Raw genomic sequence first — 57,671 nt, forward strand, 5'->3', positions numbered from 1 at the left:
GGTAGAGGAGATCTCGACAAGAGTTTTAGAAAGAACAGGCTAAAACGCCGACTGTTTTAAGAGAAAATCGAGTAGGTGCCATTAGATGCACCTACTCAGATATTACTTAATCTGGGTACAGATTTCTTAGCTGAGCAAACTCTTCAATATGGTTGATTAAAAGAGATGTCAGTTGCGGATCAAACTGCTTGCCGCTTTCGCTATCGAAGTAATCGATCACGTCGTTCAGTTCCCACGCATCCTTGTAACAACGCTTGCTAAGCAGAGCGTCAAATACGTCTGCAATGGTAGTGATCCTAGCGTAGATGTGAATATCGTCTTCTCTTATGCCGTTTGGATATCCGCGACCATCCCATCGCTCGTGGTGTTCATGTGCCACGATGGCTGCGCTTTGGAAAAGCTCTGCTTTACTCTTGCTCAATAACTTAAAGCCCGCAGTGGTGTGAGTTTTCATTACATCCCACTCATCGGGAGTCAGCTTACCGGGCTTTTCAAGAATATAATCGGGGATCGAAATCTTGCCAATATCATGCATTGGGCTGATGGCTTCGAGAACCTTAATTTCTTTATTGGTCAAGCCGAGCAAGGTCGCCATATGCGCCGACAGTTTTGCTACTCGTTTTACGTGATTTCCCGTTTCGCCTGAGCGAGTTTCGATGGCTTCACCAAGTAACCAAATCATCTCTTTTTGCAGATTTAAGATCTTGCGGTTCTTGCGGTTGACGATTCTGCGATGCCTTAAAAACAGCCACTGAGCGATGATCACCGCGACTAGTACGGCGATAAGGCAAGAAATCACCAATATAAGTTGACCGTGAATCTGCCAAACCGTCTTTGGTCTACCCATGACAAGAGCGTCATCGGGCAGGCTATCTAGCTCATAGCCGAAGTTTTGAAGCGCATGATAGGAAAAGATGGGTCGATAAGTCGAATTGGCTTTCACTTTTTCTTTGAACTGCAAGTCCAACTGTTGGCCGATATAGTGAGCCGCTTCGTGACCCAACTGCTCAGAGTGGTTTACATAGCCACCGAGCACGCCGTGGTGGATATAGAATTTCCACAACACGAAAATCGGTGCCACGCTGTGTTTAGAAAGTTTGTAGGCTATTTCGTCGTAGGTGTGGTAAACGCCGTTTTCCAGCTCGGTATTAAAGTGGCTGAGTAATACGGCATCGTCTGGTGAAATACCGGCGAGAAGCGTCGATGCTTCATCAAGAGAGCGGTCGTTGATTTCAACTAGTTCAATGCCATCTAACGCCATAAAGTCGAATGCTTCTCTAATTTGAGTGGTGACGTGCTGCGCCGAAACACTTTGATCGGTTAAAAAATAGAGTTTCTTCATGTTTGGTCTGAGTTGACCAATCATTTTTAGATTTTCAGGCAACCTATCTCTGGAGTAGTAGATGCGCGCGTTGTCGAAATGGTTGTTTAACGTTGCTTCTACGTTGTTGATACCAACCGCAACAATAGGTGTGTTGGGTTTAAATTGTGGAGCGAGGCCTTTGACTACTTCCAATGCGTGGTCGTCGGTGACGATAATTGCGTCAAAGTGATAGTCCAGATACTTTTGACCAAAATAGTCGATAAAGGCTTGGCAATAGGTTGCAGAGTTAATTCGTTTAGCATCCAAGTATTCAACCGACAACTTAGTTTTATCTTGAGTGTGGTCAAAAGCCGATTCAATACCTTGCTGGAGATCATGGGTCCATTCATATGAGGGGTCGTAGGAATGCAACACGAGGACATTGTGCACGTCGAGATGAGCATTAGCGTGACTGTAATGAAAAAGCGCAATAAATAGCAAAAAAACACGAGCGAAACGCCGCGTAATCCGTCCTTTCATATGCTCTAACTTTCCTTATAGGTTGACTAAGAATGGCCAAACTGAAGTTATTCAAGAGTTATGCGACTACTGCCTGTGATGATTAGCATTCGCATTATTTATAATATTAATTATTTTATTCCGATTAATAAGATAAAACTAGCTAATCTAGAGTGATCAGCTGCCCATACTGAATGTAACAATTTATGTAATACTATGTGACGATTAGTTTGCAACCAAGTAAGGTATGAGTGTAATTGCACCAATGCGAACTGCGCTACTATCACTGACATTCGTAAAGTACATGCCAAGCCGCTGCGCCCAGATCAAGAGCTTCGGCAAAGAGATTAGGAAGGATAAGGCTCTGCATTAATGCATCAGAGCCTTTTGTTTGTTACTTTTGCGCGTCTAAGTTGAGGATAGTGATGGCGTTGGCGACGCTTGTTGCTAACACATCAATGGCGCCAGTTCGCAACGCACCAAGAATCGCTAACGGCTTGCTCGACTCCGCTGCAATAGCGATAACTTGAGGGATTTTTTGGTAGTCGTTGATAGTGATGCCTATAACGCGGTTGTTCATTTTAGTGTTTTGAACTTCGCCTTTAATATCATAGAAATCGTAACCCCCAACTTCACCTACTACCCCTTGTTGAATTCTCGCTTCAACCATCTCTTGTACTGAGAACCAGCCAAGGTTGACCATATAGCTACTTTCATTCAGATCGCCGATACCAACCAGTGCGACATCTGCCTTTCTGGCCATATCCATGGTTTGTTGGACAGTTTCGTCTTCGAGTAGAGCGTTGCGCAGCTCGTGATTGCGAATATAAGCCGGTGCGTAAAGCGTTTCACTGACACCGCCAAAAGTTTTGGCAAAGCGCCTAGAAATATGGTCAGCATTGAGCATGCCGCCGCGCGGGTGTATACCGCCAATGCTGGAAACAAAAGTACATTTTTTGGGGTTAACTACACCGATATGCTCTGAAACAGCGGAGACATTTCGTCCCTGACCAACCGAGATGACCATGCCGTCTTTTAAGTTAGCTGATAAATACGTAGAGACAACGCCGGCAAGAAGAGCTCTTTGTTCTTCTTCAGAAGGTTGGTCTAAGGCAATCAATGCGCGTTTCAAGCCAAAACGCTCTTTTAGTTGCTCTTCAAGTTTAGCCCCAAACACTGGGTGATATTTTACCTTGATTTCAACAATGCCTTGGTCCCGCGCTCTTTTTAGCAGCCGTCCAATCTTTACCCTCGAAAGGCCAAATCGTTTGGAAATCTCTTCTTGGGTTGCACCGTCTTGATAGTAAGCAACCGAAATCTCCGTTAGTAGGTTGGTCTCTTCAGTTTGTTCTATATTGGAGGGTTCCATGTTTATCCTTTTTATACGAGCGTTACAGAGAGTTAGCCGCTTAGTTCTTGTTCCATATAACTTAAGTCGTGCTGAGATTTTACTATTCTAATCTTTTTTGACTGGCCTTGTACAAGGAGAGTCTCCGTAGTTAGTTGTTTGCCGAGTTTTTCAACACCCTGCAACAAGTCACCTTTAGTGATACCAGTCGCGGAAAAAACGATATTGGCGCTTCTAGCGATTTGATTTAGGTTGAGTACGGTATTGGGAGATACTCCCATCTCGGCACATCGACTCGCCTCATGACGGGCTAAGTCTCGGTTAACATCACTGTCACCTTTAACCTGATCCCTTAGCAAAAGCTTAGCTTGCATGTCGCCCCCCATTGCTCTGATAACTGCTGCGCTTACGACCCCTTCAGGGGCTCCTCCAACGCAATAGAGTACGTCGATTTCACTGTTTTCCATACAGGTTAATAGTGAAGCGGCCACATCTCCGTCAGGGAAGGCAAAGACACGTACCCCCATTTTTTGTAGTTGGCGTATGGTTGCTTGGTGTCTCGGTTTATCTAATGTCGCGACAACAAGATCTGGGCGGGGTTTTCCTAGCGCGTGAGCAATGTTAATGATATTTCGCTCTAATGATTCACTTAAATCAATGGCGCCTTTTGCTTGTGGGCCAACGACTAACTTCTCCATATACATATCTGGTGCTTGAAGCAGCGATCCTTTTTCTGCTGCAGCTAAAACGGCGAGGGCATTGGATTGTCCCATCGCAGTCATGCGAGTCCCTTCGATTGGGTCGACGGCTATGTCGATTTCAGGCCCATCTTTACCCAACTGCTCTCCGATATAGAGCATGGGTGCATCATCAATCTCACCTTCGCCAATCACTATGGTTGATTTGGCCATAGTGCGGTTGAGTTGCTTGCGCATCGCTTCAACGGCAGCGGCATCTGCTTGCTCTTTGTTTCCTCGCCCTAGCCACTGATAGCCAGCAATCGCTGCATTTTCGGTAACTTGCACTAATTCGATTCCCAAATGGTCGATCATAGGTACCTCCTTCCGTTCATGTGAACAGTATGCATTGCAAATGTTCACTATGCAAAACAAAAGATTATCACATATACGGTACAAAAGATTGTTACGTTGTTCATATAGAACGTGTGAATGGTACTGGTGAGAAGAGAGAGCTTCTCATTGCAGGTTTATTGAGTTGCAAACCGAGAGTTATGCGCTATAAGTTTTGTTAAGTTGTTGATATTAATAAATTCAAGTGTTTATCGATACGAATGTTAGTAAAAGATCACACAAACCAAATTTTTGTAAAAAGAACAAATTTTGATCACGAAATTGTTACTAAAATGTATCAAAAAAGTGGCAAATGTCTCACTTGGAGAATGTTCATATGTAAATGTAAAACTAAAAAGTTTAATTTCATTTGAAACGTTCGCGGTCATATGTACAGGAGGATAGATGGTTGCTATAGGTTGCGATGATGCCGCAATAGAGCTCAAAGAGTGTCTTAAACAGCACTTAGCTTCTAAAGGCATTGAGTATGTCGACTATGGAGTCGAAAAAGAAAATCCAGAGCTGTACCCGGATATTGCCAAAACCGTCAGCCTTGCTGTCAGTGAAGGAAAACATAAACGGGGCATCATCCTCTGTGGAACAGGTATTGGCGTCTGTATTGTCGCTAATAAGGTTCCGGGTATTAGAGCTGCACTTTGCCACGATACCTTCTCTGCCGAGCGAGCACGAAAAAGTAATGATGCACAAATCATTACTATGGGATCGCGGGTCATTGGTCATGAGCTAGCTAAAGCCATATTGGACACTTGGCTGGATTCGGAGTTTTCTGATGGACCTTCCACTAAAAAAGTAAACAGAATCAAGGAGATTGAGAAGGAGTTTATTAACTAATTAACGACAAATGTTTAATGGAATAACGTGGAAATCAAAATGAAAAAACTAAACCTAACATTTACAACCCTTGCCATCACTACACTCTTTTCTACTAACTTGCTGGCAAAGGATCTAAAAGTCGCAACCAGTGCACAAGTGGGTTCTCTCCAATACAACACGACTGAGTACTTTACTCAGGTGGCAAATGAAGAGTTCAAAAAACAAGGTTTGGATTACAACCTTAAGTTCTTCGGCGCTGCCCAATTGGGTAAAGATAAAGACGTACAACAAAAACTAAAACTTGGTACGGTCGATCTTGCGCTACTGACTTCGACACTACCTACACATGTTTCTGAAATGGCATTATTTGAATTGCCTTTCCTTGTCTCGGATCGCGGACATGTAGCAAAAATTGAGCAAGACGTTTTTTGGCCATACATTGCGCCAGCTGCTGAAAAGAAAGGTTACAAAGTGATTGGTTTTTGGGAGAACGGATTCCGAAATATCACTAATGCCAAGCGTCCAATCAATACGCCAGAAGATTTACAAGGCCTTAAAATCAGAACGCCGAACAGTTCTTGGCGCGTAAAAATGTTTAAAAATTGGGGGGCGAACCCAACACCTATGAGCTTCAGTGAAGTCTTTATCGGACTACAAACCGGAGTCATCGATGGTCAGGAAAACCCTTACACCAATATTTATGCCGCCAAACTACAAGAGGTGCAAGGCTACCTTAGCGTAACCAATCACGTATATACACCCGCTTATCTCACCGCTGGTGCACGTCACTATGGGAAGTTCCCTGATCAAGTTCGCGCTGTGCTAGAAAAGTCTGCGAAAGATGCTCAGCAATGGGGATATCAAGAAGCTGCCAAACTGGAAACCGAGCTGAAAGACAAACTTGTTGCTGGTGGGATGAAACTGAATGTCGCTAACCGTGATGCATTCGTCAACGCAAGTCAGCCAATTTATGACGACTTCATCAAGAATGTGGACAACGGCGAAGAGATGTTAAGCAAAGCCATGGCAGGGGCTAAATAGTAAAACCGACTTTAGGGCTGAATCACAGTACTCAGCCCGTTCTATACCCAAGTCAGCGGTTGATGTTTGAAAAAACGCGTGGGGCTTGGGTATACCAATCTCAATAAATGGACATTTGTTTTGATTGGTATCAGTCACTTATTGCGAGGGCTCGTGATGTCTTTTCTAGCTGGCTTAAATGCTATATCAAATCTTCTAGAAAAAGTGCTGATCGCTATTTCCATGACCATATTAATAGCGCTCAGCACGATAATTATTGTTGCTGTATTTTCTCGATTCAGTGGTGCCTCTTTGTACTGGTACGACGAAGTATCAGCGATTTTGTTGGCATGGCTGACGTTCTATGGTTCAGCTTTGTGTGCACTCAAGCGTTCACACATGGGTTTTGGTGGTTTGGTGGCCAATATGCCGCTTGAACTGCGCAAAGCAATTTTTCTTCTTAGCGAAGGCATTGTGATTGGCTTTTTCGCTGTTGTGGCGTGGGCAAGCTACTACATCTTACAAATCTTCGGTGAGGAAACACTAACCAGTTTGGACTTTATCACTCTGGCGTTTGCTCAGTCAGCTCTGCCGATTGGTGCCGTTTTGTTTATTGTCGCGCAACTTTGCTCCTTTCCTAAAGCTTGGGCATGGGTTCGCTTGGGCTCGAATCAAGAGAATGAAGAGATACGAGAAGCGATCCGCGATGCGAAAAAAGAGATGTCGGATGCCATGGAGGCGATGAAATGAGCGCGATAATAGTACTGTTTTGCTTAATTGCGTTAGTGATGATCAATGTACCAATTGGTGTCGCTATCGGCGCTGTTGCTTTAGTAGGTATGGTAGCCACATCAGGCATTGACGCCATTTACAACGCGGCATTAGCAATGTTTGAAGGCGGCTCTAAGTTTACCTTATTGTCGATTCCTCTGTTTGTTTTCGCTGGCGCGTTAATGAATACCGGCGGTATCTCGTTGCGCTTGATTAATTTTGTTAACGCCATTGTGGGCTTTGTACGCGGCGGTCTATCTATGGTTAACGTCGGCGTATCTATGATTTTTGCTGAGATATCTGGATCTGCGGTGGCCGATGTTGCTGCGCTGGGTTCGATCCTGATCCCTGCGATGAAAAAACGCGGCTACTCGGGTAGTTTTTCTGCGGCCGTCACCTCATCGTCTGCGTCTCTTGCGGTCATTATCCCTCCTTCACTGCCAATGATTATCTATGGCGCAATGGCTGATGTGTCAATTTCACAGCTTTTTGTCGCCGGAATAATTTCAGGCCTTTTGGGTGCCGCGGGTATGTTTGCGGTTTGTTACTACTACGCCGTGAAATACAACTTGCCCCGTGAAGAGTCGTTTAGCTTGCGCAAGCTCTGGGTAGCGTTTAAAGACGCATTCTGGGCATTGACCCTACCATTTGCCATTTTAGGTGGCATCTTATCGGGCTTTATGACCGCGACAGAGGCCGCAGGCATTGCTGTATTACTTGCTATTGTGATCAGCGTATTCATCTACAAAGAGATGAACTTAAAGCTTTTCTACAAAGCCATGATGGAAGGTGTGACGGGAACATCGGTGGTAATGCTACTGGTGGCAACGTCAGCAGTACTAGGTTTGTTCTTGACTGAACAGGAAGTCCCTCAAGCGATGGCGGCAGGAATTTTAAGTATTTCTGAAAATAAGTATGTCGTCCTGATGATGCTTAACCTGATGTTGCTTGTGGTGGGAGTGTTTCTCCATGGTGCCGCCGCGATCATTCTAACTGTACCTATTGTATTGCCGCTAATACATCAACTCGGTATCGACCCGATTCACTTCGGCATTATGTTGGCGCTGAACATTTCAATTGGTCAGCAAACACCGCCTGTAGCAAGTGTACTGATTACCGCCTGTTCAATTGCTAAACGCGATATCTGGCAAGTGACCAAAGTGAACGTTCTCTTTATTGGGGTCCTGTTTATGGTGTTGATGCTTGCTACTTATGTTCCAGCACTCTCTGTTGGATTTGTTGACTACATGTATAAATAACTCAAGGAACTGAACAATGACTAAACCCACTATTGCACTCGTATTAGGTGATCCATCCGGTATCGGTCCAGAAGTCGCAGTTAAAGTGTTAGCGGAGGAGGCTAATCGTCAACAAGCCAATATCTTGATCATTGCTGACGAAAATGAATTGCGAAAGGGGATGGATATTGCTCAAACCAGTTTTGAATACGATGTGGTTGAGCAATTTGAACAGGTCGTTTTTACTGATGGAAAACCTGTTTTACTGCAGTTTAAGAGTTCTCACTCTGATGGTATTGAATATGGTAAAGCAACTGCTCAAGGTGGTGTGTATGTGCTTGAGACGTTAAAAATTGCCGTTGATTTAACTTTGGCTCACAAAACTCACGGTATCTGTTTTGCGCCACTCAACAAACAGGCCATGCACATGGGCGGGCTAGAACACAGAGACGAACTGTCTTGGTTTGCCGAGTTAACCGATTTCCACGGATTTGGCTGTGAAGTCAATGTTGTGGACGATATTTGGGCTGGCCGTGTGACATCGCATATTCCATTTAAAGATGTGGTTGAAAACCTAACTGTCGATTCGGTTCTCGAAACCATAGAGTTGATGAACAACACACTTAAATCAGCAGGATTTGCACAGCCAAAAATTGCTGTACAAGCGCTCAACCCACATGGGGGCGAAGGCGGTTTATTTGGTGATGAAGAGATCACCGTGATCACCCCTGCGATTGAAAAGGCCAAGCAAAAAGGCATCCAAGCTTTTGGACCTTATCCGGGTGATACCACTATGTGGGCGGTTCAAAAAGAAGCGCTGAACTCTATTGTTTCCATGTATCACGACCAAGGTGCAACGGCACTAAAAATGATGGGCTTTGACCGCGGTGTGACTGTTCAGGGTGGTATTCCAATTCCTATTGCTACCGCAAACCACGGCAGTGCATTCGATATCTATGGGAAGAATATCGCCTCAACACCGGCAATGGAAAATGCTCTCAAATTGACGGTGAGAATGGCGACCAGCTATCAAAACAAGCATATCTAACTCAATGGTGAACCTTATGAGAAAGCCAAAAAAACTAATTAATGATCCAATGAAAGTCGCCGAGGAGCAATTTGAAGGATTGCTGGTGGCGATGAACGGAAAACTTGAAGGTCTATCAGGCATTACAGCAGCCATTCGCTCCGACTATCCAAAGGACAAAGTGGCGATAGTCACTGGTGGTGGCGCGGGTCACGAACCGCTTTTTGCCGGTTATGTGGGAAAAGGTTTAGCTGATGCAGCAGCCTTAGGCGATATCTTTGCCGCTCCCGCACCTAATGTCATTTTGCAAACCACGGAAGCGGTAGACGGCGGAAAAGGGGTGATCTACATCTACGGCAACTACGCAGGCGATAACATGAACTTCGATATTGCTGCCGAGTTGGCCGAAGATGATGATATTCGTACCCATACGGTTCGTGTTTGGGATGATGTCGCTTCAGCACCTTTAGATAAAATCCAAGAGCGTCGGGGTACCGCGGGTGATCTGTACGTTTTAAAAATTGCTGGTGCTGCTTCGGAGTTTTACGACGACTTTGACGACATTGTATCAGTCACGGAAAAAGCGCGAGACTACACGCGCTCAATAGGGGTCGCTCTATCGGCGGGCTCAGTTCCACAAACCAACACCTTTAACTTTGAACTGCCCGACGACGAAATGGAAATCGGGATGGGTCTGCATGGTGAGCCGGGCGTGTCTCGCGAAAAGATGATGTCAGCGGACGATGTGGTCGACCGATTGATAGAACAACTGTGTGAAGACCTGCCATACCAATCCGGTGATGAAGTCTGTTTGTTGGTCAATAATTTAGGTTCTTCGACATATATGGAGCTATTGATCGCCACTCGTAGAGCCCATAACAAACTGGCCGAAAAGGGAATCAAAGTTCACGACACCTTAGTTGGTAATTACTGTACCTCTCAAGAGATGTCGGGTTATTCCATCACTTTAATGAAGCTCGATGACGAGCTGAAAAAACTGTTTGACCTACCTTGTGAATCATTTGCTTTAAGGAAATAAACATGGATGCATTAGACGCAAAAAATATGATGGCTTATGTCGCTGATCAGATGGTTGCAAGTGAGCCAGTATTGACCAAATTTGATCAAACGATTGGAGATGGCGACCACGGCATTGGCATGGAACGAGGGTTTAAAGCTGTGGGTGAGCTTTTAAACAGCGATTATCACCCCGAAGACGTCAGTAAGCTTTTACTCAAGATTGGCTCAACCATGATGGCAACGATGGGAGGCGCATCCGGGGCAATTTTTGGCACGCTGTTTCGTTCTGGTGCAAAAGCCATCAAAGGCGCAACGGTGTTGGATACCGCAACTCTTCACGCTTTTTTAAAGGCGGGATTAGAAGGCGTTTATGAGCGCGGTGGAGCAAAGCCGGGTGACAAAACCATGATCGATGCGCTAGTGGCCGCAGTTGAGACCTCTGAACACTTAGTTGGCACATTGGAAGATAACTTGCCAATTATCGCGCAAGCTGCACTGCTGGGGGTTGAAGCCACCAAAGATATGATTGCAACGACAGGTAAGGCGAAAACCTTGGGCGAGCGCTCTTTAGGCCATCCAGACCCTGGCGCGATGTCGATGGCATTTATCCTTCAGTTTATGAGTGAGTTTGCGAATAAGCAGGTAGCAGCATGAAAAAAATCTGGGTAGGAACCAGTTGGAAAATGAACAAGGATGCTCAATCTGCAAAAGAGTGGGTGTCCTCTGTTTTACCGCATTTGCAGCTTTGCTCAGACGGGGTTCAACCTTTTGTGATTCCCCCATTTCCCTACCTTTCGCAAGTGTCACAACTGTTGAATCAACAACCTATAAAAGTAGGTGCGCAAAATATCTGCTGGCAAGACGAAGGGGCGTATACCGGAGAGGTATCCCCTCTTATGGTGAAAGATTGTGGGGGCAGTATTGTCGAAATCGGGCATTCGGAGCGTCGAGCCCAGTTTGGCGAAACGGATCATACCGTAAACCTCAAGGTATTGGCCGCTCTGCGCAACGATCTAACGCCATTGGTGTGCGTTGGTGATAGCAAAGAAGAGAAGGCGTGGGGCGTGTCGATTGAGTCTGTTGTTCGTCAGGTAATCATCGCTTTATATCAGGTGCCATCTCATCGATTAACTGAGGTACTGATTGCTTATGAGCCCATTTGGGCAATTGGTGAACATGGGGTGCCTGCTACTAAAGAAGAGGCGCAACAAGTGCACCAAGCGATTCGTCAAGCTATACAAGAACGCTATGGTGAAGCGACGGCGGATCAAATGGTGCTGCTCTACGGCGGAAGTGTCAATCTCAGCAACGCGTCTTCGCTGTTGGACCAAAAAGATATTGATGGAGTTTTTGTCGGACGTACGGCTTGGCAAGCGGAAGGTTATGCCGAGCTGCTCAACATTGCCAATGCAAAAGTGAAAGGCTAAATGTGGAGCAGTTAAAGCTAATGAGCTGGATACTACTCGGTTTTGGATGCGCTAAATGGCTGTCATACATAACCAAACCGAGAGTGGATAAGGTGAGAGCCTTTGCCTTTAGCTATTTAACTCCATGCTTGTTTTTTACATCGGTTTATCAAGCCGATTTGGCAGATTTACCTTCGCTAGGGCTGTTTGCCTCTTATGGATCATGCCTGTGCGGACTATTTATTTTTATTAGGCTTTGGCTGACGAAAAACGGCAACCACTCGGTGTCAGCCTCGAATATCAAAGCGGTGGCGGCTCTCTATCCCAATGCGGTAGGAGTGGGTGTACCTCTGGTCTTTGCCTTGTATGGTCCGTCAGCAGAACTGATCTTAACTGGGGTAGTGGTGTTCAACCTTTTGGTGGTTCTGCCAGTAATTAATGTATTAATGATTTTTTCCGGAGAGCAGGGGTTTTACAGTTATCGCAAGGTACTGACAGATCCTATTTTACTAGCAATAGTAACGGGCTTGGGGTTCAACTTGTGGGGTGTTGAGTTAGCTCCAGTCTTAATTGAAGATCTCACCAATATTGGTTTGATTGCTCTTCCGGTTATTTTATTCATCTTGGGGGCGGGTCTGAGCTTTTACTCATTGACCCAACTCCTCAACGAAAAAATTGGCCTATTGCTGACAGTAAAAATGGTGGTTTTTCCATTATTGACTTGGTTAAGTGCGCGCTATCTTTTCAATCTTTCGACCCTAGAAACGCAAGTGTTGGTTTTAGTCACCAGCTTGCCGACAGGGGTTAACGTTTATCTACTATCAGAACGTTATCAGGTTGGAAAAGAAGCGACGGCCAGTGTCATATTGTTTACTACTATTTTCTCACTTTTCACCTTGTTCGGGTGGGAAATGCTGTTAAGACATTGGGTTGCTTAGAGGATGGAAGCGATGAGCATATTGCAAAGACTCGCGATTAACACTGCGATCTTCGATGGACATGATTTAAAAACGTCGTTAAAAACCATTAAAGGTTTAGGTGTAGATAACGTCGAGTTCGCGTTTAATCAAGGCTATGTGGGTACCCTAGACAGTGACATGTTTTCAGAAACCCATGCACAATATTTACTCTCTTTATTAGAAAAAGAATCTCTCTCTACGAATGCGCTTGGTTGTACTATGAATCTGGCTGCGCCAACGGCTGTCAAAGACTTTATGATGCGCATAGATTTTGCGGCTCTACTGGGAGTGACTTATCTAAACACTTGTACAGGGCCGATTGCAGACCGTCATATCATAGTTAATAACTTGAAAGTATTGACGGAGTATGCAGAGGAAAAAGGGTGTGTGATCTGCATTGAAAACGGCGGTGATCACAACTTTAATGCTTTCGCTAGTGCCCACGATGGAGTACGTATCTTGTCTGAAGTTGAGAGTTCGGTATTAGCACTTAATTTCGACCCCGGTAACTCAGTGTCGCTAGCGCCCAACCTCAGTCCGGGCGAAGAGGCGCAGATTGCTTTGCCATTTTGTCGTCACTTCCATATCAAGGATGTTCAAGTCCACGATGATAGGTTTACCTTTCCCCCATTAGGCAAGGGATTATCAACTACCAACCTATTATTCAATCTCTAGCGGCTCGCCAGTTGCCATTTAGCATTGAAAAACCGCTGCGTATGTATCGCCGCAAAGACTCTTTCCCTATTCGAGGTCGATCGCCCGAAAGCATGGAAAACATTGTTAAAGCGTTAAAGCAGAGTATTCAGTACTTAATTGTTAAGTCCCAATAGGTAAAGCAGATGTCAATCAGTTCGATAGAAGAAATAATCAAAGATTACCGCGAAGGTAAAATGGTCATCTTGATGGATGATGAAGACAGGGAAAACGAAGGGGATATCATGATGGCTGCACAATATGTGACAGCAGAAGATATCAACTTTATGGCGACTCATGCCGTGGACTTATCTGTTTAACGTTAACAAGGCAGCGCTGCCAACAGTTAAATCTTGTGCCGATGGTGTCTAATCCGACAGAACCGTGGGCGACTGCATTTACGGTTTCGATTGAGGCGGCAAAAGGTGTGACTACCGGGATCTCCGTTGAAGATCGTGCAGTGACCGTCCAAGCGGCAGTTGCGGATAATGCTCAGGCAAGTGATCTCGTTCAACCGGGACATATTTTTCCTTTAGCAGCCAAAGAGGGCGGAGTATTGGTTCGCGCTGGGCATACTGAAGCGGGTTGTGATTTGGCTAAGCTGGCAGGTGTTGTGCCTGCTTCTGTGATTGTCGAGATCCTTAATCCGGACGGCAGTATGGCGCGCAGACCCGATCTCGAAGTGTTTGCACAGCAACACGGTATTAAGCTAGGGACCATCGCGGATTTGATTGAGTATCGAAATCAAACAGAAACCACTATAGAACGTATCGCTCAATGTACTTTGCCTACCGAATATGGCGAGTTTTCTATGGTGACTTATCAAGATACCGTGGATAAGCAGTTGCACTATGCCTTGTGTCGCGGCGAAATCGATAGCGAGCGTGCGACTAATGTCCGAGTCCATTTGCAAGACACGTTCAATGATCTTCTCCATGCTCAACGAGATAAGCCTTCTTCTTGGTCGTTAGACAATGCTATGGCGAGAATTGGTCGTGATGGAGGCGTGTTGGTGATACTGGCTAATCAGCAATCTTCAGAGAGCACAATTGCAAAAGTGACGCGTTACCAAGCAGAGGATCAGGGAGAAGTGGTCGAAATAAAGAAAAAAGACCAAACTTCACGACAAATTGGCGTAGGTTCGCAGATTTTAGCGGATTTAGGCGTGACTAAAATGAACCTCTTGTCTAGCGCCGATAAAAGATATCACGCGTTGTCAGGCTTTGGTTTAGAGGTGGTGGGGTATATCGAAAGTAATGGTTAACCCCTTATAAAAATCACAAACGCCAAAACAGAAAGGTTTTGCGTTTTTATTTGGAGAAAAATTGGGTTTGATATTGCGTGGGAGAAACGCCAACCAAACGGCGGAAGTGGTGCCTCATAGTCACGGCATTGTCAAAGCCTGAGCGCTCAGCCAGCTGGTCCATAGACAGATTTTTGCTTTCTAGTAGCCCTTTAGCTCGGTTGATACGTTGCCTTATCAGCCAGTCTTTGGGAGATAAATCAAAACTAGCGCGAAACTTGCGGTCAAACGTTCTTCTCGACATATTGGCTTTTTGGGCGAGGGTATCAATAGCAATGGCTTTATCTAGATTTTCTTGCGCCCATTCTACGGCATAGGAAAACTGATTTGGCACGCAAAGCATTGGGCTATCTACAAACTGAGATTGGCCGCCATCTCGATGAGCTGAAACGACGAGTCGTTTAGCGACTTGGTTGGCAACCTCATAGCCATAATCCGCGCGAACCACGGCTAACCCTAGATCCAGTGCCGCTGCACTACCCGCTGAACACCCAATCTGTCCGTCAAACACGTAAAGCACATTGGAGCAGTATGAGATATCTGGGAATTTGGATCTAAATGCGGATTCGTAGCGCCAGTGCGTTGTCGCTTGCCGCTGATGCAAAATACCGAGTTCAGCCAAAAGGAATGCGCCAGAACAGAAGGATAAAATTCGTTTTCCAGCGCAGTGAAACTTAGAGATCTCTTGTCGAATGCCGTCAGGTATGGCAATACCTTCCACGGGCCAACTTGGGATCACAAGTATGTCGTAAGACTCCAGCGAGGTGGTATGTTGGGTCAGCAAACCTATGTTAGCAGTGGTAGTAAATGCTTTGTTTTCTAGGTTGATAACATCGGCGTCATACCAAGATTCAAATTCTGGTCTTGGTAAAGCAAATACCTCGACAGCGCAACTCAGTTCAAACAGTGACACTTGGCTATGGGCCAAAATCGCAACTCGAATCACATTTAGTCTCTCTTCTGCTTAACTTGGCTCATTATTAACGAAGTGTGTCTTTTAAGCCAGTTTTGCCTATCGGTTTTTTGCGGAAAAATGGCGGTTACACGTTTAAAGATAAGGAGAGTTATCGTGTCTAGCGCAGTATCAAGAGTAGCAGCAGCCCCGTCATCACTGGCTTTAGCCCACTTCGAAAAATTGCTGGCGTTCGAAACCGACTGCTGGGACGTTCACCACGCGACAACTAATGGTTTAAAAGATTTTGTTTTGGTGGACGTTAGAGGTGAAGAGCTATACCAGCAAGGCCATATCCAAGGCTCGATCAACATTCCCCATACAAGGTTGAATGAACGTAACTTATCCCACTTCCCAATGGATACCTTGTTTGTTGTCTATTGTGCAGGACCGCATTGCAACGGCACGGAAAAAGCCGCAATACGTCTAGCTAAACTCGGCCGACCAGTAAAGAAAATGATAGGCGGCGTTACGGGTTGGATAGACGAAGGCTTTACCCTAAATTCCGGTGAATAATGGGTATAGTTCCAAAAAGGGAGGAGAATTGTGAAGATTGGAATTTTTATCTATCCAGAAGCTGAAGTACTCGATTTCGCTGGTCCTTTTGAAGTGCTAAGCACGGCTAAAAGAGTTGGAGATAAACCTTGGCAGGTGTTTTTGATTGCAAAGGACAAAAACGCAGTCAAGGTTCGTGGAGGGATGCAGGTTCTACCCGACTACAGTATTCACAATCATCCCGAGATGGATATTTTGATCCTTGTTGGTGGGGACCACACAAACGCTTACAAAGACTTGGCAACGCTAACTTGGATACAAGAACAAAGTACCAAGGTGAACCAAATAACAAGTGTATGCACTGGCGTGTTTTTCTTAGCGGAGTCGGGAATCTTAAACGGTGCCCGAGTGACAACGCATTGGGAAGACATTGCCGAATTAAAGGAAAGCTATCCAGAGCTTGACGTTGTAGGAGATGTGCGTTGGGTAGAACACTCGCCATTTGTGACTTCCGGAGGTATATCGGCGGGCATTGATATGAGCCTTTTTCTGGTGTCCAAGCTGGCGGATAAATCCTTGGCGGAAAAAACGGCAAGACAAATGGAATATCCTTGTCCACCTTTGTAAGTGATTAAAATACGGCTAGCACGCACCCGTTGCGTGCTTATAATCTATTGATATAAAGAGTAATTAATCCTCCCTTTATAAGTCCATTCCGCTATGATTAGGCCTTCTCGCTTTGTAGCGACAATTTCACTGCACTATATCACTAAGGGGATGTCATGTTTGCAGAGTGGTACTCTACGCAAGGGCTGATTGCTGTAGTTTTGATTTTTATTGGTTCTTATGTTCAGTCTTCTATTGGTTTTGGTCTCGCTATTGTTTCAGCACCTCTGCTGTTTATGGTTTCTCCCATCTATGTACCAGCTCCCATTTGCTTAGTCGCACTGTTTATATCGGTGTTAAACGCGCTAAAACACGAGATAGTGTGTCGATTGGCGGCCTTAAAATGGCCCTGATTGGTCGCATTCCCGGTTCTGTTGCTGGTGGCGCCTTATTGGTGATGGTGTCAACGCAGGCATTGTCACTTTGGCTTGGTTTATTGGTTCTGTTTGCCGTATTGGTGAGCATCTTGCCTTTCAGAATTGAGCCAACTCCAGTTCGTATGGGGATGGCGGGCTTTTTCTCTGGTCTGTTTGGAACCAGTAGCTCAATTGGTGGCCCTCCCATGGCGCTATTACTGCAACATCAAGAAGCAAATCAGCTCAGAGGTAATCTGTCCGCCTTTTTTGTGTTTAGCTCTATCATTTCACTTGTGATCCAAATTCCAGCGGGATTCTTTACCCTGCATCACTTATGGGTGACTTTGCCTTTGCTTCCTGCGTCTTGGTTTGGCTACAAGTTAGCTATGTTAACCACCCATGCTCTGCCGAAAGAGAAAATCCGTTTAGGTGCCTTGATTCTATGCTCGTTAAGTGGAGCGACCGCCGTCTGGCAGGCACTGGCATAATTCGTTCATATTGAGTTAATCGCTGTGACATATACTAAAACTACAGCGAATAGGGTTAACCGCAATAGGAGTTACAATGAGAACCTTAGGAAACATTATTTGGTTTCTGTTTGGTGGTGTGTTTATGGGGCTGATGTGGTGGCTTTTTGGGCTATTGGCCTTTGTCAGCATTATTGGTATTCCGTGGGGACGCGCGTGTTTCGTTATGGGGAATTTTTCTTTTTTTCCATTTGGCGATGAAGTGATCAGCCGCGACGAACTTACGGGAAACAGTGATATAGGGACAGGGCCACTCGGCTTCATTGGCAACATTATCTGGTTTGTTTTGGCAGGGGTTTGGCTTGCAATCGGTCATATTCTTTCTGCGGTGGCCTGTTTTGTTACCATCATAGGTATTCCCTTCGCACTACAACACCTGAAGTTAGCTTACATCTCGTTAGCACCGATTGGTAAAACGGTAGTGCCTAAAGAGCAAGCTGCGGCCGCGAGATACTCTCTTAACAAGTAGTGGTTACAGAAGCTAACAAACACCGCATTCTTGCGGTGTTTTTCTTTTAATAACAAGCTTCTTTGCACCTAGCTCTCTACTCGGCTAGAGTAAAATTAGGATTCGATAAACGCCGAGTAGAAAATGGACAAGCCGACACCAATGCAGCGTATTTTAGGTCGCCATTCTCGAAGCGCCTTGTTTTTGCTGACAGCATTTCTAGTCGGAAGTGCTGTGACGACTTACTGGCATTACTTGAGTTCGAATCAGAAAGCGCTTATTAACCAACAGGTAAAATCGGCTGTCTTAGCGATGAAGAGTGGCGATTATGCCGAAGGTGCGCTGCAAGTTGCTGGGTTAGATCTTTCCAGTGAGCCAGAACTGGCACGGTTTGCCGACTATTGGCGTCCTAGGTTGTACAAAGCAAATGATTTGGTTGATGCCCTAGAGGTTCACTCGGTGTACCTTTTAGGGGAGAATCTTTTCTACGTCGACAGTGGCAATCAACGGCATCAATTACTCAACGCTAAGCTGCAAAGTTATGCTCACGATGGCTTGGGAAATCAGTTATACCTGCTTTATCAATTGCCCAGTGGGTGGCAAGTCGATATTCACCTACGCGATGACTTCACGCTTGTTGCTTCTCATAAGCTCAATCAACTGTTGGATATCGAGCAAAGCTTTTTAACTTTTGAAGAGTCTGACAAAGTGTATCTGCTTGCTTATCAACGCGACGAAAACGCCGTTGAACCCGTTGAGTCGATATGGCGTATTAATAAAAATGGCCTTTCTCCTGTGCTAAGTTCGCCAGAAAAACCAGCGTTTTTCCCTTCGGAATCTTGCGATACGCTCTTGATTGAAGCAGAGAATCAAATGCAGTTATACGAGCTGACCACGGACCTATACATTGACCGAAAACCCTACTCTTTCGATAGGTTAGATGAAGAAAATCTTCCAGATAAAGACGCGTTATTGGCGATGTTACGAAGACAATTGGAACGCCAAGATGTGATATTGCTGAGAGATGACGAAGGCTTCACTATGTATGGCCCGAGTGGCGATTTTATCGAACGGTGGTATCAAGTAAACATCACCGAGTGGTGTGGTAGTGCACAACCGATAGTTGAAGTGGAACTGCCGCAGGTAAGATTGGCTGAATTTGAGTGGCAATTGTCCCAACTTAGCCCCCCTGATTTAACGAATCTACAGTTGTTAGATTATCCAGAGCGCATTAAGTGGGCAGAAAAACAGAGCTGGATGATAGATAGCAATGATGACACAAGGCGGCGGGAGTTGATCGAAGCCTTATTGGTCGACCAAGATACGCCTGCCGCTCTGATGCTGACTTCAACTCCGTTTAGCGACTTTATGGTCAGTGGGAATACGATTCTCGTTTATGGAAGTAGCCCTGACGATTACGACAGTGAGTTTGCATACTGCTTGTTAGCGCGTGACACATACCAATTGAAGCTATGCCGTTTAATGGATGTTTATCCGGGGAATATTGATGCTCAAGCATTTTCATCTGATGGAAAAATGTTACTGCGGCTGTATGCCGATGCCACAGGGAGCAAAATGGCCTTGATGTCGGTGGATGACCTAAAAACCATAAGTCGAGTTGCCCAGCCAAACGTCTATATCGATAGTGAAGCGAACATTGCCTTTAGCGCTAACAACCGATGGGTAGCAATGTTTGATGACGAGCAAGTGGTCGTGTATTGGTTAGACAAGGCTCAGTTGAACGAACATTCCAGTCACAAAGTGGATCTCTATCAAGCGATGTTTGATGATGAGTTTCCGGTGGGAGGTACCTATCTTTCGGCAAAACAGTTCAAACGATTAATCGTGACGAGCAGTGACCAACTGGTTTATCGCGAGCTTTCCAACAAAGTAAAAATGCGCGATCTAAACTCGGGGCTGACAGTATGGGAACTGCAACTGAGTCAATCTGAGTTTTCTGGCTATCATGCCTCTATGTTGGCCAGTGAGCAGTTCAACCTGTTAGCGCTGTTTACTCAGGAGGGAGTCCAAATCGTTCAATTGAGCACTGGCTATCCACTTAGCCCTTTTATTTACTTTATGGATTTGGAAAAATCTGGTGAAAGTATCGACTTTAACGTGGCGCTAAGTGCTCGTTTCTCGAAAGCTGGTGAGTTGATTTTGCAACGAGGCCAGAGGGTTTACACCTTACCGCAACCTGTTAAGAGTGAGCCTAGCAATCGCACTGAAATGAAGTCATATATCTCGTTTACTTTGCAGTGAACCGATTCAATAACTGTGAGTAGCCAAGGTTCAGTACGCTTTTAATCCAAAGGCTCTGAGTCGAGGAGGGAGTACATCGTCAAGTTGGTTTATCTCCTCTGGTGTAATTTCAATAAGTCGAAACTCGTGTTGGAGGTAGTGTTGGCGAATCTCTTCTCTTTCGCGCTCTGTTATGGCTCCAGTATCGCTGCCCCAAAACTGAAGGTACACGCGACCTTGTGGCAGATAAAAATCTGAAATCACGTCTTCCTCAATGGGAAGTTGTCGATCGTAAGCGTGAACGATGCCGTTCATATACAGCCAGTTATCTATAAGTAGCTCTCCGGTAGAACGCACATAGTGTCCGTCTAAGGTCCGGTGTTTGGCTTCGAACTTTTGGCGAAAGTGACTATAGGATTTATCGGTACTTTGCGTGCTCGCATCCTGCCCGCGAAATTCGACGATGGTTTGTTTGAGCCTCTTGTTTCGAGAAATGGAGTCGTGCCAAACGACAAAGTACTGGCCAGACTCTTTATCTTCTCTTTGGTAAGCACCCATAGTGATCCCAGACTCGGTAGGATGCCATCCATCTTCTTTGCGTGCGATCCACCCCAACTCACTAAGCAGTTGGTTAATTTTTTTCGCAGGAAGATCGTACCGTTGGCCTAGTGCAGTAGCGGACAGTGTTTTACCGCTGGTGGCAGTGGTGTCGATAAGCAAGTTTTCAGGCCAGACGATAAAGCGGCCAAATTTAGGATGCTCTGCATAGTCACCACCAAAGCGTCGGCCCAACTCAGTGAGAACCCAAGTGTCTTCGTCTCTGTTGATATAGCCCGCTTTTTTAAGATCTGAAAAAAGCGCCTTTGCTTCAACGTCTCTTAACTTAGCGAGTGCTGTAGTGGAGAGTTTGTCTGCCATGCACCTGATACCCTAAATAGCCATCGGATAGAGCTTCCATTGTCGATGGCTTGTTCATATTAATCAAGGAGTAAGCCAAGCCTCGACTTGGCTCTGTCGCTAAGATCACAAAGGGGTGGCTAGAAAGTATTGAGCACTACTTGATTACGCCCAAGTCCTTTTGCTTGATATAGGCTTTATCTGCGCGCCCGACAGTGGAGTTTTGGTTTTCCTTCACATTGGTGACGCCAACACTAATAGAGAAGTTAACCATTTGGTCATCGGCACACATAGTCGCCTTTTCGATCAACTGGCGTAAGATTTCGCATTGATCAAATGCGTCTTGCTCGTCGTTGGCATGGAACAGGATGCAAAACTCTTCTCCGCCAAACCTTGCCAAACTAATGGCAGAAGGTTTTGGAAAGCATTTGTGCATTACATCGGCTGTGTGCAGGATAACTGCATCGCCAAACTGATGGCCGTACGTATCGTTGATGCGCTTAAAGTGGTCAATGTCGATAATCGCTAGGTAGGTGTTCTCGCGCTCAGTATGTTGTTCAATAGCGGCGCGAAGTGTCATTTTGTTATCCAACTGGGTCATCACATCTTTACTGATCAACTTTTTATTGAGCAGTAAGTTGGAGAGCGAAACTTGAGAATAGTCGCGAATAATACGCAATAGGCTACGGTAAGTGGGAAATAGCGCTTTCATGTAAATAACACCAATAAGTCCACTTTTATCAAACAGTGGAATGGCGTAATGACGACCGTCTACTTTTAGCTTCTTGGCTAAAGGATCAGCGTACTTTTTTTCGATAAAACTAATGGTATCAGCAGTAAAACAACTGGCCAGTTTTTCATCGGTGAGTACGATGTTTTGATTACCGTGGTAATCAAGAGTACTGAAATGACCAAAGTCTTTATCGTAGAGGCAAAATTGCACACCACCGTGATAGCAAAATCTATCCATAATAAGGCGTAGCTGCTGTTTGAAATCTGTTGTACCAGAAGCCATATTTAGCTTAGCTAACGCGTGATTTAACTGGATGGTGAGGTAGTTAACCGCAACGGCTAGTAGCAATAAAGAGGCAATTACGACAGCGGAGAGTGAAAGCTGATAAGAAGTCGCGAGTATGTCGGCTCGGTCAGTACCAGAAATGTAAACCCAGTTATAGGGATTTTCGGCATCAAACACTGAGATTTTGTAATTGGATTGGTAATAGTATTCATGAGTACCAAACCCTTGTTTGTTGTTGACCAGTTCGTCTATACCGCCGTGGTAGCTTACCGAAAGTGAGCCAATTCGTTTTAAATCAGGATGGAAGATCAAACGCCCAGTGGTGCGATCAACTACATAGACATAACCTTGTTTAAGGGTGGTTAGGCCTGAAAGCCCTTCTGTTGCCGCAATCAGGTCGAATTCTATCCAAACTTCCTCATCGCGATTGAACTGATAGCGAACGGCGACTGCCCACGCCCCTGAATAGGACGGATAGACGGAAGAGACAAAAACATGACCATCAAAGTTATCCAAAGGCTTCCAAACCATGTTTGCAATCTTATTGGGGTCAATGTGCCCTTTGGCGGCGGAATAAAAGTAATCTGAAGATTGATTGACATAGAGAACGTCGGCCAAATTTTCCGAGTGTTTTAAGATCTGTTGCGCTGAAGACTCGAAGTGCTCGATATCCTCGCTTTCACTTAGGAGATACAGCTTACTTACTGCAGCTTCTACTTGAGCTGAAACCAGTTTTGACGCCGTAGAAAGGTTTGCAAAAGACTGTTGATAGGCGCGTTTTTCTGATTCGTTAAACTGCTGATAGGCAAGGTAAAGCATGCCTACCGACAGTAGTATGATATACGGTTTTAACGTCCGTATTAAGAGTTTAGGAAGTGCCATTTTTGTGCCAACTATATGAATAGTTATTTTTATTTTGGCACGTATAGTAAACTGGTTTTTCAATCACATCAATGCATATCTGTCTATGTTTATTTTATAAAACGATTAATAAATGTGCATTATGTCACTAATGTGTACTGATTTGTGAACTCAATCATTCGCCTGAAAGTGGAAGATTGCCATAGAAGCCGGCGCCAATAACACTTCTTTTTGGTCGATACTTTGGTGTAATTCATGGTTGTCGGTGTTGCAGATCATCACCCAGTTTTGCTCGTTTTCTTTTGGCATGGTAAAACGCGCAGGCGCATCGGTTTGGTTGATACAGTAAAAGAGTTCTTGGCCGTGTTCGCCAATACCCAGATGTAACGCGACGGAACTTAATTGGTTCCAATCGTCGTGCTCCATAATATTCCCGTCGATACGTCGCCAGAAAATGCGGTTATGGTTACGGGACTGGCCGCTAAAAGCGCGAATGAAAGGACCATAAACTGATTGCGAGCTTGGATCATTTCAGAAAGCCAATCGGCAAAGGCCGTCTTGCGATCGGAAAGCTCCCAGTTTAGCCAACTTATATCGTTGTCTTGGCAGTAAGCGTTGTTGTTTCCTTTTTGTGTGTGAGAAAGAACGTCAGCCGTCAAAATATGCGGGATGCCAAATGAGAAAAGCAACGAAGCCATAAAGTTGCGTTTCTGCTTTTCGCGCTTAGCAGTAATGGTGTTCGATTCGGTTTCGCCTTCAACGCCATAGTTATCTGAACGATTATCACCGTGACCGTCGCGGTTTTGCTCTCCATTTGCCTCGTTGTGCTTATGCTTATATGACACTAGGTCTTGCATGCAAAAGCCATCGTGGTAAGTGATATAATTGACTGTCATTCGATAAGGCCAATTAGCAGCGCTATAGAGATCTCTAGAGCCCATCAATCGAGTGGCGAACTCCTTCAAATAACCTCTGTCGCCTCGCCAAAAGCTACGGGTGATGTCTCTCAGTCTGTCGTTGCATTCGTTCCAGCCAAACGGAAAACTACCGACTTGATAGCCGTTAGGGCCTATGTCCCACGGTTCTGCAATTAATTTAACCTGTTTTAGTACTGGGTCTTGTGCAACCGCTTTGAAAAAAGCACCGCCAGCATTAAAGTGATCCCCTTCGCGGCCAAGTGTTGCGGCTAAATCAAACCGGAATCCGTCGATTCGATATTCACTTACCCAGTGCCTTAGCGTATCCATCACTAGGTTTAGTGAAGCTTGATGGGAAAGGTCTAGCGTATTACCACATCCGGTATAATTGGCAAAATGACTGCCGTGGGTTAAATAATAGTGATTGTCTAAGGCCTTTAAGTTAAATACTGGTCCATCTTGTCCGCCCTCCGCAGTGTGGTTGTACACCACGTCCAAAATCACTTCGATACCATTGCGGTGCAGTTCGCGAATGGCCGTTTTTAATTCGGTACATGCGTCGTTTGCGGCATACCTTGGATCGGGAGCCATAAACAGGTAAGGGTTGTAACCCCAGTAATTGACCTTATTCATATTGAGTAGGTGTGGCTCGTGCATACAAGCTGCAATTGGGAGTAGCTGCAGGGTATTAATCCCTTGCTTGCGATAAAACGCCAGCATGGCATCACTCACAAGGCCAGAGTATGCACCACGCTGGGCTTCTGGTACTTCAGGGTTGAGTTTACTCACCCCTTTCACATGAGTTTCAAACAGGATCATTTCGTCGCGTGGACGATTGGGTGCAGCGATCCCTTGCCAGTCAAAAGTGTCTTCACAAACGATGCATTTAGGCAGCCTAAAACTCTTACTGCTGCTAAAAGGCGTGTTGTATTTCAGTGCACTTTCTAAAGCTTTGGCATAGGGGTCTGAGATCAGATGTGGTTTCCCCTGAACTTGTACCACGTAACCATATCTTTGTCCCGGCTTGACACCGTGGATATAAACATGACGAATACCCGCGTACTCATTATCTAAGGTATGCGTAACAAACTCACCGTTTTCTTCGAAAAGAGCGAGTTGTATATCTGGGCAATCAGGTGCGTGAATAGCAAAGTTACAACCGGAATTATCCGTTGTCGCACCTAAAGGGTATGGGCGTGAACACTGCACTGTCATTATCTATTGTGATTCTTTAATTCGTTAAACCTTAAGTAAAAAACTTTGTTCCGTATAGGTCAAGGGCAACATAAAATGTAATTTATTTTCAGTTTAGCTTGTGTTTCTAAGGAAAGAGTGAGCTATTTGGCATTCTGCACTATAAATCGTGAAGCTTTGGTGACGTCTACACCTTATATATGTGATTTAAATCGAATTTTATACCTGTCTGGTACGAACTCCTCCCTTGTCATCCCCCTGAAATAAAGTTGTGGTGGAGGAAGTCAGCCCTTCTACTCTTGTTTAGTCTTCTGTCAGTTGAAACAAAAGGGCGATGGGGAAACCCATCCCTTCTTACCTCTCTTTCTGAATATACGGTTGTCTGCCTTACGGAATAGCCAGAAAGAGATGAAAAGAATAAAAATGACATGGAGTTTACAATGAAAAAAGTATCAATTATTGCTGCCGCAGTGGCTGCTACATTGGGTGCAGGCTCAGTGTTCGCAGTAGATTTTAACGGCTACATGCGTGCTGGCACCGGAATTAGCGGAAATGGCGAAGGTGATTTGTCATTTAATAAGCGTGGTATCGGGCGTTTAGGTAACGAGAATGACAACTACTATGAGTTCGGTTTAGCAGAAGACTTGGCTACTGGTGAACAAACTTGGCGAATAGAATCTATGATTGCTCAAGGCAATGATGGTTCAGTTGGTTGGGAAGATGGTGACTTTAACGTCGCACAGTTTGCTGTTAAAGCAAAAGGTCTGATCGCTTCTGATCCGGATGCCGTACTTTGGGCTGGTAAAACGTATTATCAACGCAAAGATATTCATATTACCGATTTTTACTACCTCAACACTTCTGGTACTGGCGGTGGTATAGAAAACCTTTCTATAGGCGCTCAAAAGCTTTCACTGGCGATCATTCAAGACGGTGAAGACGACAACGGTAGTGGCTATATCTTTGACGCTCGATTAGCGAACATTGGTTTATGGCAGGACGCTTCTTTGGAATTGGCGGCTGCTTACAACTTCTCTACGGAGAAAGATGAAAAGACTATCGAAGGTGATGATGGTCTTCTAGCCACAGCAATAGTTCATCAGGGAATGAGTAATGGTTTTAACCAGACAATCTTCCAGTTTGGTACTAATGGCTATGGTGTGCAAGCGGCGAACTTGTGGGGAGCTGGTACATACTATGATCGATCCGGTGACCACAATGATGCCTCTGGATTTCGCATTATTAACTGGGGTGTGATGAACCTTGGTGATAATTGGGAACTGGGACACCAGTTAGCTACTTAGATGGGTCTGATATTGGAACAGCAAAAGACAGCATCGATCAGTTTTCTATTGTTGTTCGACCTATGTACAAGTGGGACAAAACTAAGAAAACTATTTTTGAAGCTGGTTATAACACGGGGACGGGAACTGGTAACTCTGACTTCGAAAGCCATAAGTTCACTGTAGCACAAGCGTGGTCTATGGGGGATAGCTTCTGGGCTCGCCCAGAAATTAGAGTCTATGGGAGCTACATTACTGACGGAGAAGGTACAACTTTTGGTGAAAAAGGCGACTCAGAGTTTGTTCTAGGTATCCAAGCCGAAGCTTGGTGGTGATCGTGAGAAATCGTAGCTGGCTATATGCCAGCTACTTTGATTTTGTACAGACGAAAACTTAGTTAGTGAAATAATTGGAAGGATTGAAGTATGCTTCTACGAAGAATACTGCTTGTTTGTGGATGTTTAGCGTTGTTTGGCTGTCAAACCAGCAGTGTTGTTGAACATATACAAGTCGCAGAAAATCAGAAAATAACATCTATATCTGATTTGAAGGCTGTACCAATGAAGTTGCCTAGTTCGGCGACAATGGAAATAACACCAACAAATCAGGTTTTAGCTTCTAACAACATCCATAGTCCAGTCGGTGTATTCAAATTGCCAGCAAATCGCGGGGAGTTCTCCGTTAAAGTAACTAGCTTTATTGAGGACTTTGCGTTTGTTCCGAAAGTCACTATTTTCGACGCTTCTGGTCAGGTTATTGAAAGCTATGATTCTGATCAGTTTACCTATGTAAAACCCAGATTTCATTTAGGTAACCGTCTCGTAATGGAAACAGACTTTTTTCCTCCCACCAATTTAGAAGAGGTGTACCTGATTGTATATGCAGATAAAAACAAGTTGGGTGGTTTTACAGATGTCATCCATCCTGCGAGGTTAGAGGCAGAGGGACGCGGAAACTATCTGCCAGAAGTAGAGGATATTTCGATTCCAAATGGAAACTCCGGCAAAATTGAGGTCTCTATTGATAGGGTTAGCGTTTTCAATATTGGGTTGGGCCATGCATCGAATGAAAAGTCAGAGTATGATGTTCAGATAAAAGAGCCCCAACCAGAGACTCGAAGTTATTATTATGCCGCGATAGAGTCTGCTGTACAAAATGACCAACTCAATAAAGCCCTTAGCTTGTTAGACGAGGCAAAAGCGCTAAACATAGAAGGCGTACAACAAGTGTTTATAAAAGCGGTGAACAATCGATAGTGGAGTAAAAGGCCTGCATTTGCAGGCTTTTCAATGTTCCTATCCTTGGTGGTTTGTCAGTTCAAGACAGAGACTTGCCAGAGGGGGAAGCAGGAGCTCGACAGATGTTTTAGCGCGGTTTAGCAAAGTAAACTGACAGTTTGAAAGTAGGTCATCGAGCAGATATTTCTCTTTATCAAGCTGCCAATACTCAACCAGTCCTTTTGGAAGAGTTAAGGTAATTTGTGCTGCTTTTGTGGCGTGGAAGTTCGCCAGCAAAATTAACTTCTGACCATTTGTAGAGCGAGCAAAAGGGAAAATATAATCCTGCATATCGCGAAGGTTGAGGTAGTTTTCAGCGTATAGATCGTGGTACTCACCAATTAATGCGGGGGTGTTAGCTGAAAGGCGAATCAGGCGTGAGTAAAACTCTCTAAGTGCGTGCTCACTATCATTTAATCCACCGCCGTCAAATTGTTTGTTGTTTACCCACTTCTGATGTTGAGATACTCCGATATAATCAAAAATTGAGGTTCTTGAAGCCTTCCCGTAGCCAGCCTCTAGATCAGCGGCTTCGCCGACTTCTTGACCAAAATAAACCAACGAAGCGGAAGGAGACAGACAAGTGGCGACTAACATTGCGGGTTTGGCTAGGTCTGCATCACCGGCAAACGCCTGATGGGCAATGCGCTGCTCATCGTGGTTTTCTAGAAAGCGCACTAGGTGTTTGTCGATATCTCTTAATTCCCATTCTATGCGGCCGATTTCAGACACTGAACACTTGTCTTGCATCACGCGTTTTAACGTGTCGTAGAGATCCACTTTATCGTACAGATAATCCATTAACCCCAATTGAATGTAATCCCGATATAGGTGGTGCTGGTATATCTCTGCAATCGTTATTGCCGTGGAGTTAGATTGCTTAATCGAACTGTTTAGATAGCTCCAAAATTCAACTGGTACCATTTCAGCCATATCAAAGCGAAAGCCGTCGACACCTTTGCCTAACCAAAAAAGAGCGATATCTTTAAATTTTATCCAAGTATCGGGAACGGTTTTGTCTCGCCAATAATCCCAATGTTCTTTCCAATCTTTGTCTCTGAGTTCTTGTGGAAGGGTAGGAAAGTGTTTTTTGCCGTTGGCATCGATACCAAAGTTAAGCTTGGCTGTTTCGTACCAATCGCTGTTATTAGGGTTTGGTGAGCAAGTGCCACTACCTGTCCACTTTGCTGGGTATTCAACGAAAACTCTAGAAGATAAGGCTTGATGAGATAAGTGCTCCACGGGTGCTTGGAAATATTTGCCCAGAATGTAGTAAAAGTTATTGTTCACTGCAAATGACGTTGTTGTATCGTCCTGTTCACCAAAATCGGATATGCCAGTGGGGTTGTTTAGTCCGCGATATTGTCTAGCGACGTGGTTAGGCACTATATCAATGATCACTTTTAGTCCGGCTTTATGACTACGCTGTATCAGGGCATCAAACTCTTGGTTTCTCTGTTCTACGTCGTCTGCTAAATCTGGATTTACGGAATAGTAATCGCGAATGGCATAGGGGGAGCCAGCAAGACCTTTAACGATTTCGGGGTGGTCAGGGCTATGCCGTAGCAAGAGTAGTCTGTCAAGCAAGCGTGGTGGTGTACACCCGTGTACCAGATGTGGCTGAACCCCATTTTTTTGATTTCAAAAAGGGCCGTATCTGTAAAATCTGAAAACTTTCCTACACCATTGATTTCAATATTTCCCCAAGGTCGGTTGGTTTTATTGACGTTACCAAATAGTCTAGTAAGCACTTGATATATTGAAATTTTGGTCATGATGTTTTTTGTTAGGTTGGTTATCGACAAGTCTAGTGAAGAATACGTTGTTTGCCATCCCCCTTAGAGGCTTAACAAAAGGCGTAGGACTGATGAAGGTGGGAAATCTCCAAATTTGTGTTGACGAGGTGAACAAAGATAGCTATTTTGTTTAGTAGCTAAACAATGACGTGCAGTGAAGACCTTGGATACCAAAACTCAAGTAGATAAATCCGTAGATCGGTTTTTTGCAATGGTGAACCGAGTTCATGCCATTGATCAAAAACCGCAGAATTTTGGTACAGATGTCTTGCTACATCGAGCGGAGATCCACACTATCGAAGTGATTGGAAAGCACCGTGACTTAACCACCATGAGTCTCGCACATCTACAAAATGTCACTAAAGGTGCCGCGAGTCAGATGATCAGCAAATTGGTCAAGAAAGGGATGTTGGAACGCTTGCCAAGTCCACATTCGAAGAAAGAGTGGTTGTTGGCGCTTACTGAAAAAGGGAAAGTGGCGTTCGAACATCACGAAGCGTTCCACGACAGTATGAATCAACAGTTTCAGCAACACTTTGGCGAAGGACTTGTTCCTTTTTTAACGGACTTGAATCAAGTGATCGATCAAGTTGAAAGTCTTATCGACCATCTAGAAAAATAAACACGGCTTTGACGTGTTTTTTTAGAATTAATGGTTTAGCAGCTAAACAATAATGAGGAGAAGTTATGTCACTATCACACCCAGTTAAACCTATGGATGTCAAACATGCACAAGGGTTAGATACGCGATGGAGACGTTGGCTACAAAATCCATACAATATTTTCCAACCGTATATTAAGGAGGGTATGAAGGTCATGGACTTTGGGTGCGGCAGTGGCTTTGCTACAGAAGACTTATTGAAACTTGTCGGCCCGACGGGGAAAGTCTCCGCCGTCGATTGCCAAAGAGAGATGCTTGAGATAACTAAGCGTAAAGTTTCTGCACCCAATCTTAACTTTATTCAATATCACGCTGGGAAAGGCGTGGTTTCTCAAGAGGAATTAGGAAGTTACGACCTTGTAATCGCTTTTTATGTGATGCACGAAGTGGAAGAACTCGGAAAAGCTCTGGCAGATCTCCGTGCCGCACTTAAACCTGGTGGACAGTTGATCATGATTGAGTTTAGTTTTGACCGAAGATTTGAGTCTTATCTCGATACTGCCATCACACAGGGTTTTCACGTAAGAAAGGGGCCTAGGGTATTTCTAAGCCGGACAGCTTCGCTTCCGGTGCCAGAAATCTCTCCATCGTTTTGGCAGGTTTAACCAAGTTTCACAATTGTGTGATATTGCTTCACCACATAATTGATAATCTGTTCGTTAATTTTGTTAAGAACTCCCAATTAGGTCACAGTTTGGATAATTGAATGACAGGTGTATAACTTGTTCAAAACCTGTTACAAGACACTATTTACGTGCTTTAGCGAGCTTTCGGGCTGGTGGAAAAGTAAACAAAAATGGACTTTGATGTGACGAATTTTTAACCTAATCTTAATGGCAATTTCACAACCGACGAGGAGAGTCTGATGGCACATCTAAAGCAAGATATTCCCAACCGAGTTACCGTTTATCTCGACGACGCTGAACAGGAACTCGCTCTTAAAGAAGCGATGCTTCCAGAGAAACCGCGTTACTTTAACGGCAGCCCTACGTATCAGGCGAGTAACGTTGAAGAGTTCAAAGCAAAGCTAGACGGTATTGGTCTCTCCTTGGAGAAGTAATCGTCAGATTTACCATTTGTTATTTTGTAGTTATTTTTACTTTTTAGTACAAACCTGACTCTGCTCCCCCCCATTTTGCTTAGTCAGGTTTGCTTTCTTTTTTGCATTACAAATCCCATTCTCCCTGGGTTTCTTGTACCGTCGCCTTGGTTTAACGTTCCCTTTTTAATCAGTTCTAACCCCGACTCTCTACACACGGCAATAAGCTGGGGTACGCTCATGGAATCGCAATAAAAATCGACGTTAAACATAGTGCTGTGAAATGCTGGTGTTTGATATTCGCTTCCTCCACTAGAGAGGATTAACACACCATTAGGCAGAAGATAATTTGCCACCTTACTAATGAGTTTGGATTGTGCGTGAATGGGTAAGTGGAGCAAGCAGTCCCACAGGATGATTCCGGTATAAGGTTGAGTTGGGCGATACTCTTCTAGCTCAGCTTTTACCCAGTGTTGGTTGGGCATGTTTGTTCGAGCGATTTCTAATAGGTTGTGGGAGCGGTCAACGCCAGTAATTTCAAACCCTTTGTCGGTCAGCATGGTAGCAACAGGGCAGCCACTGCCACAGCCTAGATCAAGTAGGTGGGATTGTGGTTCTATTCTGCGTTGAAACTCGGCAAACAGGCGCAGTTCTGGAGCAGATAGTGTTTGTCTAATGGTATTCCATTCGGTTGAAATTTTGTCGTATTGCGCTTTATAAGTCGTCATAGTGGCGTCTCCTTGCCAGTGACTTTACTACCATGTTTATCACTTCATCCTAAAGTGATGGATTAACTATTAACAAAAAAACGCCGATTTAGCAATGTGTTAACAAGCCACAACTTTATTTCTACCCATGTGTTTCGCTTGATACAAACAGTGGTCGGCAGCCGCAAGTGCTTTGTTGATGTCGCCGTGCGTCCAGATTGTAATGCCAATGCTGACTGTCACTAAACGTCCGGCGTTAGCTGGTAGGCTCAAGTAAAGTGACTGTTCGGTTAGCATGCGTATTCTTTCGGTAAATTTGGTTGCCAAGCTGACATCCATATCCGGTAGTAATAGAGCGAATTCTTCACCTCCTAACCTGCCGAAGACGTGCCCCGGTCCCAGCTCTTTTGTTACCAGTTGGCAAAACCTCAGTAGAGCTTCATCTCCCACCGCATGACCAAATTTGTCATTGATGCTTTTGAAGTGGTCTAGGTCCATCACGCAGACCGCCGTCATTGAGTCGGAGTATCGCAGCTGTCGAGCTTGTTCTAACAAGGCTCGTCGATTGAGAATACCAGTTAGCTCATCGTGATTGGCAAGCTTGAGTAACTGCGCTTCTTTGTTTTTTAACGTTCCCGTCATCTTATTGAACGCATTGTACAGGCTACCGATCTCATCGTATCTTCGAATCGAGGGGGGAGAGGTGAGCTGGCCTTGTTCCATCGCCTTAATTCTTTGCCTTAGCAGTTGTATAGGAGCGGCGATATGATTGGAAAGGTAAAAAGCTAAAACAAAAAATAGCACTATTGTCACGGTGACATAAAAGGCGACTTCACGTATCAACGCGATTCGCTGTTGCGCGAGATCTTGCTCATCAATGTAGGCAAACAAGCTAATTCCGAAGCTGCTGGGTTGAATATCTATTTCTCGTAGCACCACCGAATGTTGCGAAAAGTCTATCGGTACATGTCGATTCATTAATATTCCACCAATATCGGTGCGATGTATTGGTGTATCCGTATCGTTGACTCCAACTTCGATAGTTTGCGCTGGCTTAGGTAATGAGTTGTGGTTAACAGCTTTCTATCTCGGTTGCGAATCAGGCCTAAATCAATGTGCTGAATACTGCCTTCTAGCATACTTTTCTTGATGCTGTTGAGACGATTTTCAAATTGAGTTTTATCGATAATCGCCGTGTAGTAACCGATCAGTTCGTCTTTGCAGTTGAGGTAAGGGCGACTGAGTAAGTGCGTCTCACCTTCAAAGATTAACCCCAGCCTTGCAACCGTCTCTTCGGATAAAAGGCTGACTACCGCTTTGGGTAAACTTTGCGCTTTGCGCAGTTCGATCAGTTTACTTTGCAAGCGGCGGCTAGCAATGGAGTTATACTCTCCTCTGGCTTTCAGTTGGTACAACTGCTCTCTTGCGGTCTTTTCTTGCAGAGCCAGTTCTGGTTTTATCTGCAACCAATCGTGATAGCCAAACGTCAACATCGCCCTTGCTTGGTCATTGAGTATGGAGACTCCCGAGACATTGCGCCGTAAAACATATGAGTTGCTTTTGTTGGCTGACAACCTTGCAGACAAAATATGACCGCTGAGGTCATTTAACATTAACATCGAAAATCCCGACGTATACGCCAAAGCCTCCATGAGCTGTTGGCCGCTATCTCGGGCTTCGTCTTGGCATAGGCTCATTTGCAAACTGAGTTGGTCGAACTCAGTGAAACGTCTTTCAATATAGTGGGCTATGTCTCTTGTCCCTTGAGCAACCGCGAGTTTTGCCGATTGCTCCGCATGCTCCATTATCAAGGTTGAGCGCGCGTTGTAGTACGCTGCACCAAAGAAAATTATGCAGATGGCTAAAGGTAAAAACGTGAGTATGATTTTTAAACTGAGTTTACTCATTGCCAAAGTTTCTTTGATCTCGCGGTTTGATAATGCCAAATTTCTCTATGACATTGAGTTCTCCATTTTCAAATTTCGCCAGGTACATGGGCAAGTTAAAATGGTGATCCTCACGGAGTGTGACCTCAGACTCTCCGTCATAGAGACTCAAGTTTTTCATTGCGTTGAGCATTTGTTCCCGATCGACAACTCCCGCTTTTTCGATGGCGACTTTAACCAACTTAATTAAGTCGTAATGGGCTTTAGATGAGTAGGTGACGACAACCTCATTTCCGTGCAGGGTACGATAATCTTCGACAAACTGCTGGCCCACTTGTGAGTCAACGCTGCTAAAAAAGTGCAGTGCCGTCATTACGCCCTCTAAAGTGGCTTTGCTTAAGTTGGACAAATAGGTTTCATCAGCGGCGAACGCGACTACTTTCACTGGTTTATCAAACTTGTAGTTGGCCATTTGGCTAAGAAAATTAAAGCCGTCTCCTCCGGGCAAAATTAACATGAGGTTATCTGCACCGGATTGATTGATTCGCGATAACACATCGTTATAGCTCTCGACGCCAAAGGCAGTAAACTCAACGCCTATGACCTCACCACCTACAGATTCAACCGATTGTAAGAGACGTTCAGACATTCGATGAGGCCATATATAGTCGTATCCGAATACGTAAAACTTTTCCCCGCTATTTTCTTTAAGGTAAGGTATGACAGGTTCGATGTAGTGTTCTGGAATGGTGCTATAGCAAATGAGATAGGGGCTGAAGTGTCTTCCCTCGTAATCAATGCCGTAAAACATGGGCACACTAAACTCTTCCGACACTTCACTCATTGCATATCGGGAGGAACTGGAGACTGGCCCCATAAGGGCGAACACTTCTTCTTGTATTATCAGATCGCGGCTGTGTTTTACCGTTTTCCCCGGGTCGGTGCTATTGTCCCGAACGATAAGTTGAATGTCGTGACCAAGAATACCCCCCTCTGCGTTGATTTGATCGACGGCTAATTCGGCGCCTCGCAAGGCTTGTTGTCCATAGACGGCGAAAGTACCTGTTAAAGGCAAAACAAGACCAATCTTAATGGGAGCTTTGCCCCCGGAACATGCAGAGATGAGTAGAGAAAAAGCAAGAATCCAAAGCCTCATGGAAATTTTTGTCCCTTTGCAAAACACCATTGGTTTAAGCTTAATGCAAGATCTTGTTTCTGACTGAATATTTGCAACAAGTGAAGCATGTTTACGCTGCTAGCTTAGGTTATTAAGTCAGTTTCTATTTTTTTGGCAAGTTGTGGGTCTGTGTTTTTCCTTAAAGTACTGATTAATCATTAGGGTTTAATTTTTTAACTAAATAATGTTCTTAGCGGAATTGGGCGTAAATCAATTAATGTGAGAGAGCGCAACCGTCTCAACAGTCTTCTCGTTATTCATTGTTAAGCACTACAGATCTTCTTGTTCCAGAATCCATGAATATGAACGGATTTCAGTGAAGGCATATCAAAGTTGTAACTAATTACATTCGGATAAAAAAACTCAGCTAACAAGGTCACACATTGTGCATTTTCCAATAAATACACTTTCTCAAAGTTAACTTGAAGGGAGTGACTATTGATGAAAATTGACAGTGTTAAGAAGGTGTTGATGTTAAGTTTTACGTCGACTTTACTCGCAGGATGTTGGGGTGAAAAGGGCAAACCCCAAGATATCTTTACCAATCTTTCGGCCAACAGCAACAACAGTCGAGTGAAGGCCATCCTACTAGCTCCGGTTCTCAAGCTTTGAGTGATGAAAATGAAGGCGCCAACACCCTTTATCAGGCTGGTGAAGATGAGGTAGTTCTCTATTACAAAAGAGAAGACAATAATTACCAAGGCTGGGGGCTTCACCTGTGGAATGGAGAAGGTTGTACCAGTACCGACCTAGAAAGCATGGAAATCAGTGATGCAGGGACGGACTGGAGTCAGCCGTATGAGTTGAGTGGAATCCACGAAACACATGGAGCGTATTATATTATTAAGCGCGATCTCGATTCGCCAGACCCCCATCGTTGTATCAATCTCATTATCCACAAAGGTGATGAAAAAGCGCTGGGTTCGAGTAATCAAAAAATAGAGTTGGATAAGTTAAGTGACTCAAATAGCCTGTTTACATTTCACGGCAATAGTGAGCTTTATTACGCTCCGATTTCTGAAAGTCCCTTAGGGATCACCGGACAACAGTTCCACTGGCTAGATGCCAATACAATCGTGTGGCAAAAGAACAGCTTAACTTCAGATGTCACGCTATTTTATAGCCTTGAGGCGAACCTATCACTAGACGGGGCGTTAGGTATTGAAAACGGGAAAGAGATTGAACTATCTGAAGGCGCTGAGCTGTCGGCTGAGTTAAAGATGCGTTTCCCACATCTGGCGGACTGGGATGTGCTGGTGGTGGAAACGGACGAGATTGCACAAATATTAAAGTCGCAAATTATCATCGCTGCACACGATGCTTCCGGTCAGCTTTTGTTGGCGTCTGAAGTTCAAAAGTCTGGAGTTTTGGATGCGGTTTACGCTGACGAAAACACGGGGAACGCTGTGAATCAACCATTAGGGGCGTTGGTGGAAGGCAGTCAGACGCAATTCTCCCTATGGGCTCCGACGGCTCAGAATGTACGACTCATTGTTTACGATTCGTCGTTTGAGAGTACAAGAGAAATCGATCTAGTTGAAAACGCGCAGTCTGGAATTTGGTCGTCTGAGTGGCTAGATGGGTTGGTTGATCAATATTATCGCTATGAAGTGACGGTGTATCACCCCAGCACTGGAAATATTGAAACGCTTTTATCTACCGACCCATATTCACTGAGCCTATCTCAAAATTCGCTCTACTCTCAGGTGGTCGACTTAAACAGTCCAGATCTAAAACCTGAAAATTGGGACAGCCATTTAGATAACCGACCTGCATTGGCAAAAGATATCGACCATATATTATACGAAGCGCATCTTAGAGACCTCACTGGGGAAGACACATTGGGAACCAATGAGCTCAATGGTAAGTACGTCGCTTTGCTTGAGTCCGAACGAGAGTCAATGAAGCACCTTAGCGCTTTAAAAGAAGCGGGATTAACGACGTTACACTTACTGCCAGTGTTCGATATCGCGACAATTGACGAGGACAGAGAACAAAGAGTAGATATTACTGATACGTTTGAGCGGTTGTGCCAGCTTTCTAGCCAAGATGAACAATGTTCAGAGGAGTTGAAAGATACAAGTCTACGGGATGTTTTGATGGGTTTTGAACCCACTTTACCTGAAGCGCAAGCTCTCATGAACGACATTCGCACTTTGGATAGCTTTAACTGGGGGTATGACCCGTATCATTACTCAGTGCCAGAAGGGAGTTATTCGACAGATCCTATGGGTAAAGTTCGGATCCTAGAGTTTAGAAAAATGGTAAAGGCTGTCCATGATATGGGCTTGAGACTTGTTGTTGATGTGGTCTATAACCATACCAATGCCTCTGGAACCAGTGTCAAATCAGTTTTAGATAAAGTCGTTCCCGGCTATTACCACAGGTTAAACGTCAAAAGTGGTGAAGTGGAAACATCTACTTGCTGTGAAAACACAGCAACGGAAAATCTAATGATGGGCAAGCTAATGATAGACTCGCTCAAAGTATGGGTAGACGCTTATAAAGTTGATGGCTTTAGGTTTGATTTAATGGCTCATCAGCCGAAATCACTGATGAGCCAAGCTTTAGAGGAAATTCGAAGCATAGATCCTGAAACCCTTTTTTACGGGGAAGGATGGGATTTTGGTGAAGTTTCAGGCAATGCCAGATTTGAACAAGCAAGTCAGACTAATATGGCGGGAACTGGAATAGGCACTTTCTCTGATCGATTAAGAGATGCGGTTCGCGGAGGAAGCCCTTTTGATGGCGGCGTCGATTCACAGGGATTGCATCCACTTCGATTTAATCAAGGGTTTGGCAATGCTGCTTTCGCCAATGAAGAAACTAAGCTAGACCAATCATCAATTGAACAGCGGTTGCACAACCAAGATCTTGTCCGCTTGGGTATGGCGGGTAACTTGGCAAGTTATGTCTTGGTAGATCATCTTGGTATGCCAAAACTTGGACGCGATATCGATTATAACGGTGCGCCAGCAGGTTATACGAGTGCGCCAAGCGAAAACATTTCTTACGTTTCTAAACACGATAATCAGACGTTGTGGGACAACAACGCCTATAAGGTAGCAACGGGTGTTAGCGCTTCGCAAAGAGCGAGAATGCAATCTGTTTCTCTATCAACAGTGATACTGGGACAGGGCATCCCTTTCATCCATATGGGCTCTGAACTATTGCGCTCGAAATCGATGCAAAGAGATTCTTATGATTCTGGTGATTGGTTCAATCGAGTATTTTTTGATGGTTCAGATAACAACTGGAACGTTGGGTTACCAAGAGAAGACAAAGACGGTACTAATTGGCCCTTGATCCAGCAGTTGCTTGCTGATAACACATTAGACCCCAGTGTTGCCGATATAGAGAGAACCAAACAGCAAGTTATGGACTTTCTGACCATACGAAGCTCAAGCGAGCTGTTTCGTTTGTCTAGTGCCGAGCAAGTCATAGAGCGGGTTGATTTTCACAATACAGGCGTCAATCAGGTTACTGGCTTGATTGCCATGTCTATAGATGACGGAATTGGCACATCAGAAGATCTGGATCCAAACAATGATGCCATTTTTGTACTAATCAACGCGTCAGCAGTCACTCAGACTTTAAATGTGACAAGTGCAGAAGGTTTCGAGCTTCATTCCGTGCTTCAAAACTCAACCGATGACATTACCCGTAGCAGTGCTTTTGATAGCGGAAGCTTTACCGTTCCCGCCCTTACAACGGCCGTGTTTGTAAGACCTCAAGGTGAGACACAGGGGATTGGCCTTCCTGTCGATTCGTCGGTGAAAGATTTTTCACAGATTCCCCCTTATGGGGACACTCAGATATATGTGATGGGGACGATGAATAAAGCCCCTTGGAGTGCTGATGAGGACTGGATCATGACCTATTTGGGAAATGGTCGTTACTCCACGTCCATGATGTTAGACGTCGGGGAGTACTTTTTTAAATTCGCCGAGCAAGCGTGGAATTATCCCAATGTAGGTTGTGATGGAGGTGCTCGTTTCCTCGAAGAATCGGTCAACTTAGGCAGTGAAGGAAACTGCTATTTAGAGGTAGATCAGCAGGGGTTTTACCAATTTATTCTCGATGCTCAGGCTTTGCAAATAGGGCAGGAGAGTACACCGATGATTGGTGTTATAGCACCTCAGTAATTTAAAAAGTAAAGCCGCTTCGGACAGGATTCGAAGCGGCTTTGATCTAAAGGTATTGTTAGTGAAAATGGTTAATTGCTGGTGGCAATCGATATAAAGCGTTTTATCATCTGATCTTCTGAAATAGAGTTGTTGCGATAAAAGCGGAAGATTTCTGAATTGATCGCTTTTTTGGCCACGGGATTGACTGCCATCGAGTTTGTCAGACTTGGAACGCCTAGGTTGTGTTTTTGCGCATATACAAAGTCCTCATAAGACTTCACCTGACAGGGGTTAAAGTTACTTAGGTCGATATCCATGCGCACGGGAATAGAGCCCTTCACTTGGTTAAAGCGCTCTTGGAAGTCCTTAGCCGCCAGTACTTGGGCTAATTGGTTAGCCTCACGCTCTGAAAACTCTTTGCTGACCATAAAGATCAGGCTATCCATGTTGTAGAGGAAGGTATTATGAGACTGTGGCGCATTCTGACAGCCAACGTGCTCTGGAACTTTGATTCCGCGAGCCAACAAGTCGCCCAAAACCCAATCTCCTCCGATTTGGAACAGTGCTCTGTCTTCTGCCAAGGCTTTTGCTGCGGTGTCCCATTTGTCATCTTCAAGTCCGTCGACGCGAAGTGAAAACAAGCGGCGCAATTGTGAAAGGGCAAAGCGCATGGTATCAGAATCGATATATCTCGGGTCTAGTTCAACTAATGTTCTTTTGTAGAACTCTACTCCACCAGTGGCAATGACTAAACTTTCGAACAGCTGAGCGATTTGCCACGGCTCTTCTCCGATGGCCAATGGGATAAGGTTGGCATCGCGGGCTTTCTCAATGGCATTGAACATATCTTGCCATGTTTGCGGCGGCTCTAGATCGAGCTGTTTAAGTAATTTGTTGTTAATCCATAACCAGTTGAGTCTGTGTAAAGTGAGCGGCAGAGCGACATAACCGTTTTGGGTCGTGTTTATCTCTTGCGAAAGGGGGTACAAGACTTCGTTCCAGTTGTTTTCTTGGGCAACTTCATTCAGCGGGTAAAGAATACCAATAGCATCCCACGCTTTAATACTCGGTCCCTCTATTTGGGCAAAGCTGGGGGTGTTGCCTGCCAGTGCTCTGGCTTGCAGTACGGTCATGGCACTATCGCCACCGCCACCAAGCACGGGGACTGGTGTTAAATCCAAGTTGCTATTTTCTAACTGCTCTACCAGTACTTCTAGAGCTTTTTTCTCTCCTTCGGAAGTCCACCAATGCAAGAACTCGACGTCAGCCGCACCGGCGAAAGGTGCGGTTAACAAGCCGCTTAATGCGGCTGGCAGTAATACACTGCGTTTTAATTTAAAAAGGGCTGCTCTCATAACTAATCTCTCGGGAAATACAAAGTGGCGCAAAGGCCACCACGCCTTGTCAGGCTTAGTTCTAATTTGCCACCATGGGCTTTGGCAATGCTTTGTGAAATAGTGAGTCCCAGGCCATTGCCCTCCTGATCTTGACTCGCTCTAAAATACGGCTCACACAATCGGTCTAGAAGCGCCTGATCTAAGCCTGTACCGTGGTCGGCAATGGTAATTTGCATCTCTTCATGGTTTTCATCCAGAGTGATATCTGCATTCGTTCCATATTTGAGGGCATTATCGACCAAGTTTTGAATACAGCGCTTAACAGCAAGGGGCTTGCCTGCGAACTGGTTGTGAATTTTGCCGGAAATCGTTATACGCTCCCCTCTCGGACACAGGGAGCTACTGATATGCTCAATAAGCTGATTGAAATCTATGCTTTCAATCTCTTCGTGGATATCGGTTTCTTTTATACATTGCAGGGCACCTTTAACCATTAAGTCGAGTTCGTTGGCCAAGCGAGAGAATCGCTCTCGTTCAACGTCGTCATCGAGCATTTCTGCTCTTAGTTTAAGGCACGCTATTGGAGTTTTTAAATCGTGAGAAATCGCGCCAAACAGCATTTCGCGATCTTTAATATGGCTGTCGATGCGGCGGTTCATCTTGTTAAATGCGCGAACCGCTGCTCTGAGTTCTGCACTGCCTTCTTCTTTTACTTCTGGAACTTTTAGTCGGCTCGACATTAAGGTCGCCGCTTTCGCCAGTTGTCGAATAGGGTGAATTTCTCTTCTGACGACAAACCAGGTACACACCAAGAGCACAAATGCAGACAACAGCAGTGTGAAGGTTTCACGTACGTGGAAATAACTGGTTTCAAGGTTTACATAAGGAGCAGGAAGTACTGCAGCTAAGTAGAACCACTCAGATGGGGCGACTTCAACTTGCATGACCAAGATTGGTGGGTTCAAGTCACCATACGATAGCGTGTAATGCGCCCAAAGTACGGGAAGCTCATCAATGGGAAGCTCGTTGTTAAATACTTTTAAGTTGTTGCGCGAAGTGAACTCTACTTTAATGTTTGGAGAATCGTTGAGTTCATTTTCTAATACTTTGTAAACTTCGTTGATAACCAGAGTCTTTCGGTCACTTTGCGGCAAGGCATCAACGGGAATTTCGTGGTTGTTAAGGGACACGAAAAAACGGGTGCCCCCCATATTGCGCAGCTGATCCAAAACTAAGTGGCGATACTCTGAAGGTAGGGTCTGGAAGAATGCGATGGTCGATGATGCGCTCATCGCAAGACTTTTCACCGTGGTTGATAAACCCTCTCTATCGCGGTCGCTGGCGTGTTGATACCAGATCATCCCTGCGATTAACTGCGCCATTATGATCACTACTAATAGGAACACACTGGTGCGCATGGCCAAAGAGTTTGACCAAAACCTAGCCCTCATAATCGACTCCGGCTGCCAACATGTAACCTTTGTTGCGCACCGTGAGTATGAGTGAGCGATCTTTATCTTCTAAGTGGTGACGCAAGCGACTGATTTGCACATCTATGCCTCGCTCAAATGGGTCCGCGTCTCGGCCCCATATTTCACGCGCAATGTCATCGCGCGACAAGATCGATTCTGCATTGGATAAAAACAGTCCCAAAAGCGACAGGTCGGCACCACTGAGTTGTTTGACCGTTTGGGTTGGAAGGTGTGTCAGTTGTCTGGTGACTGTATCGAGCTGCCAGTTAGCAAATAGTGCGCGACGAGCCATGCGTTTGGCACCTGAATGTTGGCTTCGGCGTAGGATCGTTTTGATTCTCGCGAGCAGTTCTCGGGGACTGAATGACTTGGTAATGTAATCGTCGGCACCCATCTCTAGGCCCGCGACGCGGTCGGCTTCTTCGGTTACAGCAGTAAGCATAATGATGGGTATGTCAGAGTCTCGCCTCAGCTTCTGGCACAAGGTAAAACCATCATCTCCTGGCATCATAATATCTAGGATGATTAGATCTGGTTTATTGTCACTCAAGATCCGCCACATGGCTTCACCATTTTCAGCGCCCAACACATCAAACCCAGCTTTCCCTAGGTAATCGGTTAATGCTTCACGCAATTCAACATTGTCGTCTACCACCAAAATGAGCTTATTTTCCATCGCCATCACCTTACTACTATTCACCTGTTTTATATGATGCATAGCCGTGTCAAGGAACTCAATTGATGGGTTTGTAATTTGCAGCGCGCCGTCGCCTTTTTTTTGTAAGTATACTCTTACAAAGAAATTACAACCGCCAAACATGGCGTTTTACCTTATGTTATCTCGCTTTATTAATGAGTTAGCTGCACTCGCTACTTGCCATTTATAGGCTTAAACTGCACTTGGAAAATTTGAGTAACAAAAGGAATCTGTCAGGCTTAATGAACTGATGTCACCTCGTTCGCGGGTGTGGTTGGCTGTCGCTTTTTACTCTTGTGCAGTAAGCTCATAGTTAGAGCGCAAAAAAGGATCACAAGGATGAAGTTATATCGAATGATTACTGGCCCAGATGACGCGCAGTTTTGTATGCGTGTTTCAAAATTGCTCAATCACGGGTGGGAGCTTTATGGGTCGCCAACGCTCATTGTTCAAGAAGGCTCAGTTATCGTAGGTCAGGCGGTAGTAAAAGAAGTGTTTGGCGAAGAGTTTACCGACGACACGGTGCTGAGTGAGCATTAATTTTATCAACACTGCTTGGGATAGGTTCACTATCCCAACATTTCCCTTCAATTTCCCTAAAATTTTAGCCTAGCTGTATGTGATGTTTTACATAAGTTTTCATACTTTTCGTATATAAAATAGTAGGCGGTAATTAACTAGCTTCATACCTAGCCTATATTTAACTCTTTGAATTTAGTGACAATGATCTGAGTCAAAAACGATCTTCCACTGAGAGTAGCGTGCTTTAGAAACCAGTACTCTTTGGGGAAAGCGTGTGAAAAAAGTCTTTTTAGTTCTTTTGCTAGTTTTGGTTGGGGTTGTTATTACCTTAGGCGCTATGTATGGCCTCAAACGGACTTCTACAACAGAATTTTGTTTGAGCTGTCATTCGATGACAATTCCTTATGAGGAGTACCAAGGTTCGGTCCATTTCAGCAATTCGAAAGGCATTCGCGCTGAATGCTCAGATTGTCATATTCCTCAAGATGCCATTGGTTATCTAATTACAAAAGTTCGCGCATCCAAAGATCTATACCACGAGTTTGTTACCAACAAGCTTCCCGACGAGGAGCGTATGAGAAACATCGCGTAGAAATGGCTGAAATGGTGTGGAGCACCATGAGAGAAAACGATTCCGCTACTTGCAGAAGTTGCCATGAGTTCTCTGCGATGGATACATTTGAGCAGCGTGAAGAGTCCGTCAAGATGCACGAGTATGCGATAGAGCAATCTTTGACCTGCATTGATTGTCACAAAGGTGTCGCTCATTTTTCCCCTCAGCCAGAACTAGACAATGCAGCACGAGAACATCTATTAGAGCAGGCCCATACGACACCTGAAGACGCAGAGAATGTTTATCCGGCTGAAGCGATCCTCATTGAAGGTGTCGGGGAACTACGACCCGCAGCTCAACTAAAAGTAATTGCTTATCAAGGGGGCAAGCGGTTGGTCGAGGTATCGGGCTACCAGCTGAAAGGTGCTGAACAACTTCTCTATAAAGAATCTGGGCAACGGATCTTATTGGCAACCTTAACACAAAATGGTCAAGCCATATTGAACAAGGGAAATTATGTAGCAGATGAGTATGGTAACGAATGGCGGCCTGCCTCGTTAACAACAGAGATTGAAGCCCCTGTCTTAGAAAGTCAAAACCCAATTTGGGCCTATGCCGATGAATTAGACAAGGTCTATTGCGGTACTTGCCACGCCATTATTCCCGGTCATCACTTTGCTGCCAATGCTTGGGTTCCGATTGCAAAAAGTATGGGGGAAAGAACAGATATTTCTTCTCAGAACCTCGAAATATTGACCCTCTACTTTCAATACCACGCCAAAGACGTGGTTCACGATTAACAAAGTTAAAGGTATCAATATGATAAAGACAACTAGACGAGAGTTCATCAAAGGAAGTGGGCAAGTCGCAGGAGCAGTCGCATTTACTAGCTTTACCCCACTTAATGCACTCGCGAACGACGAGAAAAGCACTGGTATTTTGTCTGCGGGAAGAATGGGGCCACTATTATGTGAGGTGAAAAACGGCAAATTAGTAGCAACAAAAAACGCAGTTGCTCAAACAATAAGAAACAGCCTCCAAGAGACTGGGCCAGATCAGGTTTACACCAAAGCTCGGGTAAAGTATCCCATGGTTCGAAAGGGCTTTTTGGAGAACCCAAAGCAGCCCAAAAGTGAAAGGGGAAAAGATGAGTTTGTACGCGTAAGTTGGGAGAAAGCGTATGATCTTATTCATCAACAGCATATGAGAATAAGATCAGAGTACGGGGCTGAATCTGTCTTTGCCGGTTCGTATGGATGGCGTTCGAGTGGTGTATTACACAAGGCGCAAACATTGCTGTATCGGTATATGAGTATGGCTGGGGGGTATTCCGGACATTTAGGAGATTACTCGACCGGAGCTTCTCAAGTTATTATGCCGCACGTAATGGGGTCGATTGAGGTTTACGAGCAACAGACGGCCTATCCAATCATAATGGAGAGCAGTGAGGTCATCGTGTTATGGGCGATGAACCCCATGAATACCCTCAAAATTTCATGGTTGTCCTCAGATTGTGCTGGCCCCGAGTTTTTTCATCAACTTAAAAAGTCAGGAAAAACGATCATTGCTATTGACCCAATGCGTTCAGAAACAATAGATTTTTTTGGTGATGCTGCTCTATGGCTACCGATCAATCCCCAAACAGACGTGGCTCTTATGCTGGGGATTGCTTATTCGTTAGTCAGCCGTGACAAGCACAATAAAGCATTTTTGGATAAATACACGACGGGGTACGATAAGTTTGAAAGCTATTTGCTTGGAAAAACAGACGGTAAGCCTAAGGATCAAAAGTGGGCCTCTCGAATAACAGGTATCTCTGAGAAACAAATCGATAAGTTAGCGGATATTTTTAGCCAGAATCGCACCATGTTGATGTCTGGCTGGAGTATTCAAAGGCAGCAATATGGTGAACAAAGGCATTGGATGCTTGCAACATTGGCCGCAATGCTTGGACAGATTGGTCTACCCGGTGGTGGATTTGGACTCTCTTACCACTATGCAAGTGGAGGCAACCCGACAAGAGATGCTGGAATTCTTCCCGCTATTTCGATGTCTATAGGGGGTGGTTCTTCGGCGGGGAATGATTGGGCTGACACTGGTGCGATTAATAGTTTACCCGTAGCCCGAATTGTCGAAGCTCTAGAGAACCCTAAAAAATCCTACCAGCACAACGGGCACACCTTAACTTTTCCAGATATCAAAATGATTTGGTGGGCGGGTGGAGGGAATTTTACCCATCATCAGGATACAAATCGTCTTATTAACGCTTGGAAAAAGCCGGAACTCATCGTGATTTCCGAACCATATTGGACAGCCGCAGCGAAACACGCTGACATTGTTTTGCCTATCACGACTTCTTTTGAACGAAATGATATGACAATGGCCGGTGATTACAGTAACCAGTACATTGTGCCGATGAAAAAGGTTGTGGAACCTCAAGCGGAAGCTCGCAACGATTTTGACGTATTTGCTGATTTAGCAGAAATGTTAAAACCCGGAGGTCGAAAAGTGTTCACCGAAGGAAAAAGCGAAATGGATTGGTTAAAAGGTTTTTATCAGTCTGCGCAAAAGAGTGGGCGTGCGTCTCGTGTAAGAATGCCCAACTTTGGGCAATTTTGGAAAGATAATCAAATACTCGAAATGAAGGAGAGCAAAAAAGCAAACAGCTATGTTCGCTACCGTTCATTTAGAGAAGATCCTGCTGTGAATCCACTTGGCACACCGAGTGGGAAAATTGAAATTTATTCAAAAACTATCGAAAAAATGTCTTTGAAGGATTGTCCTCCTCACCCTACTTGGTTAGAGCCGGACGAATACCTTATCAACGCAAAAGAAGACGAGCTTCAACTACTCTGTTCTCATCCAGCAGACCGCTTGCATAGCCAGTTTAACTACGCCAAGTTAAGAGAAGAATATTCAATTGCAGGGCGAGAGCCAGTGACTATAAATACTCAAGATGCCAAGAGATATGAAATTAAAAGTGGCGATCTGGTGCGAGTGTTTAACAGCAGAGGGCAAATACTTGCTGGAGCCTTGGTCACGGACGGAATAAAAGAAGGCTCTATATGTGTTCACGAAGGTGCGTGGCCTGATTTAGACAAAGAAACCGGCTTGTGTAAAAACGGTTCGGTAAATGTTCTGACAGGAGATATACCCACATCTCGCTTGGCTAATGGTTGTGCAGGAAACTCAGCCCTTGTCAAAATTGAAAAATATAAGGACAGTGAAATGACTTTAACTGCCTTTACCCCACCTTCATTTGCGTAAGGAAAGAAAAAGCCTCGCAGGAGCTGCGAGGCTTAACACACTATAGGGGGTTGTGTGTTTGATTATTTAGACCGAATAGAAGGTTAGAATCCGGCGTTGATCTTATCTGCGATGAACTGAGCTTTCGCACCAAAGATAACTTGAACACCGTTAGAACCCACTTTAATCACACCCATAGCACCGATATCTTCCAGTCCTTTTGAGTTCACTTTAGTTGGGTCTTTCACTTCTAGACGAAGACGAGTGATACAAGACGTTACCGACGTTAAGTTCTCACGGCCACCGACAAAGTCTAGAGTTAGCTTAGTTAGTTGGTCATCAGATAGGTCGATTTCTTGTTTCTCATCGTCCGCACGTCCAGGAGTCATTAGGTTGAACTTGCGAATAGTGAAGCGGAATACAGTGTAGTAAAGCACTGCCATTGGTACACCAACTAGAATCGCTGCAAAGAAGTTGGTTTCGAAACCGTTCATCGCAGGCAGAATACCTAGAGTTAGGTAGTCGATAAATCCAGCAGAGAATGACTTAGCTAAGTGCGCATCGAGTAGGTACATGAACATGTAACCCAAACCAGCGCTTACCGCGTTAAATAGGTATAGCAGTGGTGATACAAAGATAAAGGTAAATTCTACCGGCTCTGTAATACCTGTTAGGAAACAAGTCAGTGCTGCTGAGAACAAGATACCTGCCGCGATTTTACGGTTTTTCGTTTTCGCTTCTTGGTACATTGCAAGACATGCTGCTGGCAAAGCAAATAGCATTAGTGGGAATTCGCCTTGCATAAACTTACCAGCACCTTGGTAGGTTTCAGAATCAAAGTCTTTAATACCTTCTGCTAGCATTTTGAACCAAATGGTTTGGTCGCCATTGATAACTTGACCAGCTTCAGTGGTGTACTCACCAAATGTGTACCAGAAAGATGGGTACCAGATGTGGTGTAGACCGAATGGGATCAGAGCACGCTCAGTAAAGCCGAAAATAAATGTAGACAGAGCTTGGTTATCGCCGTTCACAACACCAGATAGGCCATCGATACCATCTTGTACATAAGCCCAGAAGTAAGGAAGGATCAAACCAAGAATAAACGCACCAAACGCAGTCGCAATTGGAACAAAGCGTTTACCAGCAAAGAAGCCCAAGAATTCAGGTAGCTGAATGTCGTGGAATCGGTTGTACATGTTGGCGGCAAGAATACCAGCGATTAAACCACCGAATACGCTCATCTGTAAGCTTGGAATACCAAGTACCAATGCGTAGCGAGGGTCGCTTGTTGCCATTTCAAAAGTAATGCCAGCAGAAACACCGATGGTCATGTTCATAACTAGCATTGCAACTAGTGCTGCCAGTGCGGCAATACCAGATTCTTTCGCTAGACCTACAGCAGCACCAACTGCAAATAGGATAGGTAGGTTGGCAAACAGTACATCACCGGCACCAACCATAAGTGGGATACCAAATTTATCACCAAAGGCAAGCAGTAGACCTGCAGCTGGCAAGATTGAAATCGGCAGCATTAAAGAACGGCCGACGGTAGAGAGCTTAGCTAGCCCCCGTTTTAGAATCGCGAGTGGAGAGTTATCGCTCTCTTGCTCGTGTTCAACCACATGTGTAGACATAAATACTCCAAAATGTTCTTAACATAATAAGATGTTCGCTTTTTAATCTATGTAACGCGTATTTATTTTGGAGTAGTGATTTGTAATTCCAATGTAAGCGCAAGCTTACATTGGAAGGCTTTGTATCATACTTAGTTACATTTAGAAGTGAATGTAAACATACGTTAAAACTAAAAAAATAATTTTAATAATAAAAACAACTGCATATGGTGATAAAACTAACAGTGTGAGCGGTGTAACAATTATTGCAAAATGTAACTAATTGTGTCTTTTGGAGTGGGTTGGAGGTTTGTTTTATTCGTGATTGACGACGTTATTTAATAAATTAGTGGTGAATTTTCTTCTGTTTTTATGAGTAATTTTGGGGGTAGACCAACGGTCGTTGAGCGTATTTCTAGCTTGTTTATTAGGTTATGGTAGATGAGGATGTTGTCATGTCTCTCTGTATAAAAAAGGGTCGATATAACACATCTTTCTCTTTCAACAACGTTGATGGAGTTGTGGTAGTAAGTCACTCTTTGTTCTATTGGTATTTCAATCAAAGATAGGTACAAACTCATACATGCGTATGGTGTAGCGGCAACTAAAAAGTTCTTGGGGTAGGTATAACTGGTTAGGGTTATGTGGCTATCGGTCCACTTGTCGGTATCTTGCATTGAGAGTAGTAGTAAAGACCAATCACTGATAAAAATGACTGCGATTAAGCCAATAGTTGGCAATAAAGAGTAAGGAAACATTAGGGTATAGCTAGACAAGCATCTCTTAACGAACGCTTCTTTTACTTTGAAAAATGATCGAAATCGTTTCAAAAATTTGCACTTTACAGAAAAAAAACCGCTAGCCATCGCAAATACCCTCACCCCCAAAAGCAGAGTTTTGCACAAACATACAAGGAGACACACTTTGGCCTAAAATTGGCCAATCTAGAAATGAACGCACTTAATTGAGGACTTTTTTGTCCTTTCTATTCTTTTTATCTCGATCTTAGTGCCTAGTTTATTAATGTGAATGAGACAGAGTTATAAATCAGTAGGAAGATTTCTTAGTCTGAACGTTAATGTTGATCTTATGGGAACAAGGTAACGCTTTTATTTACTGCTCATTTGCATGTTTGCTTTTCTATACGGGTTTCGTATCCCTGCTTTGTATCGTTTATCAAAGGACTTTCCCTTGCTGGTTAACTCCTGCATAAGCTGACAATAGGCAAGAGGTACAGATAAATAAGTACTGTTTTGTAAGTGGTGTGTAAGCATTTGCTTGCATAATGGCTTGTTGTTTACAGGAAATGAAGAAATAGAGTTTAATTTATCTCTAAGAATAGAAAATAGTGACAGAAAAACAGAAGCTTAAAAAATTATTAGAAGATTGGGTGATCTTGTACTCAATCTATAAAGAAGCCCCCAACTTTTGCAAAAGCTGGGGGCTTTTCCGTTAACTTTTAAGGCTTGTACCATCCTTCAAGCCCAGTTTGCAGTCGATTCGCAGCGTCCTGAGGTGTCATAGTTTGGTTGATAACACCGACACTGGTTTCCCAGATCTCTGTTTCTAAACCCGGCGTACCACGATTGAGGATTTGATAAGAGTTGCGGATGGTTGAATCACAAGTTTCACGCCAACCAATCATGGTTTGAGCCGTTGAATTATCAACGTTGATAAAGTGATTGGATAGAGAGAAAAATCCGGGCAGAGCGTTAGTAAACAGTTCTGCAAACTCTTCACTCGACATCCATTCGATTAACAGAAGCGCTTCGTCGATATTTTTACTATTGGCGTTAATACCAATACCAATATCGGTATGGTCACTGATAAAGCAATCATCGCCACCATTGACTACTGGCGGTCTGAATACGCCTAAGTCCATTTTGTCGCTGAAGGCAGAAATATCCCAAGAACCGGCGGGATAAATAGCGGCCTGTCCATCGGCAAACATTGCGATAGCATCGTTATAAGTTCTGGTTTGAAAACCTTCTCCCATGTATGCACCCCACTGGCCGAGCTGCTCAAACACCGCCACGTATTCTGGGTTAGAGAGTTTTCCCTCACCATCAATCAATCCGATGCGTCCGTCTTCACCTTGCCAGTAGTTAGGTCCAATGTTTTGGAAACCCATGGTGGCCGCTTCCCACTTATCGTTAGTACCCATAGCTAACGCCGTGTATTTGCCATTGGCCTTAATCGCTTCTAACGCAGCGAAAAATTCTTCAACGGTTGTCGGTTCTTTCACCCCTACTTCTGCAAAGATACCTTTGTTGTAAAAGAATCCGTGTATAACCGACGCCAAAGGCAAACAGAACGTCACCGCTCCATCATCGGTCTGCCATGCAGATTGAGCAAAAGAAGGGAAGTTTTCCATGCCATCTATGTCGGTAAGATCCACCAAATGTCCCGCTTCAAACAGCTTTAACGAATCATCAAAAGGTCGACAAGTGATAATGTCTCCCGCACTGCCGCTGGCGAGACGATCATTGAGTGCTGAGTTGTAATCCGTGGCTGTGGTGTGCCTGTAATCCACTTTAATGTCGGGATGCGCCTTGTTAAAGGCGGGCAGTATTACGTTGTTCCAAGTGTCGCCATCTTCGCGCCAGCTTTCGATGGTGAGTGTGCCACTTAACGCAACCGTTGGCATTGCTAGTAACGCCAGAAGGTACAGACGTGATTTGTGTTTCATTGTATTCCCCTTTCGCATCTATGCTTAGTGAGGTTGGTTTATAGCTTAAATCTCTGGACGAGAGTTCGTTGCTGGTCAGCCAACTTGGCCAAAACATCACTAACTGATGCTGCGCCACTGGCTTCGGATTCTGTGTGACTCGCCACTTCGGCAATCTGGTTAATGTTTTCAGCAATGTTTTTACTGACTTCTATCTGCTCTTGAGAGGCGTGAGCGACCTCGATACTCATTCGGTGTATCGCTTCCATTCGCTCGGCAACTAATTGAAGTGTTTCGTCGGTCACTCGGCTCTGCTCAACGCAATCCATAGTCTTAGCCTGACTTTCTGACATGACGTCGACTACCTGTTTAGAACTGGCTTGTAGGTTCTCAATCATGGTTTGAATCTCTACGGTGGATTGCTGGGTTCGGTTGGCCAGTGTTCTCACTTCATCGGCTACCACGGCAAACCCACGCCCGTGATCCCCCGCTCTTGCTGCCTCAATCGCCGCGTTTAAGGCAAGCAGATTGGTCTGTTCTGCGATATTGCGAATAACGTCGAGAATGCTACCAATATTGTTACTGAACTCGTCCAATTTACCGGTAATTTCACTGGCGGTGTTGACGTAATCAAGTAACTGTTCAACTTGGGCAAGATTTGTCGCAACTTGGTCTCTGCTTGTTTGAGTGTGCTCGTTGGCCTCCGTTACCATCTGTTGTGACTGTTCGGTAGAGCTGAAGACATTAGACACACTTACTTCCATTTGGGTGATTGCGGCGGCAACGAGTTCTATTTTGGCTTTCTGAGTGGATACGCTTGTCATCGTCGATTCGCTGATCTTCAATGCGTTTTGCGCCTCTGAAGCCAAACTGCCAGAGCCGGTGTTAATTTCACCTAACACTTCTTTCATGCCCGAAACCACTTGGTCTATGGACTGGGACAGTTCGCCAAATTCGCATTTTGAATCGTAGTGCACCGTGTGGGTCATATCCCCTTGCGTCATTTTCCTCAAAACGCGGTTGATCATAGATAGTGGTTTATGGATCGCTCGGGAAGTGAGATAGCCAATGATCGCGGCGACTAAGCCTGAAAGTAGTGAAACTAAGATGATAAGGAACTCAGCGTTTTTCACCGAGGCTTCGGTAGTCAGTTTCGCCTGTTCCACCTGATTAAGGGCTTCAGTGTTCAACTGCTCCAAGAGGACTTCCATATTTCGGGTTTGAACCCGTACATTATCAATGAGGGCGCGAATTTCGGATTGTTGGTTTTTATATCTCAGCATGAGGGGAAGCATCCCAGTTTCAGAGATCCCCGCTGCCGCGAGTTTATCAACCACTTTTTCAAATCGGGTGATCAGCCTTTACTGATTTTTACGTCGCGAATGCCAGCTTTGGCTTTTTGAAGGTTTTTCTCAAAATCATCAATGAGCTTTGGTAAATCCATATCTTGACGGGCGGTTCTCAACTCTTTCAAATCGCGTTTTACGCCGCTGGTCAAGCGGTCTACTTTATTTCGTTGAGAACGACTTTTCCCCAGTTTATCTATCAAAAGAGTTGTGACTTTTTGGAAAGCATCTTCGTACTTAACAAATTCGCCTCTCGCGGCTATCAAGGATTGATTGATCATCAACGACTCACTGTGGAGTGCCATAATCTGGTCTCCTTTGGCGAAGTAGTCATTGGCAAGTTGTTCGATCTGCTCGGAAATATCGCTGTTGTTGGTCTGACTTTTTATCTGCTCAATTTCGTCTCTAAACGCCGCTTTCTGCTCTTCATACGCTTTTTCGACGGGGGGAAGCTGACTTTCAGACTGGTAGGTCAGATACTCTAGAAGGTTTCGCTGACTGGTGAGGATGGTGACATAGAGTTTTGAGCTATTAACCAAAAGTGGGGTAGCCTCTTCAGTGACCTCATTGACATCTGAGTTCACTCCTACCAACTTCCAATAACTGATCCCACCTAGCAGAGCGAGAAGTAAAAACATAATCAGGTAACCGAGAATGGTCCTCTGGACAATGCTCAACGCCATCTTTTGCCGCCTATGATGATATTAATAACATTAAGGCTAGAACATAATTGGCGATTGGTCACAAAATGTTCGGGTAATTTGTGTGAGTTTTCTGATGTAAATGTTCACCAAGGTATGGTTGAACCGTTGTAAGCATAGAAGCGACCACTCTGTCTGGCGTCTTTACTTTCGATCACATCAAGCAGTTGATTCGCGGCCTGTTGTGGAGTGAAAATGGTTTTTTGAGAGTGGAGAAATTTTTGCGATAACGCGGTATCTACAGTGCCTGGATGCAGCGCTAATATGCAGCCTTGGGGGAGAGCGCGTCCCCATTCGACACTAATGGTTTTTATCGCCATGTTTAAAGCCGCTTTGGAACAACGGTAGCTATACCATCCCCCAAGTCTGTTGTCCGAAATACTGCCTACTCTGGCAGAAAGGGTGACGAGCTTAGGTGAATCTGAATTTTGCATGTGTTCGGTGAAGTGTTTTGCCAAAAAGAGTGTAGGGACAGTGTTGAGTTGGATATTGGTATTAAAGAACTCAGCCCCAAACTGGCTCAATGATTTTTCTGGGCCTTGAGTCTGAGAACTTAAAATGCCGATGGTGTTAATAATCCAGTCTACGTCTTCTATTTGGCTAGCCAAGTTGAGGTATGCACTTTCGTCTAGTGCATTAAATGGAACCCAATGCAGACGTTTGTGCTCATATGAAGGAGCACCTCTGTAGAAGCTGCCATAAATCTGGCAATCTGAATAGCGAGTTAAACACGCTTTAACTAGGGCCTCTCCGATCCCGCCATGAGCACCTAGTATTATGATATTTCTCATAATAGTCTCTAGATTAATCCGTCGGTATTCATATGTTTTTGGAAGTAATTCGATCACGGAACGGCCAAAAAAAGCGACGTGCAAACCAGTTGGATAATCACGACTTGCATATAAGCCGTATCTATGGATAAGATACGGCATCATTTCTTTTGGAGTTTACGCCTACATGAATAACTAAATCCTGTCATCCGTTTTTAACTATTTCTAATTGGATCTACAGGGTTAGTGGGCGTAGCTTGTTCCTTACTATCACATCACCTCTTTAATGTAATTGTAAGTCATGGTCGGCTATTTTGCCGTTTGCGCCAATTGTCCCTGATACAACAGGAGGCAAAAATGCCAACATTTTTAACCAGTCAATTGGGCTTTAATTGCGAAAATGGAACCCCCCTATTTCAAAACGTTTCTCTGTCTCTTTCTAGCCGCCGTATAGGCTTAGTGGGACGAAATGGTGTGGGAAAATCAGTGCTGGCTTCGTTACTTTGCAAGGACATCGAACCTTGTGAAGGCAGTGTAAATGGCAATCTGAATATCGCTATTTATCGCCAGCAAACCAATGTCAGTGTCGATACGCAAACCTGTATCGCCGAGTTTTTAGGTGTGAAAAAGGTATTAGATGCACTCGATCAGATAGAACAAGGTTGTTGTGACCCACAAGTGTTTGAACGAGTCGCGGAGCAATGGACGCTACGTGATGAGGTAACAGAGATATTGCAATCAATGGGGATAGATTGCCCTCCTTCCACGCTCTGCCAATCGCTGAGTGGCGGCCAACTAACTCGTCTTCAACTTTGGTCATTATTTCAAAATGACCGAGATTTACTGATTCTAGACGAGCCTTCCAATCACCTCGATTCAGTGGGGAAAAAGTGGTTACTCGATTTAGTTCATAGCTATACGGGAGCTATTTTGCTTATCAGCCATGACAGAGAATTGTTAAGGGCGATGGACACGATATGGAAGCTAGATAGCAAAGGTGTACAGGAGTTTGGTGGCAATTATGACTATTATGCTAAGCAGTTTGAACGACAGAAAAATGCACTAGATAAGCAGCTTGAGAATGCAGAAAAAGAGCAGAAGAAACTGGAACGGGTTCGCCAAAAAAACCTTGAGAAAGCCCAGCAACGATCGGCCGTAGGTAAGCAGGCTAGAAGGCGGGGGGATCAACCGAAAATCTTACTCAATGGGTTAAAGAACAGCGCTGAGCAGTCTGCGGGAGTTCGGGTTCGTCAAGAACAAAAAGCCCTGAAAGAGCTCAATGAACTAAAGCATTCGTTACGTGATAGCCAAGCTGTAGAAGTACTGCCAAAAATCCATCTTCAAAATGTGGAACAGAAGAAAAAGCCGTTACTCACATTGTGGAATCTGGTATTGCCGTTTGGCAGTACTCAACCGATCTCCTTTCAATGTTCCAACGGAGATAAACTCTATCTAGGGGGGCGCAATGGTAGCGGAAAATCGACTCTGCTAAAGATTATCTCCGGAGAGGTCAAAGGTTATTCTGGCGATCTTAGAGTGAATGGCGAAGTGTGTTACCTAGACCAGCATTTCTCAATGGATTCTACCGATCCAACCTTGTTGGAGTTTTTAATGAGCAGATGCGCAGGAACGACGCAAACAGATGCGCGTACGTTGTTAGCTGGAATCGGTTTTAGACGAGATGAAGTACTCAACCGAGTTAGCACTTTGAGCGGAGGGCAGAAGATGAAGTTATCTATACTGGCAGTCAGTCATCGACAAGACCAACCATTTTTGCTCTTAGATGAGCCGAACAATCACCTTGATTTGGAAAGCCAGCAGGTTCTGGCAAGCGCTTTAAAGCAGTACAAAGGCGGTTTTATCTTGGTAAGTCACGACGCAGACTTTGTTGAAGACCTCAACATCACTCAAAGCGTGTGCCTTGAATAAGCGCCCACACCTTTTAGTTTGAAACTGATAGAGCAATATTGTTACTAACATAATAATATTGCTCTTTTTAATATTTATTAATGAGATATGTAGCCTGTAATTGAATGCATATTGTTTGTCGTTTTAATAGCAAAGTCTATAAATCAATAGGAAATCAGAATAGTGCCGTTTTGTTATTAATCTCTCGTTTTTGCTGTAATTTAAATGACCTTTGACTATATTTATAGATAATGAATTTGATTGGTTTGAAATTGGACACCAATTCAAATAGGTGATTACATGGGTATCTGCAACAATTCTAGTATCTGGTTTACTATTGACTACAAAATCGCTTTCCACTTTCCTGCATAGCTTCTCTCTCAATGCAGAGTCTTCTGCTGTTCTTTAGTTTAAATGCCATCAGGTCTATAAACTTTCCAACTTGCAGTATTTAAGACTCGTTAATTAATACGATGTTTACCTGTTTTTATATAGGTTTTCAATCTTAAAATAATATAAGTACAAAGAGATTATTGATAATTTTTCAATATTTCTTTGTTCGGGTTTTTATTGCCCAAAATAAGAGAACGAACTATGGATAATTTTAAACACTTACCCGAACCATTTCGAATTCGCGTGATAGAACCGGTAAAACGCACCACGCGAGATTATCGCGAAGCTGCGCTTGAAAAGGCGGGGATGAATCCATTTTTACTAGACAGTGAAGATATCTTTATCGACCTATTGACCGATAGTGGTACTGGAGCGATTACCCAAGATATGCAGGCAGCAATGTTGCGTGGTGATGAAGCGTACAGTGGCAGTCGCAGCTATCACGCACTGGCCGATGCAGTCAGAGATATTTTTGGCTATCAGCACACGATACCAACCCATCAAGGCCGAGGCGCGGAGCAAATTTACATCCCGGTTTTGATTAGTAAACGAGAAAAAGAAAAAGGTTTAGACCGTAGCAAAATGGTCGCTCTATCAAATTACTTTTTCGACACCACTCAGGGACACACCCAAATCAACTGCTGTGTCGCTAAAAATGTGTACACCGAAAACGCATTTAACACGTCAGTAAATGAAGATTTTAAAGGTAACTTCGATATAGAAAAATTAGAGCATGCCATTATCGAGCGGGTGCCGAAAATGTTCCGTATATTGTCAGTACCATCACCTGTAACTCCGCTGGTGGTCAGCCAGTCTCTATTGCTAATCTCAAAGCGGTCTATGAAGTGGCACAGCGCTATGATATTCCGGTGGTAATGGATTCAGCCCGTTTTGCTGAGAATGCTTACTTTATTAAAGAGCGGGAAAGTGATTATCAAGATTGGTCTATCGCAGACATCACCCGCGAAAGTTACAAATATACCGACCTGTTGGCAATGTCAGCCAAAAAGGATGCCATGGTTCAGATGGGTGGATTGCTGTGCTTTAAAGACGACACCATGTTAGATGAGTACAACGAATGCCGTACCTTATGTGTAGTACAAGAAGGTTTCCCCACGTACGGTGGACTGGAAGGGGGAGCAATGGAGAGGCTGGCAGTAGGATTATACGATGGTATGCGAGAAGATTGGTTGAAATACCGGATCTCTCAAGTTCAATATTTGGTTGAAGGCTTGGAATCCATTGGAGTGGTTTGTCAGCAGGCTGGTGGCCATGCAGCATTTGTCGATGCAGGAAAACTCCTTCCTCACATTCCCCCAGAGCAGTTTCCTGCCCATGCTCTAGCCTGCGAGCTGTACAAAGTGGCAGGAATACGAGCGGTTGAAATTGGTTCGCTACTACTGGGC

General features: G+C 44.5%; 44 protein-coding genes and 8 pseudogenes (2 of these 52 running past the window's edge). 31 read left to right on the forward strand and 21 right to left on the reverse strand.

Translation table 11 applies throughout. The features are described 5' to 3' along the window. Positions 1–43, forward strand: a pseudogene (gene ppsR, locus BLO31_RS07265) (posphoenolpyruvate synthetase regulatory kinase/phosphorylase PpsR); it begins 766 nt to the left of the window's first position. Positions 44–106: 63 nt separating this feature from the next. Here ppsR and BLO31_RS07270 read toward each other — a convergent pair. The 3 genes from BLO31_RS07270 to glpX all read right to left on the reverse strand — a co-directional run bounded on the left by BLO31_RS07270 (position 107) and on the right by glpX (position 4,222). After that, entirely contained in the window at positions 107–1,843 is a 1,737-nt protein-coding gene (locus BLO31_RS07270; RefSeq protein ID WP_070963997.1) for an HD domain-containing phosphohydrolase, read from the reverse strand. Between the two features lie 373 nt (positions 1,844–2,216). Continuing rightward, positions 2,217–3,191 carry a sugar-binding transcriptional regulator gene (locus BLO31_RS07275; RefSeq protein WP_070963998.1) on the reverse strand — a complete coding sequence of 325 codons (975 nt, stop codon included), beginning with the start codon at positions 3,189–3,191 and terminating at the stop codon, positions 2,217–2,219. Positions 3,192–3,223: 32 nt separating this feature from the next. Then, positions 3,224–4,222: a class II fructose-bisphosphatase gene (glpX, locus tag BLO31_RS07280; RefSeq protein WP_070963999.1), complete on the reverse strand. Its 999-nt coding sequence runs from the start codon at positions 4,220–4,222 to the stop codon at positions 3,224–3,226. A gap of 423 nt (positions 4,223–4,645) precedes the next feature. On the opposite strand from glpX, the gene rpiB reads away from it, so the two are divergent. From rpiB to ribBA, 12 genes and pseudogenes are all read left to right on the forward strand, one after another. Continuing rightward, positions 4,646–5,092 (forward strand): ribose 5-phosphate isomerase B, encoded by a 447-nt coding sequence (rpiB, locus tag BLO31_RS07285; RefSeq protein WP_070964002.1) that lies wholly within the window; start codon positions 4,646–4,648, stop codon positions 5,090–5,092. A gap of 39 nt (positions 5,093–5,131) precedes the next feature. Beyond that, positions 5,132–6,115, forward strand: a complete 984-nt coding sequence (locus BLO31_RS07290) for a TRAP transporter substrate-binding protein (protein WP_070964473.1) — start codon at positions 5,132–5,134, stop codon at positions 6,113–6,115. A 156-nt stretch (positions 6,116–6,271) separates the two neighbouring features. Continuing rightward, on the forward strand, positions 6,272–6,844 hold the full coding sequence (locus tag BLO31_RS07295; RefSeq protein ID WP_070964476.1) for a TRAP transporter small permease: 573 nt from the start codon (positions 6,272–6,274) through the stop codon (positions 6,842–6,844). Continuing rightward, positions 6,841–8,124 (forward strand): TRAP transporter large permease, encoded by a 1,284-nt coding sequence (locus BLO31_RS07300; RefSeq protein WP_070964004.1) that lies wholly within the window; start codon positions 6,841–6,843, stop codon positions 8,122–8,124. Before BLO31_RS07295 ends, BLO31_RS07300 begins: the two co-directional genes overlap by 4 nt. A 16-nt stretch (positions 8,125–8,140) precedes the next feature. After that, a complete protein-coding gene (locus tag BLO31_RS07305; protein WP_070964006.1) occupies positions 8,141–9,151 on the forward strand; it encodes a 4-hydroxythreonine-4-phosphate dehydrogenase PdxA in 1,011 nt (336 codons plus the stop codon). Positions 9,152–9,167: 16 nt separating this feature from the next. Further along, positions 9,168–10,169: a dihydroxyacetone kinase subunit DhaK gene (locus BLO31_RS07310; RefSeq protein ID WP_070964009.1), complete on the forward strand. Its 1,002-nt coding sequence runs from the start codon at positions 9,168–9,170 to the stop codon at positions 10,167–10,169. Between the two features lie 2 nt (positions 10,170–10,171). Next, the gene (dhaL, locus tag BLO31_RS07315) at positions 10,172–10,804 is read left to right on the forward strand and encodes a dihydroxyacetone kinase subunit DhaL (RefSeq protein WP_070964011.1); all 633 of its coding nucleotides are present in this window, start codon (positions 10,172–10,174) and stop codon (positions 10,802–10,804) included. Further along, positions 10,801–11,577, forward strand: a complete 777-nt coding sequence (locus BLO31_RS07320; protein WP_070964012.1) for a triose-phosphate isomerase — start codon at positions 10,801–10,803, stop codon at positions 11,575–11,577. Before dhaL ends, BLO31_RS07320 begins: the two co-directional genes overlap by 4 nt. A 20-nt stretch (positions 11,578–11,597) precedes the next feature. Then, positions 11,598–12,494 carry an AEC family transporter gene (locus tag BLO31_RS07325; RefSeq protein WP_245688415.1) on the forward strand — a complete coding sequence of 299 codons (897 nt, stop codon included), beginning with the start codon at positions 11,598–11,600 and terminating at the stop codon, positions 12,492–12,494. Positions 12,495–12,506: 12 nt separating this feature from the next. After that, entirely contained in the window at positions 12,507–13,190 is a 684-nt protein-coding gene (locus tag BLO31_RS07330; protein WP_245688416.1) for a sugar phosphate isomerase/epimerase family protein, read from the forward strand. An 11-nt stretch (positions 13,191–13,201) separates the two neighbouring features. Then, the gene (locus BLO31_RS24320) at positions 13,202–13,345 is read left to right on the forward strand and encodes a hypothetical protein (protein ID WP_245688417.1); all 144 of its coding nucleotides are present in this window, start codon (positions 13,202–13,204) and stop codon (positions 13,343–13,345) included. Between the two features lie 9 nt (positions 13,346–13,354). Next, a pseudogene (gene ribBA / locus BLO31_RS07335) lies at positions 13,355–14,472 on the forward strand (bifunctional 3,4-dihydroxy-2-butanone-4-phosphate synthase/GTP cyclohydrolase II). Positions 14,473–14,518: 46 nt separating this feature from the next. Here ribBA and BLO31_RS07340 read toward each other — a convergent pair. Continuing rightward, positions 14,519–15,457 (reverse strand): helix-turn-helix domain-containing protein, encoded by a 939-nt coding sequence (locus BLO31_RS07340; RefSeq protein ID WP_070964014.1) that lies wholly within the window; start codon positions 15,455–15,457, stop codon positions 14,519–14,521. Positions 15,458–15,580: 123 nt separating this feature from the next. Between BLO31_RS07340 and BLO31_RS07345 the strand changes: the two genes are divergently transcribed. The 5 genes and pseudogenes from BLO31_RS07345 to BLO31_RS07365 all read left to right on the forward strand — a co-directional run bounded on the left by BLO31_RS07345 (position 15,581) and on the right by BLO31_RS07365 (position 20,217). Further along, positions 15,581–15,979 carry a rhodanese-like domain-containing protein gene (locus BLO31_RS07345; protein WP_070964016.1) on the forward strand — a complete coding sequence of 133 codons (399 nt, stop codon included), beginning with the start codon at positions 15,581–15,583 and terminating at the stop codon, positions 15,977–15,979. Positions 15,980–16,009: 30 nt separating this feature from the next. Further along, positions 16,010–16,585 (forward strand): DJ-1/PfpI family protein, encoded by a 576-nt coding sequence (locus BLO31_RS07350; protein ID WP_070964018.1) that lies wholly within the window; start codon positions 16,010–16,012, stop codon positions 16,583–16,585. Between the two features lie 155 nt (positions 16,586–16,740). Then, positions 16,741–17,468, forward strand: a pseudogene (locus BLO31_RS07355) (sulfite exporter TauE/SafE family protein). A gap of 76 nt (positions 17,469–17,544) precedes the next feature. Then, the gene (locus BLO31_RS07360) at positions 17,545–17,976 is read left to right on the forward strand and encodes a YccF domain-containing protein (RefSeq protein WP_070964021.1); all 432 of its coding nucleotides are present in this window, start codon (positions 17,545–17,547) and stop codon (positions 17,974–17,976) included. Positions 17,977–18,099: 123 nt separating this feature from the next. Further along, entirely contained in the window at positions 18,100–20,217 is a 2,118-nt protein-coding gene (locus tag BLO31_RS07365; protein WP_139158955.1) for a WD40 repeat domain-containing protein, read from the forward strand. Between the two features lie 30 nt (positions 20,218–20,247). Here the strand turns inward: BLO31_RS07365 and BLO31_RS07370 are convergent, their stop codons facing one another. From BLO31_RS07370 to glgX, 3 genes and pseudogenes are all read right to left on the reverse strand, one after another. After that, a complete protein-coding gene (locus tag BLO31_RS07370; RefSeq protein WP_070964026.1) occupies positions 20,248–21,114 on the reverse strand; it encodes a glycerol kinase in 867 nt (288 codons plus the stop codon). 136 nt (positions 21,115–21,250) lie between these two features. After that, positions 21,251–22,993 carry a diguanylate cyclase gene (locus BLO31_RS07375; RefSeq protein ID WP_342668975.1) on the reverse strand — a complete coding sequence of 581 codons (1,743 nt, stop codon included), beginning with the start codon at positions 22,991–22,993 and terminating at the stop codon, positions 21,251–21,253. Positions 22,994–23,143: 150 nt separating this feature from the next. Then, positions 23,144–25,104 (reverse strand): annotated as a pseudogene (gene glgX, locus BLO31_RS07380) (glycogen debranching protein GlgX). 419 nt (positions 25,105–25,523) lie between these two features. On the opposite strand from glgX, the pseudogene lamB reads away from it, so the two are divergent. After that, positions 25,524–26,701, forward strand: a pseudogene (gene lamB / locus BLO31_RS07385) (maltoporin LamB). 90 nt (positions 26,702–26,791) lie between these two features. Then, a complete protein-coding gene (locus BLO31_RS07390; protein ID WP_070964031.1) occupies positions 26,792–27,622 on the forward strand; it encodes a MalM family protein in 831 nt (276 codons plus the stop codon). A gap of 39 nt (positions 27,623–27,661) precedes the next feature. Here BLO31_RS07390 and BLO31_RS07395 read toward each other — a convergent pair. After that, positions 27,662–29,418 (reverse strand): annotated as a pseudogene (locus tag BLO31_RS07395) (alpha-amylase family protein). Between the two features lie 184 nt (positions 29,419–29,602). Between BLO31_RS07395 and BLO31_RS07400 the strand changes: the two are divergent. The 3 genes from BLO31_RS07400 to BLO31_RS07410 all read left to right on the forward strand — a co-directional run bounded on the left by BLO31_RS07400 (position 29,603) and on the right by BLO31_RS07410 (position 31,160). Continuing rightward, entirely contained in the window at positions 29,603–30,061 is a 459-nt protein-coding gene (locus tag BLO31_RS07400; RefSeq protein ID WP_139158956.1) for a MarR family winged helix-turn-helix transcriptional regulator, read from the forward strand. A 65-nt stretch (positions 30,062–30,126) separates the two neighbouring features. Then, positions 30,127–30,705 carry a class I SAM-dependent methyltransferase gene (locus BLO31_RS07405; protein WP_070964035.1) on the forward strand — a complete coding sequence of 193 codons (579 nt, stop codon included), beginning with the start codon at positions 30,127–30,129 and terminating at the stop codon, positions 30,703–30,705. Positions 30,706–30,965: 260 nt separating this feature from the next. After that, positions 30,966–31,160 carry a hypothetical protein gene (locus BLO31_RS07410; RefSeq protein WP_070964038.1) on the forward strand — a complete coding sequence of 65 codons (195 nt, stop codon included), beginning with the start codon at positions 30,966–30,968 and terminating at the stop codon, positions 31,158–31,160. A gap of 83 nt (positions 31,161–31,243) precedes the next feature. Here the strand turns inward: BLO31_RS07410 and BLO31_RS07415 are convergent, their stop codons facing one another. The 4 genes from BLO31_RS07415 to BLO31_RS07425 all read right to left on the reverse strand — a co-directional run bounded on the left by BLO31_RS07415 (position 31,244) and on the right by BLO31_RS07425 (position 34,888). Continuing rightward, positions 31,244–31,867, reverse strand: a complete 624-nt coding sequence (locus BLO31_RS07415) for a class I SAM-dependent methyltransferase (protein ID WP_070964040.1) — start codon at positions 31,865–31,867, stop codon at positions 31,244–31,246. A 99-nt stretch (positions 31,868–31,966) separates the two neighbouring features. Continuing rightward, positions 31,967–32,824 carry a GGDEF domain-containing protein gene (locus BLO31_RS23020; protein ID WP_084659642.1) on the reverse strand — a complete coding sequence of 286 codons (858 nt, stop codon included), beginning with the start codon at positions 32,822–32,824 and terminating at the stop codon, positions 31,967–31,969. Continuing rightward, positions 32,824–33,753: a hypothetical protein gene (locus BLO31_RS23025; protein ID WP_084659644.1), complete on the reverse strand. Its 930-nt coding sequence runs from the start codon at positions 33,751–33,753 to the stop codon at positions 32,824–32,826. The genes BLO31_RS23020 and BLO31_RS23025 overlap by 1 nt, the downstream gene beginning before the upstream one ends. Continuing rightward, positions 33,746–34,888: a substrate-binding protein gene (locus tag BLO31_RS07425; RefSeq protein ID WP_245688418.1), complete on the reverse strand. Its 1,143-nt coding sequence runs from the start codon at positions 34,886–34,888 to the stop codon at positions 33,746–33,748. Before BLO31_RS07425 ends, BLO31_RS23025 begins: the two co-directional genes overlap by 8 nt. Positions 34,889–35,350: 462 nt before the next feature. Between BLO31_RS07425 and BLO31_RS23745 the strand changes: the two genes are divergently transcribed. Next, positions 35,351–35,521 (forward strand): hypothetical protein, encoded by a 171-nt coding sequence (locus BLO31_RS23745; RefSeq protein ID WP_175443182.1) that lies wholly within the window; start codon positions 35,351–35,353, stop codon positions 35,519–35,521. Beyond that, entirely contained in the window at positions 35,518–39,054 is a 3,537-nt protein-coding gene (gene pulA / locus BLO31_RS07430) for a pullulanase-type alpha-1,6-glucosidase (RefSeq protein WP_139158957.1), read from the forward strand. Before BLO31_RS23745 ends, pulA begins: the two co-directional genes overlap by 4 nt. A gap of 71 nt (positions 39,055–39,125) precedes the next feature. Here pulA and BLO31_RS07435 read toward each other — a convergent pair whose 3' ends face one another. The 3 genes from BLO31_RS07435 to BLO31_RS07445 are packed head-to-tail and all read right to left on the reverse strand — an operon-like array spanning position 39,126 to position 42,521. Further along, positions 39,126–40,391, reverse strand: coding sequence for an ABC transporter substrate-binding protein (locus BLO31_RS07435; RefSeq protein ID WP_070964044.1), 1,266 nt, complete (start codon positions 40,389–40,391; stop codon positions 39,126–39,128). 2 nt (positions 40,392–40,393) lie between these two features. Further along, a complete protein-coding gene (locus tag BLO31_RS07440) occupies positions 40,394–41,824 on the reverse strand; it encodes an ATP-binding protein (protein WP_070964046.1) in 1,431 nt (476 codons plus the stop codon). Next, on the reverse strand, positions 41,814–42,521 hold the full coding sequence (locus tag BLO31_RS07445; protein ID WP_070964479.1) for a response regulator transcription factor: 708 nt from the start codon (positions 42,519–42,521) through the stop codon (positions 41,814–41,816). Before BLO31_RS07445 ends, BLO31_RS07440 begins: the two co-directional genes overlap by 11 nt. Positions 42,522–42,881: 360 nt before the next feature. Here BLO31_RS07445 and BLO31_RS07450 point away from each other — a divergent pair, with 360 nt between their 5' ends. The 3 genes and pseudogenes from BLO31_RS07450 to BLO31_RS07460 all read left to right on the forward strand — a co-directional run bounded on the left by BLO31_RS07450 (position 42,882) and on the right by BLO31_RS07460 (position 46,884). Beyond that, a complete protein-coding gene (locus BLO31_RS07450) occupies positions 42,882–43,082 on the forward strand; it encodes a DUF1737 domain-containing protein (protein ID WP_070964048.1) in 201 nt (66 codons plus the stop codon). A 256-nt stretch (positions 43,083–43,338) separates the two neighbouring features. Then, positions 43,339–44,417: pseudogene (locus BLO31_RS07455) on the forward strand (NapC/NirT family cytochrome c). 19 nt (positions 44,418–44,436) lie between these two features. Further along, on the forward strand, positions 44,437–46,884 hold the full coding sequence (locus tag BLO31_RS07460) for a molybdopterin guanine dinucleotide-containing S/N-oxide reductase (RefSeq protein WP_070964050.1): 2,448 nt from the start codon (positions 44,437–44,439) through the stop codon (positions 46,882–46,884). Between the two features lie 83 nt (positions 46,885–46,967). On the opposite strand, the gene BLO31_RS07465 is transcribed toward BLO31_RS07460, so the two are convergent. The 6 genes from BLO31_RS07465 to BLO31_RS07485 form a co-directional block, all read right to left on the reverse strand. Continuing rightward, a complete protein-coding gene (locus BLO31_RS07465) occupies positions 46,968–48,500 on the reverse strand; it encodes a PTS transporter subunit EIIC (RefSeq protein ID WP_070964052.1) in 1,533 nt (510 codons plus the stop codon). A gap of 317 nt (positions 48,501–48,817) precedes the next feature. Next, entirely contained in the window at positions 48,818–49,309 is a 492-nt protein-coding gene (locus BLO31_RS07470) for a hypothetical protein (protein ID WP_139158958.1), read from the reverse strand. A 629-nt stretch (positions 49,310–49,938) separates the two neighbouring features. Further along, positions 49,939–51,168: an ABC transporter substrate-binding protein gene (locus BLO31_RS07475; protein WP_070964058.1), complete on the reverse strand. Its 1,230-nt coding sequence runs from the start codon at positions 51,166–51,168 to the stop codon at positions 49,939–49,941. Between the two features lie 38 nt (positions 51,169–51,206). Next, positions 51,207–52,484: a methyl-accepting chemotaxis protein gene (locus BLO31_RS24325; RefSeq protein WP_245688419.1), complete on the reverse strand. Its 1,278-nt coding sequence runs from the start codon at positions 52,482–52,484 to the stop codon at positions 51,207–51,209. 17 nt (positions 52,485–52,501) lie between these two features. Then, a complete protein-coding gene (locus tag BLO31_RS24330) occupies positions 52,502–53,176 on the reverse strand; it encodes a CHASE3 domain-containing protein (RefSeq protein ID WP_245688420.1) in 675 nt (224 codons plus the stop codon). A gap of 104 nt (positions 53,177–53,280) precedes the next feature. Further along, positions 53,281–53,985, reverse strand: a complete 705-nt coding sequence (locus tag BLO31_RS07485) for an SDR family NAD(P)-dependent oxidoreductase (RefSeq protein ID WP_070964060.1) — start codon at positions 53,983–53,985, stop codon at positions 53,281–53,283. A gap of 336 nt (positions 53,986–54,321) precedes the next feature. Between BLO31_RS07485 and BLO31_RS07490 the strand changes: the two genes are divergently transcribed. The 3 genes and pseudogenes from BLO31_RS07490 to tnaA form a co-directional block, all read left to right on the forward strand. After that, positions 54,322–55,893 (forward strand): ABC-F family ATP-binding cassette domain-containing protein, encoded by a 1,572-nt coding sequence (locus BLO31_RS07490; protein ID WP_070964062.1) that lies wholly within the window; start codon positions 54,322–54,324, stop codon positions 55,891–55,893. Positions 55,894–56,172: 279 nt separating this feature from the next. After that, complete coding sequence (tnaC, locus tag BLO31_RS25145) at positions 56,173–56,244, forward strand: tryptophanase leader peptide (RefSeq protein ID WP_084659710.1); 72 nt, start codon at positions 56,173–56,175, stop codon at positions 56,242–56,244. A gap of 222 nt (positions 56,245–56,466) precedes the next feature. Beyond that, a pseudogene (tnaA, locus tag BLO31_RS07495) lies at positions 56,467–57,671 on the forward strand (tryptophanase) (it continues 210 nt past the right edge of the window).

The sequence above is a fragment of the Vibrio sonorensis genome (assembly GCF_001854765.1).
GTDB lineage: Bacteria > Pseudomonadota > Gammaproteobacteria > Enterobacterales > Vibrionaceae > Vibrio > Vibrio sonorensis.

Excerpts from the sequence above, each read along its gene's own strand:
- BLO31_RS07270 (WP_070963997.1), bottom strand. The coding sequence starts at position 1,843 with ATGAAAGGACGGATTACGCGGCGTTTCGCTCGTGTTTTTTTGCTATTT.
- BLO31_RS07275 (WP_070963998.1), bottom strand. The coding sequence starts at position 3,191 with ATGGAACCCTCCAATATAGAACAAACTGAAGAGACCAACCTACTAACG.
- glpX (WP_070963999.1), bottom strand. The coding sequence starts at position 4,222 with ATGATCGACCATTTGGGAATCGAATTAGTGCAAGTTACCGAAAATGCA.
- rpiB (WP_070964002.1), top strand. The coding sequence starts at position 4,646 with ATGGTTGCTATAGGTTGCGATGATGCCGCAATAGAGCTCAAAGAGTGT.
- BLO31_RS07290 (WP_070964473.1), top strand. The coding sequence starts at position 5,132 with ATGAAAAAACTAAACCTAACATTTACAACCCTTGCCATCACTACACTC.
- BLO31_RS07295 (WP_070964476.1), top strand. The coding sequence starts at position 6,272 with ATGTCTTTTCTAGCTGGCTTAAATGCTATATCAAATCTTCTAGAAAAA.
- BLO31_RS07300 (WP_070964004.1), top strand. The coding sequence starts at position 6,841 with ATGAGCGCGATAATAGTACTGTTTTGCTTAATTGCGTTAGTGATGATC.
- BLO31_RS07305 (WP_070964006.1), top strand. The coding sequence starts at position 8,141 with ATGACTAAACCCACTATTGCACTCGTATTAGGTGATCCATCCGGTATC.
- BLO31_RS07310 (WP_070964009.1), top strand. The coding sequence starts at position 9,168 with ATGAGAAAGCCAAAAAAACTAATTAATGATCCAATGAAAGTCGCCGAG.
- dhaL (WP_070964011.1), top strand. The coding sequence starts at position 10,172 with ATGGATGCATTAGACGCAAAAAATATGATGGCTTATGTCGCTGATCAG.
- BLO31_RS07320 (WP_070964012.1), top strand. The coding sequence starts at position 10,801 with ATGAAAAAAATCTGGGTAGGAACCAGTTGGAAAATGAACAAGGATGCT.
- BLO31_RS07325 (WP_245688415.1), top strand. The coding sequence starts at position 11,598 with ATGAGCTGGATACTACTCGGTTTTGGATGCGCTAAATGGCTGTCATAC.
- BLO31_RS07330 (WP_245688416.1), top strand. The coding sequence starts at position 12,507 with ATGAGCATATTGCAAAGACTCGCGATTAACACTGCGATCTTCGATGGA.
- BLO31_RS07360 (WP_070964021.1), top strand. The coding sequence starts at position 17,545 with ATGAGAACCTTAGGAAACATTATTTGGTTTCTGTTTGGTGGTGTGTTT.
- BLO31_RS07365 (WP_139158955.1), top strand. The coding sequence starts at position 18,100 with ATGGACAAGCCGACACCAATGCAGCGTATTTTAGGTCGCCATTCTCGA.
- BLO31_RS07370 (WP_070964026.1), bottom strand. The coding sequence starts at position 21,114 with ATGGCAGACAAACTCTCCACTACAGCACTCGCTAAGTTAAGAGACGTT.
- BLO31_RS07375 (WP_342668975.1), bottom strand. The coding sequence starts at position 22,993 with ATGGCACTTCCTAAACTCTTAATACGGACGTTAAAACCGTATATCATA.
- BLO31_RS07390 (WP_070964031.1), top strand. The coding sequence starts at position 26,792 with ATGCTTCTACGAAGAATACTGCTTGTTTGTGGATGTTTAGCGTTGTTT.
- BLO31_RS07405 (WP_070964035.1), top strand. The coding sequence starts at position 30,127 with ATGTCACTATCACACCCAGTTAAACCTATGGATGTCAAACATGCACAA.
- BLO31_RS07410 (WP_070964038.1), top strand. The coding sequence starts at position 30,966 with ATGGCACATCTAAAGCAAGATATTCCCAACCGAGTTACCGTTTATCTC.
- BLO31_RS07415 (WP_070964040.1), bottom strand. The coding sequence starts at position 31,867 with ATGACGACTTATAAAGCGCAATACGACAAAATTTCAACCGAATGGAAT.
- BLO31_RS23020 (WP_084659642.1), bottom strand. The coding sequence starts at position 32,824 with ATGAATCGACATGTACCGATAGACTTTTCGCAACATTCGGTGGTGCTA.
- BLO31_RS23025 (WP_084659644.1), bottom strand. The coding sequence starts at position 33,753 with ATGAGTAAACTCAGTTTAAAAATCATACTCACGTTTTTACCTTTAGCC.
- BLO31_RS07425 (WP_245688418.1), bottom strand. The coding sequence starts at position 34,888 with ATGAGGCTTTGGATTCTTGCTTTTTCTCTACTCATCTCTGCATGTTCC.
- BLO31_RS23745 (WP_175443182.1), top strand. The coding sequence starts at position 35,351 with ATGAAAATTGACAGTGTTAAGAAGGTGTTGATGTTAAGTTTTACGTCG.
- BLO31_RS07435 (WP_070964044.1), bottom strand. The coding sequence starts at position 40,391 with ATGAGAGCAGCCCTTTTTAAATTAAAACGCAGTGTATTACTGCCAGCC.
- BLO31_RS07440 (WP_070964046.1), bottom strand. The coding sequence starts at position 41,824 with ATGAGGGCTAGGTTTTGGTCAAACTCTTTGGCCATGCGCACCAGTGTG.
- BLO31_RS07445 (WP_070964479.1), bottom strand. The coding sequence starts at position 42,521 with ATGGAAAATAAGCTCATTTTGGTGGTAGACGACAATGTTGAATTGCGT.
- BLO31_RS07450 (WP_070964048.1), top strand. The coding sequence starts at position 42,882 with ATGAAGTTATATCGAATGATTACTGGCCCAGATGACGCGCAGTTTTGT.
- BLO31_RS07460 (WP_070964050.1), top strand. The coding sequence starts at position 44,437 with ATGATAAAGACAACTAGACGAGAGTTCATCAAAGGAAGTGGGCAAGTC.
- BLO31_RS07465 (WP_070964052.1), bottom strand. The coding sequence starts at position 48,500 with ATGTCTACACATGTGGTTGAACACGAGCAAGAGAGCGATAACTCTCCA.
- BLO31_RS07475 (WP_070964058.1), bottom strand. The coding sequence starts at position 51,168 with ATGAAACACAAATCACGTCTGTACCTTCTGGCGTTACTAGCAATGCCA.
- BLO31_RS24330 (WP_245688420.1), bottom strand. The coding sequence starts at position 53,176 with ATGGCGTTGAGCATTGTCCAGAGGACCATTCTCGGTTACCTGATTATG.
- BLO31_RS07485 (WP_070964060.1), bottom strand. The coding sequence starts at position 53,985 with ATGAGAAATATCATAATACTAGGTGCTCATGGCGGGATCGGAGAGGCC.
- BLO31_RS07490 (WP_070964062.1), top strand. The coding sequence starts at position 54,322 with ATGCCAACATTTTTAACCAGTCAATTGGGCTTTAATTGCGAAAATGGA.